Annotated in this window: 53 protein-coding genes and 1 pseudogene (2 of these 54 running past the window's edge); 26 read left to right on the top strand and 28 right to left on the bottom strand. The window is 74.1% G+C overall.

Annotation, left to right across the window (positions count from 1 at the left end):
- From ACN27A_RS28700 to ACN27A_RS28680, 5 genes are all read right to left on the bottom strand, one after another.
- Positions 1–512 carry the 5' portion of a methionine synthase gene (locus ACN27A_RS28700; protein ID WP_421457694.1) on the bottom strand. It extends 493 nt beyond the left edge of the window, so 512 of the gene's 1,005 nt are visible here — the first part of the coding sequence; it begins with the start codon at positions 510–512; the stop codon falls past the left edge of the window.
- 97 nt (positions 513–609) lie between these two features.
- Positions 610–1,683 (bottom strand): tRNA 2-thiouridine(34) synthase MnmA, encoded by a 1,074-nt coding sequence (gene mnmA, locus ACN27A_RS28695; RefSeq protein WP_421457693.1) that lies wholly within the window; start codon positions 1,681–1,683, stop codon positions 610–612.
- A gap of 351 nt (positions 1,684–2,034) precedes the next feature.
- On the bottom strand, positions 2,035–3,210 hold the full coding sequence (locus tag ACN27A_RS28690) for a cysteine desulfurase family protein (protein ID WP_421457692.1): 1,176 nt from the start codon (positions 3,208–3,210) through the stop codon (positions 2,035–2,037).
- A gap of 120 nt (positions 3,211–3,330) precedes the next feature.
- Positions 3,331–3,987: a class F sortase gene (locus tag ACN27A_RS28685; RefSeq protein WP_358122705.1), complete on the bottom strand. Its 657-nt coding sequence runs from the start codon at positions 3,985–3,987 to the stop codon at positions 3,331–3,333.
- Positions 3,984–4,814 (bottom strand): DUF4397 domain-containing protein, encoded by an 831-nt coding sequence (locus tag ACN27A_RS28680; protein ID WP_421457691.1) that lies wholly within the window; start codon positions 4,812–4,814, stop codon positions 3,984–3,986. The genes ACN27A_RS28685 and ACN27A_RS28680 overlap by 4 nt, the downstream gene beginning before the upstream one ends.
- A 229-nt stretch (positions 4,815–5,043) precedes the next feature.
- On the opposite strand from ACN27A_RS28680, the gene ACN27A_RS28675 reads away from it, so the two are divergent.
- Both ACN27A_RS28675 and ACN27A_RS28670 read left to right on the top strand, forming a co-directional pair.
- Entirely contained in the window at positions 5,044–5,646 is a 603-nt protein-coding gene (locus tag ACN27A_RS28675) for an RNA polymerase sigma factor (RefSeq protein WP_421457690.1), read from the top strand.
- Positions 5,600–6,385: an anti-sigma factor gene (locus ACN27A_RS28670; protein WP_421457689.1), complete on the top strand. Its 786-nt coding sequence runs from the start codon at positions 5,600–5,602 to the stop codon at positions 6,383–6,385. The genes ACN27A_RS28675 and ACN27A_RS28670 overlap by 47 nt, the downstream gene beginning before the upstream one ends.
- Before the next feature lie 221 nt (positions 6,386–6,606).
- Here the strand turns inward: ACN27A_RS28670 and ACN27A_RS28665 are convergent, their stop codons facing one another.
- From ACN27A_RS28665 to ACN27A_RS28650, 4 genes are all read right to left on the bottom strand, one after another.
- The gene (locus ACN27A_RS28665; RefSeq protein WP_421457688.1) at positions 6,607–7,566 is read right to left on the bottom strand and encodes an electron transfer flavoprotein subunit alpha/FixB family protein; all 960 of its coding nucleotides are present in this window, start codon (positions 7,564–7,566) and stop codon (positions 6,607–6,609) included.
- 12 nt (positions 7,567–7,578) lie between these two features.
- On the bottom strand, positions 7,579–8,358 hold the full coding sequence (locus ACN27A_RS28660) for an electron transfer flavoprotein subunit beta/FixA family protein (RefSeq protein WP_421457687.1): 780 nt from the start codon (positions 8,356–8,358) through the stop codon (positions 7,579–7,581).
- A 366-nt stretch (positions 8,359–8,724) separates the two neighbouring features.
- Positions 8,725–9,132 (bottom strand): hypothetical protein, encoded by a 408-nt coding sequence (locus ACN27A_RS28655; RefSeq protein WP_421457686.1) that lies wholly within the window; start codon positions 9,130–9,132, stop codon positions 8,725–8,727.
- Positions 9,133–9,134: 2 nt separating this feature from the next.
- Entirely contained in the window at positions 9,135–9,932 is a 798-nt protein-coding gene (locus tag ACN27A_RS28650) for a GNAT family N-acetyltransferase (protein WP_421457685.1), read from the bottom strand.
- Between the two features lie 40 nt (positions 9,933–9,972).
- On the opposite strand from ACN27A_RS28650, the gene ACN27A_RS28645 reads away from it, so the two are divergent.
- From ACN27A_RS28645 to ACN27A_RS28635, 3 genes are read left to right on the top strand one after another with little or no spacing between them, the layout of a single operon-like run.
- Entirely contained in the window at positions 9,973–10,356 is a 384-nt protein-coding gene (locus ACN27A_RS28645) for a YidH family protein (RefSeq protein ID WP_421457684.1), read from the top strand.
- Positions 10,353–10,700, top strand: coding sequence for a DUF202 domain-containing protein (locus ACN27A_RS28640; RefSeq protein ID WP_421457683.1), 348 nt, complete (start codon positions 10,353–10,355; stop codon positions 10,698–10,700). The genes ACN27A_RS28645 and ACN27A_RS28640 overlap by 4 nt, the downstream gene beginning before the upstream one ends.
- A gap of 27 nt (positions 10,701–10,727) precedes the next feature.
- Positions 10,728–11,162, top strand: a complete 435-nt coding sequence (locus ACN27A_RS28635; protein ID WP_421457682.1) for a PLD nuclease N-terminal domain-containing protein — start codon at positions 10,728–10,730, stop codon at positions 11,160–11,162.
- Positions 11,163–11,207: 45 nt separating this feature from the next.
- On the opposite strand, the gene ACN27A_RS28630 is transcribed toward ACN27A_RS28635, so the two are convergent.
- Entirely contained in the window at positions 11,208–12,830 is a 1,623-nt protein-coding gene (locus ACN27A_RS28630) for an acetolactate synthase (protein WP_421457681.1), read from the bottom strand.
- Between the two features lie 120 nt (positions 12,831–12,950).
- Positions 12,951–13,724: an enoyl-CoA hydratase-related protein gene (locus tag ACN27A_RS28625; RefSeq protein WP_421457680.1), complete on the bottom strand. Its 774-nt coding sequence runs from the start codon at positions 13,722–13,724 to the stop codon at positions 12,951–12,953.
- Between the two features lie 99 nt (positions 13,725–13,823).
- Between ACN27A_RS28625 and ACN27A_RS28620 the strand changes: the two genes are divergently transcribed.
- Positions 13,824–14,300 carry a DUF6232 family protein gene (locus ACN27A_RS28620; protein ID WP_421457679.1) on the top strand — a complete coding sequence of 159 codons (477 nt, stop codon included), beginning with the start codon at positions 13,824–13,826 and terminating at the stop codon, positions 14,298–14,300.
- On the opposite strand, the gene ACN27A_RS28615 is transcribed toward ACN27A_RS28620, so the two are convergent.
- Entirely contained in the window at positions 14,297–14,698 is a 402-nt protein-coding gene (locus tag ACN27A_RS28615) for a nuclear transport factor 2 family protein (protein WP_421457678.1), read from the bottom strand. The genes ACN27A_RS28620 and ACN27A_RS28615 overlap by 4 nt on opposite strands.
- Positions 14,699–15,125: 427 nt before the next feature.
- Between ACN27A_RS28615 and ACN27A_RS28610 the strand changes: the two genes are divergently transcribed.
- Together ACN27A_RS28610 and ACN27A_RS28605 are read left to right on the top strand one after the other, a co-directional pair.
- On the top strand, positions 15,126–15,605 hold the full coding sequence (locus ACN27A_RS28610) for a DUF6232 family protein (protein ID WP_132240829.1): 480 nt from the start codon (positions 15,126–15,128) through the stop codon (positions 15,603–15,605).
- A 57-nt stretch (positions 15,606–15,662) separates the two neighbouring features.
- Positions 15,663–16,412, top strand: coding sequence for a hypothetical protein (locus ACN27A_RS28605; protein ID WP_421457677.1), 750 nt, complete (start codon positions 15,663–15,665; stop codon positions 16,410–16,412).
- Between the two features lie 62 nt (positions 16,413–16,474).
- Here the strand turns inward: ACN27A_RS28605 and ACN27A_RS28600 are convergent, their stop codons facing one another.
- Positions 16,475–17,371, bottom strand: coding sequence for a ribokinase (locus tag ACN27A_RS28600; protein WP_327030707.1), 897 nt, complete (start codon positions 17,369–17,371; stop codon positions 16,475–16,477).
- 13 nt (positions 17,372–17,384) lie between these two features.
- Positions 17,385–18,179, bottom strand: a complete 795-nt coding sequence (locus tag ACN27A_RS28595; RefSeq protein WP_421457676.1) for an ABC transporter ATP-binding protein — start codon at positions 18,177–18,179, stop codon at positions 17,385–17,387.
- Between the two features lie 130 nt (positions 18,180–18,309).
- Between ACN27A_RS28595 and ACN27A_RS28590 the strand changes: the two genes are divergently transcribed.
- Positions 18,310–19,320: an ABC transporter ATP-binding protein gene (locus tag ACN27A_RS28590; protein ID WP_421457675.1), complete on the top strand. Its 1,011-nt coding sequence runs from the start codon at positions 18,310–18,312 to the stop codon at positions 19,318–19,320.
- Complete coding sequence (locus ACN27A_RS28585; RefSeq protein WP_421457674.1) at positions 19,317–20,330, top strand: ABC transporter permease subunit; 1,014 nt, start codon at positions 19,317–19,319, stop codon at positions 20,328–20,330. The genes ACN27A_RS28590 and ACN27A_RS28585 overlap by 4 nt, the downstream gene beginning before the upstream one ends.
- A gap of 161 nt (positions 20,331–20,491) precedes the next feature.
- Here the strand turns inward: ACN27A_RS28585 and ACN27A_RS28580 are convergent, their stop codons facing one another.
- A complete protein-coding gene (locus tag ACN27A_RS28580) occupies positions 20,492–21,667 on the bottom strand; it encodes an ROK family transcriptional regulator (RefSeq protein ID WP_132240836.1) in 1,176 nt (391 codons plus the stop codon).
- Between the two features lie 166 nt (positions 21,668–21,833).
- Here ACN27A_RS28580 and ACN27A_RS28575 point away from each other — a divergent pair, with 166 nt between their 5' ends.
- A complete protein-coding gene (locus tag ACN27A_RS28575) occupies positions 21,834–23,285 on the top strand; it encodes a glycoside hydrolase family 3 protein (protein WP_421457673.1) in 1,452 nt (483 codons plus the stop codon).
- Positions 23,286–23,376: 91 nt separating this feature from the next.
- Positions 23,377–24,579, top strand: coding sequence for a PP2C family protein-serine/threonine phosphatase (locus tag ACN27A_RS28570; RefSeq protein ID WP_421457672.1), 1,203 nt, complete (start codon positions 23,377–23,379; stop codon positions 24,577–24,579).
- Between the two features lies 1 nt (position 24,580).
- On the opposite strand, the gene ACN27A_RS28565 is transcribed toward ACN27A_RS28570, so the two are convergent.
- Positions 24,581–24,931, bottom strand: coding sequence for an STAS domain-containing protein (locus ACN27A_RS28565; RefSeq protein WP_421457671.1), 351 nt, complete (start codon positions 24,929–24,931; stop codon positions 24,581–24,583).
- Between the two features lie 165 nt (positions 24,932–25,096).
- Between ACN27A_RS28565 and ACN27A_RS28560 the strand changes: the two genes are divergently transcribed.
- The 3 genes from ACN27A_RS28560 to ACN27A_RS28550 are packed head-to-tail and all read left to right on the top strand — an operon-like array spanning position 25,097 to position 26,773.
- Positions 25,097–25,624, top strand: coding sequence for a hypothetical protein (locus ACN27A_RS28560; RefSeq protein ID WP_421457670.1), 528 nt, complete (start codon positions 25,097–25,099; stop codon positions 25,622–25,624).
- Entirely contained in the window at positions 25,621–26,112 is a 492-nt protein-coding gene (locus ACN27A_RS28555) for a thiol-disulfide oxidoreductase DCC family protein (protein ID WP_421457669.1), read from the top strand. The genes ACN27A_RS28560 and ACN27A_RS28555 overlap by 4 nt, the downstream gene beginning before the upstream one ends.
- Positions 26,075–26,773, top strand: coding sequence for a TetR/AcrR family transcriptional regulator (locus ACN27A_RS28550; RefSeq protein ID WP_132240842.1), 699 nt, complete (start codon positions 26,075–26,077; stop codon positions 26,771–26,773). The genes ACN27A_RS28555 and ACN27A_RS28550 overlap by 38 nt, the downstream gene beginning before the upstream one ends.
- Positions 26,774–26,975: 202 nt before the next feature.
- On the opposite strand, the gene ACN27A_RS28545 is transcribed toward ACN27A_RS28550, so the two are convergent.
- Entirely contained in the window at positions 26,976–27,638 is a 663-nt protein-coding gene (locus ACN27A_RS28545) for a GNAT family N-acetyltransferase (RefSeq protein ID WP_421458639.1), read from the bottom strand.
- Positions 27,639–27,974: 336 nt separating this feature from the next.
- Between ACN27A_RS28545 and ACN27A_RS28540 the strand changes: the two genes are divergently transcribed.
- Both ACN27A_RS28540 and ACN27A_RS28535 read left to right on the top strand, forming a co-directional pair.
- On the top strand, positions 27,975–28,166 hold the full coding sequence (locus ACN27A_RS28540; protein ID WP_357578092.1) for a DNA repair protein: 192 nt from the start codon (positions 27,975–27,977) through the stop codon (positions 28,164–28,166).
- A gap of 121 nt (positions 28,167–28,287) precedes the next feature.
- On the top strand, positions 28,288–28,806 hold the full coding sequence (locus ACN27A_RS28535) for a hypothetical protein (RefSeq protein WP_421457668.1): 519 nt from the start codon (positions 28,288–28,290) through the stop codon (positions 28,804–28,806).
- Positions 28,807–28,828: 22 nt separating this feature from the next.
- Here the strand turns inward: ACN27A_RS28535 and ACN27A_RS28530 are convergent, their stop codons facing one another.
- Entirely contained in the window at positions 28,829–29,554 is a 726-nt protein-coding gene (locus ACN27A_RS28530) for a Clp protease N-terminal domain-containing protein (RefSeq protein ID WP_421457667.1), read from the bottom strand.
- 205 nt (positions 29,555–29,759) lie between these two features.
- On the opposite strand from ACN27A_RS28530, the gene ACN27A_RS28525 reads away from it, so the two are divergent.
- A complete protein-coding gene (locus tag ACN27A_RS28525; protein WP_421457666.1) occupies positions 29,760–30,728 on the top strand; it encodes a peptidoglycan DD-metalloendopeptidase family protein in 969 nt (322 codons plus the stop codon).
- A 9-nt stretch (positions 30,729–30,737) separates the two neighbouring features.
- On the opposite strand, the gene ACN27A_RS28520 is transcribed toward ACN27A_RS28525, so the two are convergent.
- The 6 genes from ACN27A_RS28520 to ACN27A_RS28495 all read right to left on the bottom strand — a co-directional run bounded on the left by ACN27A_RS28520 (position 30,738) and on the right by ACN27A_RS28495 (position 36,108).
- Positions 30,738–31,343: a response regulator transcription factor gene (locus tag ACN27A_RS28520; protein ID WP_101411373.1), complete on the bottom strand. Its 606-nt coding sequence runs from the start codon at positions 31,341–31,343 to the stop codon at positions 30,738–30,740.
- Entirely contained in the window at positions 31,340–32,530 is a 1,191-nt protein-coding gene (locus tag ACN27A_RS28515; protein ID WP_421457665.1) for a sensor histidine kinase, read from the bottom strand. Before ACN27A_RS28515 ends, ACN27A_RS28520 begins: the two co-directional genes overlap by 4 nt.
- On the bottom strand, positions 32,527–33,351 hold the full coding sequence (locus tag ACN27A_RS28510) for an ABC transporter permease (protein WP_421457664.1): 825 nt from the start codon (positions 33,349–33,351) through the stop codon (positions 32,527–32,529). Before ACN27A_RS28510 ends, ACN27A_RS28515 begins: the two co-directional genes overlap by 4 nt.
- An 8-nt stretch (positions 33,352–33,359) precedes the next feature.
- Positions 33,360–34,292 carry an ATP-binding cassette domain-containing protein gene (locus ACN27A_RS28505; RefSeq protein WP_421457663.1) on the bottom strand — a complete coding sequence of 311 codons (933 nt, stop codon included), beginning with the start codon at positions 34,290–34,292 and terminating at the stop codon, positions 33,360–33,362.
- A gap of 111 nt (positions 34,293–34,403) precedes the next feature.
- A complete protein-coding gene (locus ACN27A_RS28500; protein WP_421457662.1) occupies positions 34,404–35,876 on the bottom strand; it encodes an amidase in 1,473 nt (490 codons plus the stop codon).
- A 1-nt stretch (position 35,877) separates the two neighbouring features.
- Positions 35,878–36,108: a hypothetical protein gene (locus tag ACN27A_RS28495; protein ID WP_421457661.1), complete on the bottom strand. Its 231-nt coding sequence runs from the start codon at positions 36,106–36,108 to the stop codon at positions 35,878–35,880.
- Positions 36,109–36,338: 230 nt separating this feature from the next.
- On the opposite strand from ACN27A_RS28495, the gene ACN27A_RS28490 reads away from it, so the two are divergent.
- The 8 genes from ACN27A_RS28490 to ACN27A_RS28455 all read left to right on the top strand — a co-directional run bounded on the left by ACN27A_RS28490 (position 36,339) and on the right by ACN27A_RS28455 (position 47,797).
- Complete coding sequence (locus ACN27A_RS28490; RefSeq protein ID WP_421457660.1) at positions 36,339–37,283, top strand: ABC transporter ATP-binding protein; 945 nt, start codon at positions 36,339–36,341, stop codon at positions 37,281–37,283.
- On the top strand, positions 37,283–38,044 hold the full coding sequence (locus ACN27A_RS28485) for an ABC transporter permease (RefSeq protein ID WP_421457659.1): 762 nt from the start codon (positions 37,283–37,285) through the stop codon (positions 38,042–38,044). The genes ACN27A_RS28490 and ACN27A_RS28485 overlap by 1 nt, the downstream gene beginning before the upstream one ends.
- Positions 38,045–38,119: 75 nt before the next feature.
- Entirely contained in the window at positions 38,120–38,941 is an 822-nt protein-coding gene (locus ACN27A_RS28480) for a hypothetical protein (RefSeq protein ID WP_421457658.1), read from the top strand.
- A gap of 3 nt (positions 38,942–38,944) precedes the next feature.
- Positions 38,945–40,735, top strand: a complete 1,791-nt coding sequence (locus ACN27A_RS28475) for a non-ribosomal peptide synthetase (RefSeq protein WP_421457657.1) — start codon at positions 38,945–38,947, stop codon at positions 40,733–40,735.
- 2 nt (positions 40,736–40,737) lie between these two features.
- On the top strand, positions 40,738–43,731 hold the full coding sequence (locus tag ACN27A_RS28470) for a condensation domain-containing protein (RefSeq protein WP_421457656.1): 2,994 nt from the start codon (positions 40,738–40,740) through the stop codon (positions 43,729–43,731).
- A gap of 52 nt (positions 43,732–43,783) precedes the next feature.
- The gene (locus tag ACN27A_RS28465; RefSeq protein WP_421457655.1) at positions 43,784–44,779 is read left to right on the top strand and encodes a TauD/TfdA family dioxygenase; all 996 of its coding nucleotides are present in this window, start codon (positions 43,784–43,786) and stop codon (positions 44,777–44,779) included.
- Between the two features lie 814 nt (positions 44,780–45,593).
- Positions 45,594–46,436, top strand: a complete 843-nt coding sequence (locus ACN27A_RS28460; protein WP_421457626.1) for an AfsR/SARP family transcriptional regulator — start codon at positions 45,594–45,596, stop codon at positions 46,434–46,436.
- A 149-nt stretch (positions 46,437–46,585) separates the two neighbouring features.
- Positions 46,586–47,797 (top strand): cytochrome P450 family protein, encoded by a 1,212-nt coding sequence (locus ACN27A_RS28455; RefSeq protein ID WP_421457654.1) that lies wholly within the window; start codon positions 46,586–46,588, stop codon positions 47,795–47,797.
- Between the two features lie 184 nt (positions 47,798–47,981).
- Here the strand turns inward: ACN27A_RS28455 and ACN27A_RS28450 are convergent, their stop codons facing one another.
- From ACN27A_RS28450 to ACN27A_RS28435, 4 genes and pseudogenes are all read right to left on the bottom strand, one after another.
- Entirely contained in the window at positions 47,982–48,227 is a 246-nt protein-coding gene (locus ACN27A_RS28450) for a ferredoxin (protein ID WP_421457653.1), read from the bottom strand.
- A gap of 87 nt (positions 48,228–48,314) precedes the next feature.
- Positions 48,315–49,190: an FG-GAP repeat domain-containing protein gene (locus ACN27A_RS28445; protein WP_421457652.1), complete on the bottom strand. Its 876-nt coding sequence runs from the start codon at positions 49,188–49,190 to the stop codon at positions 48,315–48,317.
- A gap of 81 nt (positions 49,191–49,271) precedes the next feature.
- A complete protein-coding gene (locus ACN27A_RS28440) occupies positions 49,272–50,468 on the bottom strand; it encodes an alpha-hydroxy acid oxidase (RefSeq protein WP_421457651.1) in 1,197 nt (398 codons plus the stop codon).
- A 58-nt stretch (positions 50,469–50,526) separates the two neighbouring features.
- A pseudogene (locus ACN27A_RS28435) lies at positions 50,527–55,823 on the bottom strand (type I polyketide synthase) (its annotated part continues 3,916 nt past the right edge of the window); the annotation flags it as partial.

Raw genomic sequence — 55,823 nt, 5'->3', positions numbered from 1 at the left:
GGCTCGTCGAGCTGGAGCAGCACGGTGGCGCGCGGCAGCCGGCGGGCGACCGCCGCCACGTGCCCGCGCAGCCCTTCGGCGAGCGAGTTGGTGAGGTCCCGGACCGCCCCGGGGTCGCGCAGCATCCGGCCGCCGATCGGCAGTTCCAGGGACGCCGCCAGGGTCAACGGGCCGCCGACCTGGATCTTGACCGGCCCCGCATACTCCTCGGCCTGCTCGGCGAGCTGGTCGAGGTCGCGTTCCATCAGGTCGCGGGCGCGGCGCACGTCCCGCCCCGGGCGCGGCGCGATCCGCCAGCGGGCGGCGTACAGCTCCACCGGCAACTCGACCAGCAGGCCGCCGGTCCGGCCGATCAAATCGGCGCCGGGGCCCCGGCCCGGCAGCTCCGGCAGGTGGGGCAGGGCGGGAAGCTCACCGAGGACGATCCGCTGCGCCTCGGCGATGTCGGTGCCGGGAAGCGAACCGATGCCGGTCGCCGCGCCGGCCGGCCAGGGCCACACCTGATCTGTCACGGCCGAAGACTATCCGGTACGCGGACGCCCGCCGCCCGGGACCGGACGGGGGCGACCTGCCGACGCCCGCGCCGGAGGCACGCTCCCGGTCCCGGGGTCAGCCGGCGATGGTGGCGGAGCCGAGCACGACGTCGCCGGCCGGGTCCGGCCGGTACGCCACGATCGCCTGGCCGGCGGCCACCCCACGGACGGGGCGGCGCAGCTCGGCGCGCAGCCCGTCGGCGGTCAGCTCGACCGTCGCCGGCACCACGTCCCCGTGCGCCCGCAGCTGCACCTCGCACTCCAGCGGCGCGTCGGGGCGCGGGCCGCCCGTCCACACCGGACGCTCGGCGCGCACCCGGGAGACCTCCAGCGCCTCGGCCGGGCCCACGGTCACGGTGTTGGTCTTCGGCGTGATGGAGAGCACGTAGCGGGGCCGGCCGTCCGGCGCCGGGCGGTCCAGGTGCAGGCCACGTCGCTGCCCGACCGTGTACGCGTACGCGCCGGTGTGGCTGCCGACCACCGCGCCGGTGGCGGCGTCCACCACCTCGCCGGGTGCCTCGCCGAGCCGCTGGGCGAGGAAGCCGCGGGTGTCCCCGTCGGCGATGAAGCAGATGTCGTGCGAGTCCGGCTTGTCGGCCACCGCCAGCCCCCGCCGCGCGGCCTCCTCGCGGACCTGCGCCTTCGTCGAGTCGCCGAGCGGGAAGATCGAGCGGTCCAGCTGCTCGCGGGTGAGCACCGCCAGCACGTACGACTGGTCCTTGGGCAGGTCGACGCTGCGACGCAACAGGCCGTCGGCGCCGAGCCGGGCATGGTGGCCGGTGACCACGGCGTCGAAGCCCAGGGCCACGGCCCGGTCCAGCACCGCGGCAAACTTGATCTTCTCGTTGCAGCGCAGGCACGGATTGGGCGTACGCCCGGCCGCGTACTCCGCGACGAAGTCGTCCACCACGTCGGCGTGGAAGCGGTCGGCCATGTCCCAGACGTAGAACGGGATGCCGATGACGTCGGCGGCCCGCCGGGCGTCCCGGGAGTCCTCCAGGGTGCAGCAGCCGCGCGCGCCCGTGCGATAGGTCTGCGGGTTGCGGGCCAGCGCCAGGTGCACGCCGGTCACGTCGTGTCCCGCTTCGACGGCCCGCGCCGCCGCGACCGCCGAGTCGACCCCGCCCGACATCGCCGCCAACACCCTCACCGGCTCACTCCCTTCACCCCACCGACCCTATCCCCGCCCCACCCCCACCCACCCACCCCGCCCCGCCACCCTCTTTCACCCCGCTCTCCCCCCACCCCACCCCACCCACGCCGCTCTCCCACCCACCCCGTCCTCCCACCCACCCCGTCCTCCCGCCCACCCCGTCGATCATGGAGTTGTGGTGGTGGGCAAATGCCGCTAAAGGTGATGTTTCGGGCGCCACAGCTGCATGATCGGCCCACGGGGTGGGGCGGGGCGGGGCGGGGCGGGCACGGGTGGATCCGGCGCGGGGCGGAGTGCGCGCGGGGTGGCGTGGGGCGGGGCGGGGTGGGAGGGGAAGGACCGGGGGGGTCAGCGGGGGGTGCGGAGGGCGGCGGCGCGGCGGGCGCGCTCGACGGCGGCCGGGAGGGCGGCGATGAGGGCGTCGACGTCGGCGGGGGTGCTGGTGTGGCCGAGGGTGAAGCGCAGCGAGGAGCGGGCGCGGTCGTCGTCGGCGCCCATGGCGAGCAGCACGTGTGAGGGCTGGGCCACCCCGGCGGAGCAGGCGGAGCCGGTCGAACAGGCGATGCCCTGCGCGTCGAGCAGGAGCAGCAGGGCGTCGCCCTCGCAGCCCGGGAAGGAGAAGTGCGCGTTGCCCGGCAGCCGGTCGGTCGGGTCGCCGTTGAAGACGACCTCGGGCACCGCGTGCCGGACCCGCTCCACCAGGTCGTCGCGGAGCGCGGCGACGCGGGTCGCGTACTCCTGCTGGCCCTTGACCGCCGCCTCCACCGCGACCGCGAAGGCCACGATGCCGGCGGTGTCGAGGGTGCCGGAGCGCACGTCGCGCTCCTGGCCGCCGCCGTGCAGCAGCGGGGTGGCCGAGACGTCGCGGGCGAGCAGCAGGGCGCCGACCCCGGCGGGACCGCCGAGTTTGTGCCCGGTGACGGTAAGCGCGGCGACCCCGGCGGCGGAGAAGTCGACAGGCACCTGCCCGACCGCCTGGATCGCGTCGGTGTGGAACGGCACCCCGTGCTCGGCGGCGACCGCGGCCAGCTCGGCGACCGGCTGCACGGTGCCGACCTCGTTGTTGGCCCACATCGCCGTCACCACGGCGACCCGGTCGCCGTGGGCGGCCAGCTCGGCGCGCAGCTCGTCGGGGCTGAGCCGGCCGGCGGCGTCGACGGAGAGCCAGCCCACGCCGGCCCCCTCGTGGTCGACGAGCCAGTCCACCACGTCGAGCACGGCGTGGTGCTCGACGGCGCTGGACACCACCCGGTCCCGCCGGGGGTCGGCGGACCGGCGGGCCCAGAAGATGCCCTTCACCGCGAGGTTGTCGCTCTCGGTCCCGCCGCCGGTGAAGACGACCTCGGAGGGCCGGGCGCCCAGCGCGGCGGCCACCCGCTCCCGCGACTCCTCCACCCGTCGCCGGGCACGGCGGCCCGCCGCGTGCAGTGAGGACGCGTTGCCGACCTCGCGGGCGGTGGCGACGTACGCCTCCAGTGCCTCGTCGAGCATCGGAGTGGTCGCCGCGTGATCCAGGTAAGCCATCACGGTTCAGCCTACGACCGCAGCCGGACCCGGCGGAGGCCGGAGTACGCCGTGCGGGGCCGGAGCGGAAGGCGTGCGCTTCCCGCCCCGGCCCGCGCCCGCGTGGAACCGGGGATCCGGTCAGGCCGGCACGGCGGTGACCACGATGTTGTCGCGGTACCGGCGTGCCTCGGCGTCGAACGGCCCGCCGCAGGTGATCAGGGTCAGCCGGGGCTTGCCGTCCCGGGCGAAGTAGCGGTCGAGGGGGATCTTCGTCTTCCGGTACTCCTCCCGGGCGACGACCCGGTACTCCCTGCGGACGCCGTCGCCGCCGGTGGCGGTGAGGGTGTCGCCGCGGTCCAGCTCGCGGAGCCGGAAGAAGGCGCCCTCGCCCTGGGTGGCGCTGTCCACGTGCCCGGCGACGACCACCGACCCGGCCTGCGCCTCCAGCCCGGGGCCGTGGCGGTACCAGCCGATCCGGTCCACGCTGGGCGGCACCTCGAACTCGCCGGTCGCGCCGTTGACGCCCACCGCGTCGACCGTGGCGGTGACGTCGATGGCGGGGATGACCAGCCGTACGGGCGGGACGGTCCGCGTACCGCCGGGCAGCCCGCCCCGGGTCACCGGCACCGACGGGCCGGCGGCCGGCGGGCTCGCGGTGGCGCCGGCCAGGTCGGCGGCCTCGGTCGCGCCGACGTCCCCGGCCGGCCGGGAGCCGCAGGCGACCACGGTCGCGACGGTGAGCGCGGCGACGCCGGCGGCCACGGCCGCCAGCGCCCCGCGGTGGCGCACCGTCACCGGCGACCGGTCCGGGCGGTGGCGACCCGCGCGCCGCCGCCGACCAGGAGCAGCGCGCCGGCGCCGGTCAGCACGTACCACCAGGTGTCCACGCCGGTGCCGGCCCGGCCGCCGTCGCCGCTGGGCACCCCGGCCGGGGCCGAGTGCAGGCCGGTGATGGTCTGCGCCACGACGTCGAGGTTCTTCGCCTCGGCCGAGCCGATGGCGTACACGATCGTCGCGGTGCCCTCCTTGAGGTCGAGGTCCGCCGGCCCGATCGCCACGGTGTCGGTGCCGGCGAGCACCACGTCCGCCTTGACGGCGCCCGCGTCGACGTCGCCCTTGGCCTCGTTCGGGTTGGTGAGGTCCTCGAAGACGGGGGTGCCGCCGGCGCGCACGTCCACCGCCGGGGCGGCGGCGGTGTGCCGGACGATCAGCCGGGCCTTGCCGGCGGCGACCTTGCCGGTGTCGTTGACGAACGGCGTGATCTTCGGCTTGCCGGCGGCGTCGAGGTGGGCGGCGATGCTGATGTTCGCCCCGCCCGGCACCGCGGCGTCGTCGACGCTGAGGATGGCCTGGGCGATCGGCTCGCCGGGCTTGGTGAGGGCGATGTCGTACGCGCCCTCCTCGAGGTTGAGCGGGCCGGCCACGTCGCCGGGCTTGAAGTTGTCCAGCGTCTTCTCGCCGTTGACGTACACGTCGACAGGGGTGTCCGGGATGCCGTGCACGACGGAGACCTTGGACGTGGCGGCGTACGCGGGGGTGGCGGTGAGGGCGCCGGCTCCGGCGAACGTCAGCGCGGCGACCGCGCCGCCCGCGGCGACCCGACGGAAGTACGAGAGCTGCATGCCTGCCTCCTGGTGATTGGTGCTGGTTCGTCAGGCCTGGTGTGCAAAACGAGTTACGCCCGGTCCACCGCCGCCGGATGCGACCGGAGGCAACTTCTTTTGGTCCGTCGAAGCCGCATCCGTGCGCCGCCCGCGAAGCGAAGAGCTGCTGAGACCAGACCGACCGGAGGTGGGGGCGATGGCTGTGGGAGTTACAGTCGGGCATGCCCCCTGGAAGGCGAGCCGCCCTGTGACAGCGGCACGGCAGGAGCCGTACCCACCCGAGGACGACCTCGCCGCCCGCTTCCGCGCGGGCGACGAACGGGCGCTGCGGGAGGCGTACGACCGCTACGGCCGGGCGGTCCTGCACCTGGCCACCAGCACGTTGGCCAACCGCAGCGACGCGGAGGACGTGACCCAGACCACCTTCGTGGCCGCCTGGCTGGGGCGGGACACCTTCGACCCGGCCAAGGGCTCGCTGGTCGGCTGGCTGCTCGGCATCGGCCGCCGCAAGGTGATCGACCGGCTGCGGGCCTCCGCGCGGGAGAACCGGGTGGTGGAGACGGTCCGGCAGTTGCCGGAGTCGGCGCCGACCGGCCCGGATCCGGACACGGTGGTCGACCGGCTGGTGGTCGCCGACGAGCTGGCCCGGCTGCCCGACGACCAGCGGCGGATGCTGGAGTTGGCGTTCTTCGACGACCTGACCCACCAGCAGATCGCGACGGTGACCGGGGTGCCGCTCGGCACGGTCAAGAGTCACATCCGGCGCGGCATGGCCAGCTTGAAACGCAGATGGGAGGTGGACGGTGCCGCACCTGGACCACGACCGGCTGGTCTTCCTGGCGCTCGGTGAGACCGAGGCGGACGCCGGAGAGAACACCCACCTCGACACCTGCGCGCACTGCCGGGCCGAGATGGAGACCCTCCAGCACGTGGCCGGCCTCGGCGCCGACGCCCAGGGCCTGCACGACCTGCCCGATCCGCCGGAGCACGTCTGGCAGGGCATCGTCACGGAGATCCGCGCGGCGCAGGCCCTCCCGGCGCTGCCCGGGCCGCGCGCCGATCGGTCGCCCGACGAGCGCCCCTCCGGCGACCGGCCGTCCGACCGGTCGGGCGGGGTGCTCCTCGCGCCGAGGCGTGGGCGCTGGTCGCGCTGGGCCGTGACCGCCGCGACGGCGGTGGCCGCCGCCGCGATCGGGGTCGTCGGCACCGTCGCCGTGCTCGACACGACCGGGTCGACGCCGGAGCCCGCCCCACGGCGGGTGGTGCTGGCCAGCGCGCCGCTGAAGGCGTACGGGGAGACGCCGCCGGACGCCAGCGGTGAGGCCCGGGTCTTCGACGACGGCCGGCTGCACCTGCATCTGGCGAATCTCCCGGACGTCCCGGGGTACTACGAGGTCTGGCTCATCAACCCACGGAACATGGAGATGTTCTCGGTCGGCGTCCTCGGCGACGCGACGGACGAGTTGCTGCCGTTGCCGCCGAACGTGGACCTTGAGGCATACTCGGTTGTCGACGTCTCCGCCGAGACGTACGACAACAACACCGCCCACTCCGGCAAGAGCCTGGTGAGGGGCACCCTGACGGGCTGATCGGCGGGCCGGCTCAGCTCCCCGGCCCGCCGATCAGCTCCCATCGCCGGCCCCGGGCCGGCGGGTCCCGCTGACTCAGGCGTGATGGTCCAGTGCCCGTCCTCCGTGGCCGCCTGTCGCGTCCGGGGCCAGCCTGCCGCGGCTCGTTCCGGCGGCCGGAGAAACGGCGAGGGCCGGAAACCGTCGCCACGGTTCCCGGCCCTCACTCGGACGGAGTCAGCTCACTTGCGCTTGCGGATCTCGTCGGCGGCCTGCGGGACGATCTTGAACAGGTCGCCCACCACACCGAAGTCGGCCAACTCGAAGATCGGCGCCTCACCGTCCTTGTTGACCGCGACGATCGTCTTCGACGTCTGCATACCCGCCCGGTGCTGGATCGCACCAGAGATACCCAGCGCGACGTAGAGCTGCGGAGAGACCGTCTTACCGGTCTGACCCACCTGGAACTGGTGCGGGTAGTAACCGGAGTCCACCGCCGCACGCGACGCCCCCACGGCGCCACCGAGCAGGTCGGCCAACTCCTCGACCAGCTTGAAGTTGTCGGCGTTACCCACACCCCGACCACCCGAGACGACCACACCGGCCTCGGTCAGCTCCGGACGCGAACCCTTCTGCTCCGCGACCCGCTCAACGACCCTGGCCAGCTTGTCGGTCTCCGCCACCGCCACGGTGAGCTGCTCGACCGCCGGGCTCGCCGCCGCCGGGACCGGGTTCACCGAGTTCGGCCGGACCGTCACCAACGGCAGACCACGGGTCACCTTCGACTTCACGATCGTGGAACCGGCGAACGCCACCTGCGTGGCGGTGCCGTCAGCGGCCAGTGCGACCACGTCGGTCAGGACGCCGTTGTCCAACTTCACCGCCAGCCGGGCCGCGATCTCCTTGCCCTCCTGCGACGACGCCAACAACACCGCCGCCGGCTGCACCCGCGAGACCAGCTCGGCCACCACGGTCGCCTTCGGGGCCACCAGGTAGCCGTCGATCTCCTCACTCTCAGCCGCGTAGATCTTCTCCGCGCCGTACTCACCCAGCTTGGCGCTCAACGCCTCGGCGGCGCCGGGGCCGCCGAGCACGACCGCGCTCGCGGTGCCCAGCTCGCGGGCGAGGGTGAGCATCTCCAGGGTGACCTTCTTGACGCCGAACTCCCGAGTGGCTTCGACGACGACCAGAACCTCAGACATGACCCCAACCCCTCACACGAACTTCTCGGTGGCGAGGAACTCGACCAGCTTCACGCCGCCGTCGCCCTCATCGGTGACCTTCGCCCCGCCGGAGCGCGGCGGACGCTTGGAATGCTCCAGCACCGCGCTGGTCGCGCCCTCGAAGCCCACCTCGGCCGCAGCGACACCCAGGTCGCCCAGGGACAGCGTCTGCACCGGCTTCTTCTTCGCGGCCATGATGCCCTTGAAGGACGGATACCGCGGCTCGTTGATGGTGTCCCACACGGAGACCACGGCGGGCGTGGTGGCGGTGACCACCTCGTAGCCCTCCTCGGTCTGCCGCTCGACGGTCAGGGTCGAGCCGTCGACGGTGAGCTTGCGGGCGCCGGTCAGCGCCGCGATGCCCAACCGCTCGGCGAGCATGTGCGGCAAGACCTGCACCCGACCGTCGGTCGACTCACTGCCACACAGCACCAGATCGGCGTTCAACTGACCGAGCGCGGCGGCGAGCACCTTCGACGTCGCGACCGCGCAGGAACCGTGCAGGGCGTCATCCACCACGTGCACCGCCTTGTCCGGACCCATGGACAACGCCTTACGGATCGACTCGGTCGCCCGGTCCGGACCCATCGTCAGAACCGTCACCTCACCCCCGTGGGCCTCCTTGATCTTCAACGCCTCCTCGATGGCGTACTCGTCCATCTCGTTGATGACGTTGTTCGCCGAACCGCGGTCGACGGTGTTGTCGTCAGCACGCAGGCTGCGGTCCGCGCCCGAATCAGGCACCTGCTTGACGAGTACGACGATGTTCATCGCGCTTCGACGACCCTCCTGTTGGTGTTGCGATCGCTCGCCCGGTCTGGGGCGCAGCCTCGCGCGTCCGTTGACGCCGGTCAACCACGCGGTGCTGTGCAGTTGCCCACGGCGCAATGTTACCTGCCAGTAGCATCCGGCTCCGGCGACCTCAGGGTGACACAGCTCACGAACGACCCTGCGGGCGGGTAATCTGACGAATCGGGAGGTGTCACGATATGCCAGAAACCGCCAGCGAAGGGCAGCTCGACGTCCCGCGGCACCGCTGCCGCCGGACGCGGCCCGAGGCGTACCGCTGCGCCTGCGGCCGGCTCCGCGACCGCTGCGTCCGGGCCACCGTCCGGGCGCTCTGGTCGCCGGCCCGGCTCACGCCGGCTGATCGAGCGCGTCCCGGATCCGCTCGATGACCGCCGCCTCGGCCGGGGCCACCCCCCGGTGCGCGGCGGCCACCCGCTCGGCAGCGGACAGCACGACCTCGCGGTAGCCCGCCACGTCCCCCGGCGCCTTCTCCCGCAGGATCCGCACGGAACTGCCCAGCGCCGGCAGCACCACCGCCTCGATCTCCAGCGCCGAGTCCCGGGGCAGCTTCGGCAGCGGACCGCTGGTCAGCGCCTCCTTCACCACCCCGCTGCTGTCGGCCATCGCACCGGAGGCGGCGAAACTCTCCCGGAACAGGGCGAGCATCCCCGGGTCCGCGTTGGCCACCAGGAACACCGCCCCGAACGCGCCCGTCTTGAGGGTCAGCCGCTCCTCGGCCGTCAACCGCTGCTCCATGATCACGGAGTGTAGACGTACGGGGTGGCGGTCGTGACCGGGACGAGACCGAGCCGCTGGAGGATCGGCCGGCTCTCCGGCGAGCAGTCCACCTGGAGCAGCGTCCTGCCGCGCTGCTCGGCCAGGCGCGCCCGGTACGCGACCAGCGCCCGGTAGACGCCCCGCCGCCGCCACTGCGGCAGGGTCGAGCCGCCCCAGAGGGTCGCGAAGCCGGTGTTCGCCTGGTAGCGGACCCAGCCGGCGCTGACCACGGTGTCGTCCGCCTCGGCGACGACGACGGTGATGGACTGCGGGTCGGCCTCGATCTCCCGCGCCAGGCCGGTCACCAGGTGGCTGCGGTCGTCGTGCCAGACCGCCTCCTCCATTGCGGCGATGCGCGCCAGGTCCTCCCGGGCGCTGACCTCGCGCAGGCGTACCCCCTCGGGCAGCACGGGCACGGCGGCGGCCAGTGCCGCGACCGGACCGACCACGACGGTCTCCTCCGCCTCCGGGACGAACCCGGCGGCGCGCAGCCGATCGGGCAGGTCGGCCGGCTGGTCGTGGCCGTTGAGCTTCCACTCCACCGCCTCGCCGCGCTGGCGGAAGAACTCCACCTGCCGGGCGATCAACGCGTCCAGTTCGGCCCCGGCGAGCCCGTCCAGCGTGCGGTACGTGAGGAAGCCGCGATGGTCGAGGCCGAGGACGCGGACCAGCGGGCCGTCCCGTTCCACGGTGACCCCGGCCGGCAGCGGGTCCGGAATCTCCGGGCGGATCTGGGCGTCGTAGGCGTCTCGCAACGTGCGGGCGTCAAGATCGGTCATCACTCGAGGCTACGGCCGGCCGAAAACGGATAATGACCACGTGTGGCAGGCGATCAGGCGGTGGTTCGACCCGCGCGAGCTGCGGGCGGTGGGCAGCACCCCCGACTACCGGTTCTCGCTGGCCAACGAGCGGACCTTCCTGGCCTGGCTGCGTACCGGGCTGGCACTTGTCGCGGGCGGGCTGGCCGCCGCGCAGTTCCTGCCGCAGGCGCACCTGCGGGAGGTGGTCGCCGTCGCGCTGCTGCTGCTGGGCGGCACGGTCGCCGTGCGGGCGGTCGACCACTGGGCGCGTACGGAGCGGGCCATCCGGCTCGGCGAGGAGCTGCCCGCCTCGCGCTTCCCGGCGGTGCTCGCCCTCGCCGTCGGCGTCGGCGCGCTGCTGCTGGTCGCGGCCGTGCTGGCCCGGGCGGTCGGCGGCCCGTGAGCCACCAGACGGAGCCGCCACGGCGGGACCGGCCGGCGCGCGACCCCGGGCTGCAACCCGAGCGGACCCGGCTGGCCTGGCGGCGTACGGCCTTGGCGCTCACCGTGATCATGGTGCTGACCGTGCGGCTCGCGCTCACCGGCCCGGCCGCCGACGGGACGCTCGGCGCGCTGGTCGCCGGGGTCGCCGTGCTGGGCTGGGGCGCGGCGCTGGCGGTCTGCTGGCGGCGGGCCACCGGCACCGGTCCGCTCCCCGGCTACGGGCGGTCGCTGCCCCTGGTCGCCCTCGCCACGGCCGGCTTCGCGCTGCTCGGCACCCTCCTGGCGGCGAGCGGCCTGGGTTGACGGGGCCCGGTGCGCCATGATTGACGCATGGCCCGGCTCTACGTCCTCCTCTTCGTCGTGCAGATCGTCCTCGCCGTCTGCGCGCTGATCAGCTGCCTCTCCGCCGAGGAGGGCGAGATCAAAGCCCTGCCCCGGATCGCCTGGGTGCTGATCATCCTGTTCTTCCCGCTGCTCGGCTCCCTCGCCTGGTTCGCCGCCGGGCGTGAGCGCGTCCCCGGGCGGCCCGCTGGCGGAACGCCGAAGGGCCGGCTCCTGCCGCCCCGGGAGCGGCCCCGCCCGGTCGCCCCCGACGACGACCCCGAGTTCCTCCGCTCGCTCGGCGAGCGTTCCCGGCGCGAGGACGGCGAGCTGTTCCGCCGCTGGGAGGAGGACCTGCGCCGCCGCGAGGACGAGATGCGCCGGCGCGACGGCGAGCCGCCGCGCGAGGAGGACCGGCCCGAGGGGTCCACGCCCGCGTCCTGAGCCCGCCGCCGTCGCCGGCCGCCCGGCGACGGCAGCGGACCCGGCTCAGGCCAGGTTCGACGAGCGGGGGTACGCGTCGGCCGGGTCGGTGAGCACGTTGACCAGGTACGGCACGCCGGCGTCGAACGCCCGCCGCAGCGCCGGGCCGAGATCGCCCGCCTTCGCCACCGTCTCGCCGGCCCCGCCGAGGGCGCTCACGACGTGGTCGTAGCGCAGCTCCGGCTGGAGGTCGGCGGCGACGTCGTAGCCGTACATGGCGCGCATGGGGTGCTTCTCCAGGCCCCAGATGCCGTTGTTGCCGACCACGATCACCACCGGCAGCTTCTGCCGGGCGAGGGACTCCACGTCCATCAGCGAGAAGCCGGCCGCGCCGTCGCCCATGAGGACGCAGATCTGCCGGTCGGGGTGACTGACCCGGGCGCCCATCGCGTAGCCCATGCCGGTGCCCAGGCAGCCGTACGGGCCGGGGTCGAGCCAGGTGCCGGGCTGCGCGGGCTCCAGGTAGCGGCCGGCGTACGAGACGAAGTCGCCGCCGTCGCCGATGGTGATGGCGTCGCGGGCCAGGACCTTGCGCAGCTCGCCGTAGATCCGGGCGGGCCGGATCGGGTCCGTCTCGGCGGACATCTCCTCGGCGTCGCGGGCCTTCGCGGCGTCCTCGGCGGTACGCAGCTCGGCGATCCAGTCGGCGTGGTCGGCCCGGTCGCCCGGGTGGTCGGCCAGGGCGGTGAGGATCAGCCGGAGGTCGCCGGCGGGGGCGGCGGCCGGCTGCACGTGCGCGGCCCGCTGGCTGGGCGCGTCGACGATGTGCACCACCTGGGCGTCGCCGAAGTCGCCGAAGCTGAGCCGGAAGTCGAGCGGGGTGCCGATCACCACGACCACGTCGGCGCCACGCAGCGCCACGCGACGGGCCTTGGCGAAGGCGAGCGGGTGCTCCGGCGGCAGCGCGCCCCGGCCCATCCCGTTGGTGAAGACCGGCACCTGGAGCGACTCGGCGGCGGCCCGCAGGGCGTCGACCGCGTCCCCGGCGTAGACGTCGGAGCCGGCGATGATCACCGGGCGGCTCGCGGCGGCGACCAGGCCGGCCGCCTTCGCCACCTCGTCGGGGTCGGGCTCGACCGGCGCGATGCCCGGCAGCGCGGGCAGCTCGGCGTCGGAGACCGAGAAGACCGCCTCCAGGGGGAAGTCGAGGAAGACCGGGCCCCGGTGCGGGGTGAGCGCGGTGGTCAGCGCCGCGGTCACCGCGCGCGGGATGTCGTCGGGGCTGAACACCGTCTCGGCGTGCTTGGTGACGGGGGCGACCAGCGGCAGGTGGTCCATCTCCTGGAGGCTGCCCGAGCCCCAGCGGAACTGCGGGGCCCGGCCGCCCAGCACCAGCACCGGGGAGGCGTTGAAGTACGCGCTCGTCAGCCCGGAGATGCCGTTGGTGACGCCGGGGCCGGCGGTGAGCACGGCGAGGCCGGGTCGGCGCTGGAGCTTCGCCACCGCCTCGGCGGCGAAGACCGCCGACTGCTCGTGCCGTACGTCGTAGAGGGGGAAGCCGGTCTTGTGCGCGGCGTCGTAGAGCGGAAAGACGTGCCCGCCGGAGAGGGTGAACATCTCCCGCACCCCGTACGCACGCAGCGCCGCGAGTGCGAGCTCCCCGCCGTGACCTTCGATCCGCTCCGTCATCGCCACTCTCCCCTTCGTCCGCATGGCCGGAGTCACACGCTACTCACCGGTAGGCGGAATGTGAACAGTTCTCTCGACTCGATGCCCGGGCCGGCGGGCCACCCCGCCGGCCTGGGCCGGTCAACGACCGGTGAAGTCCGGCTTGCGCTTCGCCACGAACGCCGCCATGCCCTCGCGCCGGTCGTCGGTGGCGAACAGCGCCGCGAAGAGCTGGCTCTCCCAGGCCAGGCCGGAGTTCAGGTCCATGTCCAGACCGGCGTCGACGGCGAGCTTGGCGGCGCGCAGGGCCTGCACCGGACCGGTGAGGTACGGGCGGACCAGCTCGACCGCGGTGTCGTAGACCTCGGCCGCCGGGGCGACCCGGTCGGCCAGGCCGATCCGCAGGGCCTCCTGGGCGTCGACCATCCGGCCGGACATGATCAGGTCCTTGGCACGGGCCGGGCCGACCAGACGGGCCAGCCGCTGGGTGCCGCCCGCGCCGGGGATGATGCCGAGCTTGATCTCCGGCTGCCCGAGCTTGGCGTCCTCGGCCACCACCCGCCAGTCGCACGCCAGCGCCAGCTCGCAGCCGCCGCCGAGGGCGTAGCCGGTGATCGCGGCGACGACCGGCTTGGGGATCCGGGAGATCGCGCCGAGCGCGCTGGACAGGTCGGCCGCCCGGTCCGCCATGTCCACGTAGGACATGTCGGCCATCTCCTTGATGTCCGCGCCGGCCGCGAAGACCTTCTCCCCGCCGTACACGATGACGGCGCGGACGCCCGGGTCGGCGGTGGCCGCCGCCGCGGCGGCGCGCAGCTCCTCCTGTACCTGGGTGTTCAGGGCGTTCATCGGCGGCCGCTCCAGCCGGATGGTGCCGATGCCGTCCCTGGTCTCCAACCGCACGAACTCGCCCACGCTGGCCCTCACTTCCTCGTCGAAGTCGCGTGCCAACCTTACGGCCCGGGTCGTTGGGGTAAGTAGTGTGGTCTCAGGCCCGCCACCGGGAGTACCGCCATGATCACGTACTACGACGACAGGTCCGTGCAGGTCACCTCGACCGCCGTCCGGGTGGACGGCCGGACCTTCCGGCTGGCCGACATCAGCATGGTCTGGCACCAACGCGGCAGCCGGTCCTGGCGGGTGCTCGTCGGGCGCGGCGCGATCGGCGCGGCGCTCGCCGGCCCCCTGGTCGCCGCCGCCCTCGGCATCGCGCTGGCGCTCTGGCTGGACCGCTCCCTCACCGTCACCATCGCCATCGTCGGCGCCTCGGTGCTGATCGGGCTCGCGGTCGGCCCGGTCGCCGACTTCCTCTTCGAGCACCTCGACCGCTCTTACGCCCGGGGCAGCCGGCAGTTGGAGATCTGGGCCCGCTGGCGCGGCCAGCCGGTGCGCCTGCTGTGCACCGGCGACGCGCTGCGCTTCGGCCAGATCTACCGGGCGGTGCAGCGGGCCGTCGAGGCGGGCCAGCCCGTGTCGCCCCGCCGCCGCTAGAACCGGATCGGCTCGTCCGGCAGCATGCCCAGGCCGCGCAGCAGCCCGAACAGGTCCTGCTCGCCCCAGAACTGCACGATCCGGCCACCGGCCAGCCGGTACATCTTGCAGGCGCTCTGCACCGCCGTCGCGCCGGTGGCGTCCCGCCGGTAGGTCTGCGCCAGCGACACCACCACGCGGTCGCCGGCCGCGAAGATCTCGACGATCTCCTGGTCGAGCACCGTCAGCCCCGGCGAGGTGACGGCCCCCTCGACGAAGTGCCGCCCCCGGACCGGCGTGCCGGAACCGTAGATCTGCACGTCCTCGTCGACCACCTCGCGCAGCTCCGCCAGGTCCTTGGTGACGAAGGTCCGCAGGTAGCGGCGGACCACCTCGACGTTGCGCTCCTGCTCCGTCATGACCGGTCACGGTACCGCCCCGAACCGCCCGGTGCCGCCCCGAACCGCCCGGTGCCGCCCCGGACCGCCCGGGCCGTCCCGAACGACGGGCTGGCGGCGTGGGCCGTGGGGTCCCTCGCTGGGCACGGTGGCCTGCCGCCCGCGCTGTCGAGCTGCCCCGCCCGACGGGGCAGGCGCGCCGGTCGGCCCTTTGGCTCGCACGCCGCTGAGCGGTCCCATGAACGGGGCAGCTCGACAGCCGTCCGAGCGGCTTCGGCGTCAACTCCGGGGTCGAACTCCGGTCCGCCCTGCCGAGGGCCGTTCGCTCCGAGACCCTTGTGGTGGCGTCGCAACGCGAAACGAGGCCGCAGCGGTGGCGTTCCCACGTGGAGCGGCGGCGCGGACGGCGCGGACGGCGCCACCCGTGCGGCAGTGGTTAGGCTTAGTGATGACCATCTATTACCGGGACGACGCGGTGCAGGTGACGTCGGAGTCGATCCGGGCCGGAGGCCACGCCGTGGCGATCGCCGACGTGACGTACGTCTGGCACGCGCAGGGGCCGAAGACGCTGGCGGTACGGGGACGGGTGCTGGGGCGCGGCGTCCTGGTCCTGCTCCTCTCGCTGCCGCCCCTGGTCGCGGTGGTCTGCGTGCTCTCGCTGGCCTGGTCGGCGCAGGACCGGGGCGAGTGGCAGCTGGCGCTGATCATCCTCGCCGCGTGCGTGGTCGGTGCGCTGGCCCTCGCCCCCTTCCTGGAGATCCCGCTCGGCTGGCTCGACCGCTCCTACGAGCGGGGCAGCAAGGTGCACGAGCTCTGGGTCCAGCACCACGGCCGGGAGGTGCTGCTGCTGCGCACCCCGGACGCCCTGCGGTTCGGGCAGATCTACCGGGCGGTGCAGCGCGCGGTCGAGCAGTACACCGACTCCTGACCCCGCTCCCGTCGCCCTGTCCGGCGGCGCGGGCGCGGGCGACGCACACTTGGTGCCATGGTGATTCCCCTCCCCCGGCCGGCCGCGGTCGTCGGTCTGACCCGTTCCGCCCTCGACCAGGCCCTCGGCTCGGCGGCCTCGTTCGCCGCCGTGCCGGCCCGCGCGTTCGCCGTGCTGGACTCGGTGGAGGCCCTGCTCAAGCGGGTCGACGGCGTGGTGGACCGCATCGACGGCGTGGTGGACCGGATCGAGCAGACCCTCGACCGCACCGACCGGGTGCTCACCGACGCCGAGGGCGCGGTACGGGAGGTGGCCGTCATCAGCGCCGCCGCGACCACCGCGATCGAGACGGCCACCGAGGTCGCCGCCGCCGCGGCCGTCGTGGTCGGCGAGGCGGAGAAGGTGTCCCGCACGGCCGGCGCGGTGGTCGCCGAGGCCGACGCGGTGGCCGTACGGGCCGCCGGCACCGTGGGCACCGCGGCGGAGGCTGCGGCCACCGCCGCGGAGCTGCTGACGGCGTACGAGCCGGCGCTGCGCCGGGGCGCCCCGATGGCGAACCGCTTCGTCGAGCAGCTCAGCCACGAGGAGGTGAACGCCGCGATCCGGCTCGTCGACGAGCTGCCGAAGCTCAAACAGCACCTGACCGCGGACGTCCTGCCGATCCTGGCCACCCTGGACCGGGTCGGCCCGGACCTGCACGACCTGCTCGACGTCACCCGCGACCTGAAGCTCGCCGTCGCCGGCATCCCCGGGCTGGGCATGCTCCGCCGCCGGGGCGAGAAGCTCACCGACGACGCCGAGGCGTGACCGCCGCGCACCGTCGCGATCGTCCTGTCGGACGGACTCCCCCGGGTGGCGGGTCGACCGGATCAGGCGGGGACGTACAGCTCGTCGATCTCGGCCCGGGTGGGCAGCGCGACGGAGGCACCGAGCCGGCGGGCGCAGGCCGCCCCGGCCGCCGCCGCCCAGCGCACCGCGTCGACCACGTCCCGACCTTCGCCCCAGGCCACGGCGAGCGCGGCGGTGAAGGCGTCCCCGGCGGCCGTGGAGTCCACCACGTCCACCTTGACCGCCGGCACGTGCACGGCGGTGCCGTCCCGGTCCCCGTACCAGGCGCCCTCCGCGCCGAGGGTCAGCACCGCCCGGGGCGCCAGGTCGAGCAGGGCCGACGGCTCGTCCCGGCCGCGCCCGGTGAGCGCCTGCGCCTCGGTCTCGTTGACCACCAGCAGGTCGGTCGCCGCCAGCAGCTCCGGCGGCACCGGCACGGCCGGGGCGGCGTTGAGCACCACCCGGGTGCCGGCCGCCCGGGCGACGACGGCCGCCTCGGTCACCGTCGCGACCGGGATCTCCAGCTGCGCGAGCAGCACGTCCGCCCCGCGTACGGCGGTCAGCTCGGGCTCGGTCAGGCCCGTCATCGAGGCGTTGGCCCCCGGGCTGACCAGGATCGCGTTCTCGCCCTCGGCGTTGACCATCACCAGCGCCACGCCCGACGTGCCGTACGTCGTGCGGAGCTGCCCGGTGTCGACCCCGGCGGCGGTGATCCGCGCCCGCAGGGTGACGCCGAACGAGTCGGAGCCGATCGCCCCGAGGAAGGCGCAGGAGGCGCCGGCCCGGGCGGCGGCGACGGCCTGGTTGGCGCCCTTGCCGCCGGGCACCATGACGAAGTCGGTGCCGAGCAGGGTCTCCCCCGGTCGGGGCAGGGCGGGGGCGGTGCCCACCAGGTCCATGTTGGCGCTGCCCACCACGACGACCCGGGTCTGCCGCATCCTCGCCTCCCCCTCAGGCGGCGCGGGCGGTGAACCGGTCGCCGGAGCGCTCGACCACCAGCGGCAGCCCGAAGGTCTTGGAGAGGTTGTCCCCGGTCAGCGTGTCGTCGAGGAGCCCCTGCGCCACCACGCCGCCCTCGCGCAGCAGCAGCGCGTGGGTGAAGCCGGGCGGGATCTCCTCCACGTGGTGGGTCACCAGCACCAGCGCCGGGGCGTCCGGGTCGTACGCCAGCTCGGCCAGCCGGGCGACCAGGTCCTCGCGACCGCCCAGGTCGAGCCCGGCGGCGGGCTCGTCGAGCAGCAGCAGCTCCGGGTCCGTCATCAGCGCGCGGGCGATCTGCACCCGCTTGCGCTCCCCCTCGGAGAGGGTGCCGTAGGCGCGTTCGGCGAGGCCGCCGATGCCGAGCTGACCCAGCAGGGCGCGGGCCCGGGCCTCGTCGCTGCTGTCGTAGCTCTCCCGCCAGCGACCGACGACCGACCAGGCGGCCGTGACGACGACGTCGCTGACCCGCTCGTCGGCGGGCACCCGCTCGGCGAGGGCGGCGGTGGAGAGCCCGATGCGGGTCCGCAGCTCGTTGACGTCGGTGCGGCCGATCCGCTCGCCGAGCACGTGGGCGGTGCCGGTGGTCGGGTGCAGCCGCCCGGCGGCGAGGTTGAGCAGGGTCGTCTTTCCCGCGCCGTTCGGCCCGAGCACCACCCAGCGCTCGTCCAGCTCGACCCGCCAGTCGACGTCGTGCAGCAGTGCCGTGCCAGCCCGGCGTACGCCGACGCCGTCGAGGCTGACCACCAGATCCTCGTCCCCAGTCACCCGACCATCCAACCACGCAACGCGGGGCGCCCCCCACGGGCGGCGCCCCGGCCATAGGGTGGGGCGCCGTGTCGTTGGTCACCACAAGCGGAGGACGGTCCATGCCCGATCGGAGCAGGGAGCCGCGCGGATGAGCGCGGTCATCGAGATCGAAGGGCTGCGCAAGACCTTCCACAGCGTGCGGCAGGGCCGCCGGGTGGCGGTCGACGGCTTCGACCTGCTGGTGGAGGCCGGCCAGATCCACGGTTTCCTCGGCCCCAACGGGTCGGGCAAGACCACCACGCTGCGCGCCCTGCTCGGGCTGGTGCGGGCCGACGCGGGTCGGATGACGGTGCTGGGCGTCCCCTCGCCGGACGGGCTGCCCCTGGTGGCCGGGCGGGTCGGCGCGATCGTGGAGAGCCCGCAGTTCTTCGGCAACTTCACCGGCCGCCGCACCCTGCGCCTGCTCGCCCGGGCCGGCGGGGTGCCGGTCGCCCGGGTCGACGAGGTGTTGGAGCAGGTGGGCCTGCGAGACCGGGGCGACGAGCGGGTCAAGGGCTACTCGCTGGGCATGAAGCAGCGGCTGGCGGTGGCCTCCGCCCTGCTCAAGGACCCGGAGCTGCTGATCCTGGACGAGCCGGCGAACGGGCTGGACCCGGCCGGCATCCGGGAGATGCGGGACCTGATGCGCTCGCTGGCGGAGGCCGGCGTGACCGTGCTGGTCTCCAGCCACATCCTGGCCGAGATCCAGCTGATCTGCGACCACGTGACGATCATCTCGCGGGGCCGGCGGGTGGCCGCCGGGCGCGTCGACGAGGTGCTGGCCGGCTTCGACCGGCACGAGCTGCTGGTGCGGGTGGACGATCCGCAGCGGGCCGTGGAGCTGCTGACGGCGGCCGGGCTGGCGGCGACCGGCCACGACGACCACCTGGTGGTGGGCGGCGTGGACGACGCCACCGAGGTCAGCCGCACCCTCGGCGAGGCGGGCCTCTGGGTGCGCGAGCTGACCCCGCTGCGGCCCGACCTGGAGAGCGCCTTCCTCGAACTGACCGGCACGGCGACGCACCCGACGCTGCCCCTGCAGGTGGACGACTCGGTGCTGCCCGACGGCGGGGCCGCCGAACCGGTGATCGACCTCGACGAGCGGGGAGTGGACGCGTGAACCTGGTCCGTGCCGAGCTGGAGCGTCTGGGCGCCCGGCGCTTCGTGCAGCTCATGCTCGTCCTACTGGTGCTCGCGTTCGGCGTCACGGCGGCGACCACCCTGGCGAGTTCCCACCGGCCCACCGCCCAGGAGGTCTTCGACGCCCAGCAGGCCGCCGCCGCGGCGCGCAGCGAGTTGGAGCGCACCCACCAGCTCTGCCTGGACCGGCAGCGCGGCGTCGTGCAGGCGGACGACGTGCAGGAGTACGTCCCCGACGACTGCAGCGAGGTCGACCCGGCCCTGATGGAGCGGGCGCCCGTGGCGTCCGACTACCTCGCCGGGGTGTTCACCTTCGCCGAGGAGGCCAAGCCGCTGCTCTACTTCCTCATCGCCTTCCTCGCGCTCTTCGGCTTCCTGGTCGGCGCCTCCTACATCGGCGCCGACCTGAACTCCGGTGGCGTGGTCAACCTGCTGCTCTGGCGTCCCCGGCGGATGACCGTGCTCGGCACCAAGCTGGGCACGCTGCTCGGCGGGACGGCGCTGCTGTCCGTGCTGGCCTCGGCGGCGTACCTCGGGACGTTCTGGCTGATCGCGCAGGTCGCCGGGCGCCCGGGGCGGCTCGACGGGGAGTTCTGGGGCTCGCTGGGCGCGAACTGGGGGCGCGGCATGCTGCTGGTGCTGCTGCTCACCGTGGTCGGGTTCGCCGTCGCCACCCTGGGCCGGCACACCTCGGCGGCGCTCGGCGCGATCGCCGGCTACCTGGTGGTGTGGGAGCTGGGCGCCCGGCTGGTGATGGAGATCCTGGAGGTCGTCAAGGTGGACCGGTACATGCTCTCCAGCTACGCCGCCGCCCTGCTCAACGGCCGGGTCGAGTTCTGGGACTACCGGGCGTGCGACAACGGGGTCTCCAGTTCCTGCGACGGCCTCTACGTGGTGACCTGGCAGCCGGCGCTGGTGTTGCTGCTCGGGCTGACCGGCGCGCTGGCCGCCGCCGCCTTCGTGGCGTTCCGCCGCCGCGACCTGATGTGACGCCCCGTCCGCCGTCGGCGGGCGCGGGCGCGGCAGGACCTTGCAGTGTCCGGGCCCGCGATGAAATATTCCTTCACATGACGCCGGGCCGCCGCCGACCTCGCCGACCCTGGTCGGCGGGGTCCGGCGCGCGGCCCGCGCCGGCTGTCGGCCGACTCCGGTCAGCCGACAGTCGAGCCGAAGACCTCGTCGCGGACGGCGTCCAGCGCGGTACGCAGCGCACCCCGCAGGATCGGCTCCTCGGTCAGCCCCGTCGGCACGACCCGGGGACGGACCAGCGTGATCGCCGCGACCTCGTGCTGCACGCGCTCGGCCAGCGCCGCCCCGCCGGCCTGGCCGACCTCGCCGGCGAGCACCACCAGCGGCGGGTCCAGCACCACGCAGGTGCTCGCCACGCCCAGCGCCAGCCGGCGGGCCACCTCGTCGAGCATCGGGCCGCCCGCCGTGCCGTCGGCCACCGCCGCCCGTACCGCGACCGCGCCGCTGTCGTCCGGGTAGCCGTGCGCGCGGGCCAGGTCGCGGACCGCGTCCGCGCCGATCAGCTGCTGGAACGCCGGCTTCGCCCGGCGGGACACGTCGCGCGGGATGGGCGCCCCGGGCACCGGCAGGTAGCCGATCTCGCCGGCGGCGCCGCTGCTGCCGTGGTGCAGCCGGCCGCCCAGCACGATCGCCAGGCCGACGCCGGCGCCGACCCAGACCAGCACGAAGTCCGTCAGCCCCTGGGCCGCGCCCGACTGCGCCTCGGCGACGGCGGCCAGGTTCACGTCGTTCTCGAAGACCACCGGGGTGTGCAGGTCGTCCCGGAGCGCGGCGAGCAGACCGGTGTGCCAGCGGGGCAGGTTGAAGGCGAACGTGATGTCGCCCGTGCCCGGGTCGACGAGGCCGGGGGTGCCCAGCACGATCCGCCGTACGCTCGACAGCTGCGCCCCGGCGCTGCTCGCGGCCTGGACGACCGCGTTGTGCACCACCCCGACGGGGTCGTCGGTGTCCCGGGTCGACTGCTCGACGCGGCCGATCACCGCTCCGGTGATGTCCGCGCAGGCGGCGACCACCCGGTCGGCGCCCACGTCCACCCCGACCACATGCGCGCTGCCGGGCCGCACGGCGTAGAGCTGGGCGTTGGGTCCCCGCCCGCCGGCCTGCTCGCCGACGCGCGTGACGAGGCCCCGCTCCTCCAGCCGCTCGACGAGCTGGGAGGCGGTGACCTTGGACAGCCCGGTCAGCTCGCCGAGCCGGGCCCGGGTGAGTGGCCCCCGCTCCAGCAGCAGCTCCAACGCCGCGCGGTCGTTCAGCGCCCGCAACAGGCGGGGGGTGCCGGGCAGCCGGGTCGCACTCATGCCACGTCCTCTAGTTTTGGTAAACCTTGCTAACTGTAAACCGACCTGCGAGCGGGTAGCCGACAGCGTATCGGCCGCCCGGGAGCGGGGTGGTCGGCCGACCCGGTACGTCACCGACCCCCGCCGGTACGACTTCCGTGCCGCGGGGACGAAAGGGGAAGATCACGTGGGGCTGGATCCAGGACTGCGCCGGCTCGCGCTCGGCACGCTGCTCGCCGCGTATCCGGGGCCGGTTCCCCCGGGCTGGGCGGTCGACCTGGTCGCCGAGGGGCTCGCGGGGCACACCCTGTTCGGCACCAACGTCCACGATCCGGGGCAGGTGGCGGCGAGCACCGCCGCCCTGCGGGCCGGCCGGCCGGACGTGCTGATCGCGATCGACGAGGAGGGCGGCGACGTCACCCGGCTGGCGCACGCCACCGGCAGCCCGTACCCGGGCAACGCGGCGCTCGGCGCGATCGACGAGGTGGCACTGACCCGCCGCGTCTACGAGGCCATCGGCGCGGAGCTGGCCGCCCTCGGCGTCACCGTCAACCTCGCGCCGACCGTGGACGTGAACACCGCCGACGAGAACCCGGTGATCGGCACCCGCTCGTTCGGCGCCGACCCGGCCCGGGTCGCCGCGCACTCGGCCGCCGCCGTCACCGGCCTCCAGGCCGCCGGGGTCGCCGCCTGCGCCAAGCACTTCCCGGGCCACGGCGCGACGGTCGCCGACTCCCACCACGAGCTGCCCACCGTGGACGTGCCGCTCGACGTACTGCGCCGGCGCGACCTGCCGCCGTTCGCCGCTGTCGTCGAGGCCGGCGCGCGGGCCGTGATGACCGCGCACATCCGGGTGCCGGCGCTGACCGGCGACGGCCCCGCCACGTTCAGCCGGGCGGTCCTGGTCGACCTGCTCCGCGGCGAGTACGGCTTCACCGGCACGGTCATCACCGACGCGCTGGAGATGAAGGGCGCCGCGGTGGCCGCCGGCGGGGTCGGCCCGGCCGCCGTCCGGGCCCTGGCCGCCGGCGCCGACCTGCTGTGCATCGGCGCCCAGGTCGACGCCGAGCTGGTCGAGCGGGTGGTCGCGGAGATCGTCGGCGCGCTCGGCGACGGCCGCCTGGACCGGTCGCGGGTGGAGGAGGCTGCCGGCCGCGCCGCCGCGCTCGCCGCCTGGACCCGGACCGCCGGCGCGACGCCGGCCGCCCCCGACGGACTCGGGTACGCCGCGGCGCGGCGCGCCGTACGGGTGGAGGGGGAGCTGACCGGCCTGGACCGCCCGCTGGTCGTCCAGCTGCACGCCGCGTCGACCATCGCCGAGGGGCGGGTGCCGTGGGGCCTCGGCCCGCACCTGGACGGCACGGAGGAGCTGCGGGTGGTCGCCACCGAGACCGGACCGGCCGCCCTGCGCCAGCTCGCCGGGGACCGGCCGATCGTGCTGGTCGGCCGCCATCTGCACCGGCTGCCGGGCGGCGCGGACCTGGTGACCGCGCTGGCCGCCGAGCATCCGGTGACCGTGGTCGAGATGGGCTGGCCCTCCCGGTGGCGGCCGGCCGGCGTACGGGCGTTCGTCACCACGTACGGCGCGAGCCACGCCTGCGGCCGCGCGGCGGCCGAGGTGCTCGGCCTGGCCGGCTGACGCGGCACCGGGGGTACCCGCCGGCAGGTGGCGGTCGCTCCCGGCCGGGCCCGGCCGGCTTCGACCGGGCCCGGCCGGGGTATGCGACAGCATGACCGCCACCGACCCATGGCACCGGGCCCTGGCCGACCTCGTGTCCCGGTCCCACCGGCTGCCGCCGGACGAGCTCGCGGCCACGGTCGACGCCGCGCTGCGGCCGTTGGGCGTGACGGCGACCGTGTACCTGGTCGACGCCGAGCAGCACGGCCTGCGCCCGCTGCCCGGGACGAGGCGGGCGGTGCCGGAGGTGCTGCCGATCGACACCAGCCTCGCGGGGCGCGCCTTCACCCAGGTCGAGGTGCACGCGGGGCAGGGGCCACCGCCCCGGCTGTGGGTGCCGATCGTCAACGGCACCGACCGGCTGGGGCTGCTGGAGGTGTTCCCGCCGGCCGACGCCGACCTCGCCGACGAGGCGCTGCGGGACGGCTGCCGGCTCGTCTCCGGGCTCGTCGGCCACCTGGTCACCAGCAAGGGCGACTACGGGGACGCCCTGCACCGGGTGCGGCGCAGCCGGCCGATGGGAGTCTCCGCCGAGCTGCTCTGGAACCTGCTCCCGCCGCTGACCTTCGCCACCTCGGAGGCGGTGGTCAGCGCCCTGCTCGAGCCCTGCTACGAGGTCGGCGGGGACGCCTTCGACTACGCGGTGCACGACGGGACCCTGACGCTGGCGATCCTCGACGGGGTCGGGCACGGCCTGCCGGCGGTGCTCACCACCTCGGTGGCGCTGTCGGCGCTGCGGGCGGCCCGGCGTGCCGGCGCGGACCTGCCGGGGCTGGTCCGGGCGGTGGACGCCGCGATCGCCGGCCAGTGGGACGACGCGCGGTTCGTCACCGCCGTGCTCGCCGAGTTCGACACCGGCTCCGGAACGCTGCGGTACGTCAACGCGGGGCACCCGCCGCCGGTGCTGCTGCGCCGGGGACGGGCCGTGCAGGAGCTGACCGGGGGCCGCCGGCTCCCGCTCGGCCTGCCCGACGGCCGCGTCGAGGTGGCGCGGACCCGGCTGGAGCCCGGTGACCGGCTGCTGCTGCACACCGACGGAGTGACCGAGGCGCGCGACGCGGCGGGCGAGATGTTCGGGCTCTCCCGCCTGGCGGACCTCGCCGAGCGGCACATCGGTTCCGGGCGGCCGGCGGCGGAGACGCTGCGCCGCCTCAGTCACGCGGTGACGGAACACCAGGGCGGTACGCACCAGGACGACGCGACCCTGCTGCTGGTCGAGTGGTCCGCCGCCGCGGCGGCGAACTCGGAGCCCTGAGTCAGTCCAGCCCGCGCCATCCCCGCGCGACGGGCGCCTCGGCGTCGGCGAGCCCGAGCAGGGTGCCGACCCCGGTGATCCGAAGGACCCGCGCCACGCCCGGCTGCGGGCCGGTCACCCGCATCGTCACGTCGCGCTCGCGGCCCACGGAGACGCCGTGCACCAGGACGCGTACGCCGCTGGAGTCCAGGAACCGCAGGTCGGCGAGGTCGACGACGACCTCCCGGACGCCGGGTCGGCGCAGCGCCTCGGTGAGCGTCGCCTCGAACTCGCCGGCGGTGGCCATGTCGATCTCACCGGCCGGGCGCAGGACCACCTGGCCCGGCTCCGCGTTCCGCTCACCCGGGTCCATGGCCGCCTCACCGTCGAAGGTCGCGCCGGCTCCGGCGCGACTCGACCATACCGACCCCCGCCCGACCGGACCACGCCGACGGCCACGAGGACGACTTGAACGCGTTCAAGAAGTCGCCTACGCTGAGGCGACAACATTTGAACACGTTCAAGAGGGGCGTCGGCGATGGATACGAAGGTCTGGATGTACCTGGTCTACCTGGCGGTCAGCATCGGGTTGACCGTCTGGGTGGCCCGGGCGCTGTCGCGCAACGGACTGGTCTTCCTGGAAGAGGTCTTCGCCGACGAACGGCTGGCCAAGGCCGTCAACAGCCTGCTCGTCGTCGGCTTCTACCTGCTCAACCTCGGCTACGTCACGGTGGCCATGAAGCACCCCGACCCGGTCGGGTCCACCGCCCAGGCCATGGAGGAGCTGTCCCTCAAGATCGGCCTGGTGCTGCTGGTCCTCGGCGCGCTGCACTTCTTCAACGTCTTCGCGCTCGGCCGGTACCGCCGTGGCCGGCTGCGCCAGTTCGCCACCCATCCGCCGCTCGCCCCGGTCGGCCGGCTCCCGATGCCGCCCGCACCCCGCGGCCCGCACCCCGCCGGGCCGCACCCCGCTGGTGCTCACCCCGCTGGTGCTCACCCTGCCGCCCCGCACCCCGCCGGCCCGGGGGCGGAGACCGGGCCGGCCGGCAGCCCGCCCGTCCGATGACCGCCGGGCCCGTCGGGTCGGGCGGACTCCCGGACGCCACCGCGCACGGGGGCGGTGGCGTCCGGGGGTTCACCGTCCTCTACGACGCGCACTGCCCACTGTGCCGGTCCGCCCGGCGCTGGCTGGCGTCCCGCGCCCAGCTCGTACCCCTGGAGTTCGTGCCGGCCGGCTCGGCCGAGGCCCGGCGGCGCTTCCCCGGCCTGGACCACGACGCCACGCTGCGCGACCTGACCGTGGTCGCGGACACCGGCGAGGTGTACGCGGGGGACGGCGCCTGGTTCGCCTGCCTCTGGGCCCTGGCCGACCACCGGGGCGCCGCCGAGCGGCTGGCCCGACCGTACTTGCTCCCCCTGGCCCGGCGGCTGGTCGCCGCCGCCGCCTCGGTCCGCGAACGCGTTCGCGACCCGTGGGCGGAGCCGGGCGACGACCTGGCGGGATACGGTGACCCCGATGACCGAGCAGACTGCGCCGACGACCGCTGCGGGTGAGCCGGCGACCGCGCGCGGCGAGCAGACCCGGCAGCTCATCCTGGACACCGCGATGCGGCTGTTCCGCGAGCGCGGGTACGCCCGGACCACCATGCGCGCCATCGCCCAGGAGGCCGGAGTGGCGGTGGGCAACGCCTACTACTACTTCGGCTCCAAGGAACACCTGATCCAGGAGTTCTACGCCCGTTCCCAGGTGGAGCACCGGGCGGCGGCCGGGCCGGTGCTCGCCCGGGAACCCGACCTCGCCGCCCGGCTGGCCGGGGTCATGCACGCCGGGATCGACGTGCTCACCCCGTCGCACTCCTTCGCCGCCAGCTTCTTCAAGACGGCGGCGGAGCCGACCTCCCCGCTGAGCCCGTTCTCGGCGGAGTCGTCCGGCCCGCGCGAGGCGGCTATCGGTCTCTTCGCCGAGGCGCTGGAGGGCTCCACCGCCCGGGTCGACCCGGAGTTGCGCCCACACCTGCCGGAGCTGCTCTGGTTGGGCTACATGGGGGTGGTGCTCTACTGGGTCTACGACCGCTCGCCCGGCCAGACCCGCACCCGGCAGCTGATCGACGGCGCGGTGCCGTTGGTCGACCGGCTGGTGGGACTGTCCCGGTTGCGCGTGCTACGCCCGGTGACCCGGCAGGTGCTCGACCTCATTCGTACGCTGCGTCACTGACCCCTCACGACGCCATCCCCTGAATAGTCGCAGGTCAAGTCCGCTATTCGACACCCGGATCGCACCTATGGCATCTTGCCTTCACTCCCACAGTTACGTAGCGTGATCGGTGCGCACGTCACCCGCGGGACCCTGGGGGAGACTGCGGACCGTGGATCCGGCCCGGGATCCACGGTCCGCGCCCCACCGCGAGGGGGCACGCTCAGGGCGGGTAGACGCCGAACGAGCGCCAGCCCCGCTCGGGGAAGCCGGCGGCGGTCGCCACCCGCGCGGAGGCGGTGTTGGCGGGATCGTGCAGGTACGTCGGGACGGCCCCCTCGTCGAGCACCCGGCGCGCCGCCTGGGCCACCAGCCGCCGGGCAAGCCCCCGCCCCCGGGCCGCCGGCACGGTGCCGACGGCAAGTTCGTGGCCGTACGCGTCGTGCCGCTTGATCCCGACGCCGGCCAGGTAGCGCCCCCGGGCGTCGCGCACCACCAGCACCGGCCGGTCGAACAGGCGCAGCCAGGACGGCAGCCCGGCGGCGCCCGGAGGTGTCCACGCCCCCACGTCCCGTAGCGGGGCCGGCGCCACGCTCCACCGGAACACGTCGTCGTGCACCGCCCAGGCGGGTCGTCCGACCGCGGCGGGCAGCGCCGGAAGCGGCGGCCCGCCCGGCAGCCGGGCCAGCTCGCGGACCGCCGCGACCCGGTCGGGAGCCACGGAGAGCACGGTGCTCGCGCCGGCGGTCACCGCGACGGCGGGCCGGAGCCGGCCGTCCCAGGCCGGTCGGGCCCGTCGGTGCGAGCCGACCACGTGCAGCCCGGGCCCCGCCGGCCACTGGCCGAGCCAGCTCGCCAGGTGCAGGTGCAGCCGCCGGTCGAGCATCGCCGCCCACCTCCCCGCGGCCGTCGTGGTCATTCGGCGTCCGGGCCGCCGACGCCCGGCCCGCCTCGCCGACGATCACCGTACGCGGGCGCGGTGGCTCCGCGTCACCGAATTAGTCACGGGGCGGGCCGCCCGGCGTCCCGTGACCCGGCGGGCCCGGCGCCGTGGCACGCGGGCCGGCGTCGAGGGTTGGGCGGCGCGGCGGGCGGGTAGACGTACAGGTACGTCGATGACCGCGGGTTCGTGGGACGGTGGCCGATCACGGGAACCAGACGCATCGACCGTCCGTCATATTCATTTTCATACATGGACAACTTTGTTTGGGACGGTATGGTCATGCCGAATCAGCCGAACGACCGGTACCACCAGGCCCCCGAGCGACTCTGGCGGGCCAGCGAGGCCGCCGGGCGGTTCCCGGCCCAGTCGGCGTACCGGGGTCACCGCGCCGGGGCCGAGGCGCTGCCGTGGAGCGAGGTGGACAAGCAGCCCGCCGGCGCCGCCTCGCCCGGCGGACTGAACACCCGCTGACCGTCCCGCGCGGCGGGGGGCTGCGCGACACACCCGGACGGTCCACCGGCGGCTTTCGCACACCTGTCGGGTAATTTCTTCTGGTCCGGCATCCCGGCCAACGACAGGAGAAGCTCCGCGCATGGGCAAGAAGACGATCCACGTCTCCGACTTCAGCGGCACGGTCATCCAGCCCGACGACGAGGTGGTCCGCGTCGTCGTCCTGGAACACCCTGACCTGGTCGCGGGGCCCGTGCGGTTGGACGCCACCCCGGTCGAGGTGGAGGGCATCGACGACGCCGCGCTGGACGTCGCGGTGGTCGAGATCCACGACCGGCACGGCGACGGCGAGCCGCGCCGGGTGGTGCTCACCGCGAGCGAGTTCGACGCGATGGCGACCGACGTGCCGATGGCGCAGCTGCTGAAGACGGCCGAGCGGGTCCGTCCGCCGAAGGCCCGCAAGGGCGCGGAACGGGTCGACTACGGCACGATCGAGCACGCCGGCAGGCCGCACCGGGGCCGGGTCACCGAGGAGGAGGCCCGGTTGGTGCGCGAGCGGCTCGACGAGGTCAACAAGCGGCTCGCCGACGCCGGGATCCGTCAGGTCGACCCGACGGACCCCGAGCACGCCGCCCGCTACGGCTTCCCCGGCGCCTCCTGACGGTCGGCCCCGACCGCCGCAGTCAGTCCCGCACCTGGATCGCCCGCAGGGCCGCCGCCACCCACTCCTCGACGGCGGCCTTGGTGACGCCGAGTTCGCTGAGCACACCGGTGCCGTTCTCGTGCTCCAGCAGGGCGAGCAGGATGTGCTCGGTGCCGATGTAGTTGTGCCCCAGCCGCAGGGCTTCCCGGAAGGTCAGCTCCAGCGCCTTCTTGCCCTGGGCGTCGTACGGGATCAGGTCGGGCACCTCGGCCGCCGGTGGCGGCAGCGCGGCGGTCGCGGCCTCGCGCACCCGCTCCAGCGGCACACCCCCGGCGACGATCGCCTTCGCGGCCAGCGCCTCGGGCTCGCTGAGCAGCCCCAGCACCAGGTGCTCGGGGCGGATCTCGGCGTGCCCGGTGGCCCGGGCCTCGTTCTGCGATGCCATCACCACGTTGCGGGCGCGGGGGGTGAACCGGGCGAAGCCCTGCTGCGGGTCGAGCGGCGGGTCGTCAGCCTTCGGCACGAAGCGCTTCTGTGCCGCCTGCTTGCTGACGCCCATGCTGCGGCCGATGTCGGTCCAGGACGCGCCCGAGCGGCGGGCCTGGTCGACGAAGTGGCCGATCAGGTGGTCGGCGATCTCGCCGAGATGGTCGGCCGCGATGACCGCGTCGGTGAGCTGGTCGAGCGCATCGGGGTGCGCCTTCTTGATCGCCCGGATCAGGTCGTCCAGGCGTACCGGGTTGTTCATCTGGGTGGGTTCCGTCATGCGTCAACCATAGGTTGACGCCTCCTGATCGTCAACCCTAAGTTGACGATGATCGACCGTGGCGCACCCCGAGCCCGCGACCCCATCGGATGACGGTGCGTGACGGATCGTAGGAAAGTTTCACCATTGCTCCCGGCGATATAGAAGATTTACGATCCGGTCTCCATCGTCCAACCGCCCCTTCGGGGCGAGCATCGGAGGCAACATGTGTGACGCACCGGAGACAGCCGGCCTGAGCCGCCTACCGGCCCGACGCCGCACCCTCCTCACGGCGCTCGGCGTCGGCGTGGGGATCGGGGTCGTCGGCCTGCCCAGCCCCGCGCTGGCCGCCGTCGCCGGCTGGAGCAACCCGACGCGCGGCACGCTGACCTCCGGCTACAAGACCCCCAGCCGGCCGACGCACACCGGCTGGGACGTGGCCAACAGCCAGGGCACCCCGGTCTACGCCACGGCTGCCGGGACCGTCCGGGACATCAAGACCAACTCGTACCCGGGTGACACGGCGAGCGGCCCGCTGGCCGGTCGCACCGGCAACAGCGTCCACATCAACCACGCCGACGGCTACTTCTCCTACTACGGCCACCTGTACCGGGTGCTGGTCAACGCCGGCCAGCAGGTCAGCTGCGGCCAGTTGGTCGGCCTGATGGGCACCACCGGCAACTCGACCGGCCCGCACCTGCACTTCGAGATCCACAACCCCCGGCTGACCTCGATGGACCCCCGGGTCTTCCTGGCCAACCGGGGCATCACCCTCGGCTCCACGGCCCCGGTGGGCAGCACCGGCTACCCGAGCGTCGGCCAGGGCGCCTCGGGCTGGGTGCCCCGGGTGATCCAGTACCTGGTGCGGGCGCGCGGCGTCTCCGTCGTGGTGGACGGGGTCTACGGGCCGGGCTGCGCCGCCTCGGTCAGGTCGTTCCAGAGCGGCCGGGGCCTCTACGCCGACGGCATGGTCGGCCCGATCACCTGGACCGCGCTCGTGCTGCCCCTGCGGGAGGGCAACTCCGGAGACCTGGTGCGCGGCCTGCAGACCGCGCTCAACGCCCGGGGGGCGAGCCTCCTCGTCGACGGCGGCTTCGGTGCGGTCACCACCAGCGCGGTACGCAACTTCCAGAGCCGCAACGGCCTCGTCGTCGACGGCCTCGTCGGCCCGGTGACCTGGAGCGTGCTCATCTGAGCGGGCCCGTCAGAGCCAGCCGTTGTCCCGGGCGGTGCGGAACGCCTCCGCCCGGTTGGCCACCCCGAGCTTGCTGACCGCCGCGGAGAGGTGGTTGCGGACCGTGCCCGCCGACAGGTGGGTACGCCGGGCCACCTCCGCCACCGGCGTGTCGTACTCGGCCAGCCGCAGCACGTCCAGCTCGCGGGGCGTGAGCGGGCACTCGGGCGCGGTGAGCGCGTCGGCGGCCAGCGCCGGGTCGACGTACCGGCCGCCGGCGTGCACGCGGCGGATGACGTCGGCGAGCGTCCCGCCCGGCGCGCCCTTGGGCAGGAACCCCTTGGCCCCGGCCGCCAGCGCGCGTTGCAGGTGCGGCGGCCGGCCGTGCCCGGTCAGGATCACCACCTTGCAGGCGGGCAGGACGCGCGCCAGCTCGGCGGTCACCTCCAGCCCGTCCAGGGCCGGCATCTGGAGGTCCACGACGGCGACGTCCGGCCGATGGGCGAGCGCGGCGGTGACGGCGGCCCGCCCGTCCGGCGCCTCGGTCACCACCTCCAGGTCGGACTCGAGACCGAGCAGGGCGGCCAGCGCCGCGCGGATCAGGTCCTCGTCGTCGGCGAGCAGCACCCTGATCACGGGCGGGTCCGTACCGTCACGTCGAGGCGGAACACCCCGTCGTCGATCCGGTGGCGCAGGGTCCCCCCGGCCTCGGCCAGCCGCTCGGCCAGCCCGCGCAGCCCGAAGCTGTGCCGGTCCGGCGACGCCCCCTCGGCGCCGTCGTTCGTCATGGTCATCCGTACCTCGTCCTCGTCCTGGCCGATCTCGATGGTGCACCAGGTGGCCCGGCTGTGCCGCAACACGTTGGTGCTGGCCTCCCGCAGCACCGCGACGAGCTGCCGGGCGATCTCCGACGGTACGTCGTCCGGCGGCAGCGCGACCGCGCAGCGGATGCCGGAGGAACGCAGCACCTGCTCCACCGCGGCGATCTGGTCCCCGAGGTCCACCGCACGGTACCCGTGCACCACCTCGCGCAGCTCGACCAGCGCCGACGCGGCCAGCCGCTGCACCTCGGCGGCCTCCCGGCTGGCGCGCCCGGCGTCCGTCGCCGCCAGCCGGGACGCCAGCTCGGCCTTGAGCGCGATGACCGAGAGGCTGTGCCCGAGCAGGTCGTGCACGTCGCGGGCGAAGCGCAGCCGCTCCTCGGTGGCGGCGAGCCGCCCCTGGGCGGCCCGTCCCCGCTGCGCCTGGACGAGCAGCCCCCACAGCCAGAGCTGGAGGGCGTTCCACGCGGCCATGGAGAGGCCGGCGACCAGCACGATGGTGACCTGACCGCGGACCGGGGCCCCGTTCCAGGCCGCCACCCCGGCGGCCGTCGCCACCGACAGCAGCACCGCCGGGCCGGCGGCCCACCACTGCCGCAGCAGGGACACCGAGCCGATGACCGACGCCCCCAGGAATCCCCAGGTCGCCCACTCCGGCCCGCCCACGGGCCCGACCAGCGGTACGGAGAGCACGGCGGCGCAGACGAACACGGCGAGCAGACGGCGCCGCGTCGACTCGGCCAGCCACGGGGTGATCGCCCCGTACAGCGCTCCGCTCTGCGCGGCGACGAACAGGACGACGCCCACCGCCCCGGCCGCCGCCCAGCGGGGATCCTCCTCCCGCGACAGTCCGACGGCGGCCAGCAGCAGCGTGCCCAGGACGCCGCTGCCGACGGTGCTCAACGTGACGGCACGGGCGCGGCGCAGGCCGACGTCACGCTCGACCTGCGCCCGCTCCATGCTCACGCTCCCGTTGCCAGGTGGCGCGATGACCTCGATCATCCGTGCCGGGGCTCCCAGCGGAAGTACCGGACGGCCGTGAACAGCGACACCGCCAGCCAGACCAGCAGCACCCCGAAGGAGGGCAGCGTCTCGACAAGCGTCCCGACGAAGCTCAGGGCCTGGCCCTCGTCGGTGCGGGCGAGCCAGCCGACGCGCATGATCTCGGTGAACGGCCCCATGGGCAGGAACCAGAGGATCCGTTCCAACGACTCCGGCAGCGCGCCGAGCGGCAGCAGCGCACCCGGCGTGGCCAGGAAGATCACCAGGCTCGGCAGGGTGGTCAGCATGGCCGCCTCGGAGCTGCGGGTGATCGCGGAGAGCGCCGCCGAGAAGGCCGCCAGGATCGCGGACCCGATCAGCAGCGCCACCGCCATGACCAGCGGGTTCTTCGGCATCGGCAGGTCGAGCGCCAGCATGGCGTAGCCGGCCAGCACGACGAACTGGGCGAGGAAGATCGCCACGGTGCTGCTGGCCGTGCCGAGCAGGATGGTGCGGTCCGAGGCGAGCCCCGCCCGCAGCCGCTTGAGCACCAGTTCCTGGCGGCGCGACGCGTACACGGTGGTCAGGTGGTGGTGCACCAGGAAGACCATGATCAGGGTGGTGATGCTGACGACCCGACGCACGCCGGGCACCGTCTGGCCGCCGTACTCGCTGACGAGCAGGATGGCGATCATCAGCGGGGTCACCACGGACATGGCGGTGGCCGTCCAGTTGCGACGCAGCGCCAGCAGCTCCATCTTGAGCATCGCGGCCATCTGCCAGAGCGGCCTGGTCGCCCGGTCGCGCGGGGTGGCGGTGGTGGTGGGGCTCTGCGTCGTCATCGTCCCGCTCATCGGGCGGCCTCCGGTTCCGCGTGCTGGTCGGTCTGGTCGTGGTCGGCGGCGATGTCCAGGAAGACATCCTCCAGGGTGGCCGGTCGGGCCGACAGGGACGCCAGCCGGACGTCGCCCGCGTTGGCCCATTCGAGCAGCCGGGTGAGGTCGGTCTGGAGGTGGCGGGACTCGTACGTGACCCGGTCGCCGTCGACCATGCGGGCGGCGTGCGGCAGGTCGGGAAGGGCGTCCGTCGCCGGCAGCCGGAAGCTGATCCGGGCGGGCAGGGTGCGTACGACGTCCTCCGGGGCGCCCGTGGCGACGATGCTCCCGCCCCGCATGATGGCCACCCGGTCGGCGAGGACCTCCGCCTCCTCCAGGTAGTGCGTGGTGAGCAGGACGGTGGTCCCACCCTTCTGGAGTTCCCGGACGACGTCCCAGGTGCGGCGCCGGGAGGCCGGGTCCATGCCGGTGGTCGGCTCGTCGAGGAAGAGCACCTCCGGCCGGCCGAGCACGGCCAGCGCCAGCTCCAGCCGCCGGCCCTCACCGCCGGAGAGCTGCTCGACCGCCACGTTCATCCGGCCGCCGAGGTCGACCAGGTCCAGCACCTCCGCGGTGGTCTGCGGGCGGACGGTGAGGGAGCGCCAGATCTCCACCGTCTCCCGGACGGTCAGCGCACCGGTGAACCCGCCGTGCTGGAGCATCACCCCCGTGCGGGGACGCAGCGCGGCCCGGTCCCGCACCGGATCCAGCCCGAGCACCCGGACCCGGCCGGAGGTGGCCGGTTGCAGTCCCTCCAGGACCTCGATGGTGGTGGTCTTGCCGGCACCGTTGGTGCCCAGCAGGGCGAACAGCTCGCCCCGTTGGATCCGCAGCGAGATCCCCCGCACCGCCTCGAACTCCCCGTAACTGCGGCGCAGCCCGTCCACTTCGATCACGACGTCATCCATGCTTCACAGGCTGCCGTCGACCGGCGACAGAACCAACCCCCGCCGCGTCACGTTCCTACCGTGTCGTACGCATGCCTCACCCGTGCGTCCGCCACGCCCGCCCCCGGCGGCTCACCCGGTGGTGGCGACGAACGGCGGCACGTCCACCGGGAGTTCCGGCAGCACCCCCGCGAGAGCCTGGACCTTCGACCACGTCATGGTCACCTGGTCGAGGTCCCCCTCCCCCAGCGGGACGCCCAGCTCGCCGAACGCCTGGGCCAGCCGCTCCCGCCGGACGGGGTCGACACCGTCGGCGGGCGCCTCCGGGGCGCAGACCGCCGCGAGGTCCGTCACGACCTCCAGCTTCGGCTCGCGCTCGTGCCAACCCGTACGCCGCTGGTAGACGTCGGCGACGGCGGCCAGCTCGAAGTCGCGGCCGGGAGCGGCGGCCAGTTGCAGCGACAGCGGCAACCCGTCGCCGTCGGCCCCCATCGGCAGCGCCAGCGCGGGGAAGCCGACCGCGCTCCAGATGCTGGGCAGGAAGGAGATCGTCTGGAGGCTGGCCTGGTCGTCGTAGCGGGGGGCGGCGGACGGCCAGGCGGGCGTGGCGATGACGTCGACGTCCCGCAACCGCGCCCGCAGGGCCTCGGCGCCCCACCCACGCACCCGCTGGGCCCGCAGGTACGTCTCCGCCGGGAGCACGCCGCCGAGCGCGACGTTCCACCGGAACGGCCGGCCGTAGTCGTTCCAACGCGCCCGGAACTGCGCCCCGTGCACCTCGAACGCCTCCACCAGCATCGTCACGAGCTGCGCGGCGAAGAGCGGGAACGCCTCGTCGAGGGGCACGTCGACGACCTCCGCCCCGGCGGCGCGCAGCTCGTCGAGCGCGGCGTCGAAGGCGGCGGCGGTGTCGTCGGTCAGCGCGGCGGCGTACCGCACGAGGTCGCCCGGGACGCCGACGCGGACGCCCGCGAGGTCGGCGAGCGCCGGCCGGGACAGCTCCGCGGGCCGGTCCGCCATCACGGCGAGCAGCCGCGCGCACTCCCGGGCCGTACGGGCCAGCGGACCCGCCGTCTCGACCGACCGCGCCAGCGGGCGGACGCCCGCCGCCGGCAGGAGGCCCTGCGTCGGCTTCAGCCCGGTCACGCCGCACAGCGCGGCCGGGATCCGGATGCTGCCGTTGCTGTCGGTGCCGACACCCGCGTCGAAGAACCCGGCGGGGATGCCGTTGGCGCTGCCGCAGCTCGACCCGCCGGTCCACCGGTGGGGGTCCCACGGGTTACGTGGCACCGGGAAGGACGCGTCCGGGTCCGGCCGGGACAGCGCGTGCTCCGCCATCGTGGTCTTGCCCACGATCACCGCGCCCGCCGCGCGCAGCCGTGCCACCACGGTCGCGTCGCGGTCGGTCCACCAGGCCGCGTCGTGCACGACGCTCTGGCAGGTGCTCGGCGCGCCGGCGACGGCGACGACGTCCTTGACGCCGATCAGCGTGCCGCGCAGCGGCCCGTCCGTGCCGGGGTCGTCGGCCGGGAAGCGGTGCAGGAAGGTGCCGAGCATCGGCCCGAGCCGGTCGGCCCGCTCGGCTGCGGCGGCGAGGCGGTCCATGTCAGCTCACCACCCGGTGACCGGGCCGGCCGGTCGCGACGGTTCGCGGGGCGGCGGAATTGACGGGCCGGTTACCGGGCAATTCCCGTTCGGTGCCCGGCACGGTTTCCCGAAAGAAGTCGGTGTGTGGAAAGGCGAACAACTCGGCCGTGGCGTCGTCACGACCCATGACATCCGTTCCCGCGTCGACGGTCGACGAATGACCGTCACCGTTCCGCCTCTGACGTGCCACGAACACCTCCCCGCACGGGCCACCGAATGCGCAGCCCAGGACCACGACAGGTCCGACGATGGCGGGTACGGCCATCGCGGGGTAACCCCTACGGTCACCCCTCACCACCCCGGAATAAGGCGCCTCGGACGCCAATTCTCGCGGCGGCGGCCCCGGAATTCCTGGCTCCCCGCTCCCTAGCGCTGCTAAATACTATTCGCATACCCGCACCGATCTAAATGGGGAAATCAATGAGCAACGCAATCGCGAACCTCGTGGCCACACCCACGCTCGGTGCGGTGGACCCACAGGCGATCGACGTGGCGGACGTGCACAAGAGCTACGGCGACGTGCGCGCCGTCAACGGCATCGACCTGCGGATCGCTCCCGGCGAGGTGGTCGCGTTGCTCGGGCCCAACGGCGCAGGCAAGTCCACGCTCGTCGACATGATCCTGGGGCTCACCCGCCCCGACCGTGGCGAGATCCGGGTCTTCGGGCACACCCCCCGGGAGGCCATCACCCGGGGCGTCATCGGGGCGACGCTCCAGGACGGCGCGCTGCTCGACGACGTGTCGATCCGCGAGCTGCTCACGATGGTGGCGTCGCTGCACACCGCCCCGCTGCCGATCGCCGAGGTGCTGCGCCGCACCGACCTCACCGACGTCGCCGACCGCCGCAGCCGGCTCTCCGGCGGTCAGCGCCAGCGGCTGCGGCTGGCCATGACCCTCGTGTCCGACCCGAAGCTGCTGGTGCTGGACGAGCCGACGGTGGCGATGGACGTCGAGTCCCGCCACGTGTTCTGGGCCGCCATGCGGGAGTTCACCGACTCCGGGCGCACCGTGGTGTTCGCCTCCCACTACATGGAGGAGGCCGAGGAGTTCGCCGACCGGGTGGTGCTCGTCCAGGCCGGGAAGATCATCGCCGACGGCACGGTCACGGAGATCCGCTCCGTGGTGGCGGGGCGCTCGCTGGCGGCCACCGTCCCGGACGCGACGGTCGAGCAGCTGCGCCTGCTGCCCGGCGTGATGACCGCCGAGGCCCGTGGCCAGCGTGTCGAGATCGTCAGTTCCGACTCCGACGCCACCGCCCGCGAGTTGTTCGCCCGCTTCCCCCAGGCCTACGACGTCGAGATCGGCGCCCTCGGCCTGGAACAGGCGTTCCTGGCCCTCACCGCGACGAAGGGCGGGGCCGCCTGATGAGCGCCAGCTTCCTCAAGCTCGAAGTGAAGCGGGTGATCCGGGCCCGCAAGTTCTGGATCGCCGCGTTCCTGTTCCCGACGCTGCTCTACCTGATGCAGGCCAACCTGTTCGACATGATGCAGGCCAACATGTTCCGCGGTGGGGCCGGCGGAGGCGCCGGCATCAACTTCAGCGAGCACCTGCTCGGCAGTCTCGCCGCCTTCGGGGCGATCTTCGTCGCGCTGAACGTCGGCACGCGGGTGGCGATCGAGCGGTCCACCGGATGGCAGCGCCAACTGCGCATCACCCCCCTGTCCCCGACCTCCTACCTGGCGGCGAAGCTGGCCGCGGCGATGGTGGTGGCGCTGCCGGCGATCACGGCGGTGGCGCTCACCGGCGCGCTGTTGCAGGGCGTCCGGCTGCCGGTGGGCGGCTGGCTCCAACTGGTGCTCGGGGTGTGGCTCGGCACGCTGCCGTTCGCGCTGCTGGGCGTCTTCATCGGCCAGGTCGCCACGGCCGAGAGCGTGCAGGTCCTCACCTCCGTCTCGCACATGCTGCTCGGCGTGCTCGGCGGCGCGCTGATCCCGTCGGTCGCGTTCCCCGACTGGATGCAGACGGCGTCCGCGATCATGCCGAGCCACTGGCTGGCCGAGATCGGGCACGGCCCGTTCGAGGACACCGCCCGGCTCGGGCTCGCCGCCGTGGTGCTCGCGGGCTGGACCGTCGTGCTCGGCGGCGCCGTGATCCTGCGGTACCTGAAGGACAGCGCCCGCGTCTGAGCGCCCGCGACCGGGAGCGCCGGGCCGCACCCCTGAACGACGAACGTACGCACCGCTACGACGAGGGATCCCATCGTGAAGAAGAACTCCTGGCAGATACTGCGCAAGGGCGGGCCGGGCGGCCTCACGCTCACCGTCGACTTCACCAGCACCGGCCGCACCCAGGCGTGCTTCCGCGACCTGGTGCCCCTGTTGAGCGCGCCCGGCGAGATCTGGGAGACCGTGGCACCCGCCTCCGGCGCCGAGGACACCATGTCCGGCGCCGACTACGTCGAGCGGTGGGCGAAGGGCGTACGCCGGCGGGAACGCACCGTCGACACCGTGATCGGCTACTGCGTGGGCGCGGTGTTCGCCGCCCCCCTCGCGGCCCGGCTGGCCGAGTCGCAGGACGAGGCGCCCAGGCTGGTCCTGCTGGACCCCGAGCTGCCGAACATCGTCGGGCTGTACCGGGACTTCCACGCCGCCGCGGACGCGCTGAAGACCATCCTCACCCCCGAGGAGATCGCGGCGTTCCACGCCGACGGCCAGGCGGTGCAGGAGAAGCACGGGCTCGAGGACCTCAGCCTCATCGGTCCCGCGCTCGCCGGGATCTTCCGCGACGCGATCGACGTGGCGGGCCGCCGGCTCGGCCTGGACGACGACGTCCGGGCCGAACTGGGCGGCAGCTTCGCCTCGTTCGTCGGCTACCTGCGGGCGGCGACGGAGATCGACCCCGCCCCGCAGTGGGCGACGGCGACGGCGATCACCTCCGCGCACTCGACCCAGCGCGGGCAGGGCTTCGGGCGCACCATCCCGCTCGCCGTCGACCACGACCAGATGCTGCGCCACCCCGACGTCGCCGCGACGGTCTCCGGCCTGATGACCGGTGCGGACGCCGGTCAGCGGATCGCGGGGTAGCGCGTGGCACCGGGCCCGGCGGGCGGCGAGCCCGCGCTCTTCACCGACCTGTTCGCCGCACAGGTGCGGCGCACCCCGGACGCCACCGCCGTCGTGTGGGGCGAGCAGCGCAGGACGTACGCCGAGCTGGACGCCGAGGCGAACCGCCTCGCGCACCGGCTGGTGTCGCTCGGCGCGGGCCCGGAGCGGCTCGTGGCGATCGGGATCCGCTCGGCGCACCTGGTGGTCGCCGCCCTCGCCACCCTCAAGGCCGGGGCCGCCTACCTGCCGCTGGACCTCAGCTACCCGGCGCAGCGGCTGGAGCACATGCTCACCGACGCGCGGCCCATGCTGCTGCTGACCACCGGCGACGACCAGCACGCGGTGCCGGCGGCCGACCTGCCGCGCGTCCTGCTCGACGACCCGGACGCGTACGCCGGCCAGCCGGACACCGACGTCGCCGACGCCGACCGGCTCGCCCCGCTGCGGCCCGCCAACGTCGCGTACGTCATCTACACCTCCGGCTCCACCGGCAGCCCGAAGGGCGTGGTGATCGAGCACCGCCAGCTCGGCACGTACCTGCGCCACGTCGTGCGGTCCTACCCGGGCGTACGCGGCCGGGCGCTGCTGCACTCCTCGTTCGCGTTCGACCTGACGGTCACCGCGTTCTACGCGCCGCTGATGACGGGCGGCTGCGTGCACATCGGCGCCCTCGAGGAGATGGGCACGCCCGCCGCCGGACCGGCCGGGCAGCAGCGGCCCACCTTCGTCAAGGTGACGCCGTCGCACATCCCGCTGCTCACCGCGCTGCCGGCCCAGGCGTCCCCGACCGGGGAGCTGATGGCCGGCGGCGAACTGCTGCTCGGCGAGACCATCGACGCCTGGCGCCGCCGGCACCCGGGCGCGCGGGTGGTCAACGAGTACGGCCCGACGGAGACGACCGTCGGGTGCAGCACCGTGGTCATCGAGCCCGACCAGCCGGTGCCGCCGGGGCCGCTGCCCATCGGTCAGCCCATGCCCGACGTGCGCTACCACGTGCTGGACGACGAGCTGCGCCCGGTGCGGCCCGGCGAGATCGGCGAGCTGCACATCGCGGGCGGCCAGTTGGCCCGGGGCTACCTGCACCGGCCGGGCCTGACCGCCGAACGGTTCCTGCCCGACCCGTTCGGCCCGCCCGGCTCGCGCATGTACCGCTCCGGCGACCGGATCCGGCCCACCGAGGACGGCGAGTACGAGTTCTGCGGGCGGGTCGACAACCAGGCCAAGATCCGCGGCTACCGCATCGAGCTGGGCGAGATCGAGGCGGCACTGCTGCGCCGTCCCGAGGTGCGGCACGCGGCGGCGGTGATCCGTACGGACACGCCGGACGTCAAGCAGCTCGTCGCGTATGTCGTGCCCGGGGAGGGCGCGAGGATCGACGCGCAGCAGCTGCGCAAGGACCTCGCCGAGACGCTGCCGGAGTACATGGTGCCGAGCGCCGTGGTGAGCCTCCCGGCGCTGCCGCTGACCGTGAACCGCAAGCTCGACACGGCGGCCCTGCCGGCGCCGGAGGTCGCGGCGACCCCGGGCGGGCGGGCGCCGGCCGACGAGTTGCAGGCGCTGCTCTGCGAGCTCTTCGCCACCTACACGGCCGTCTCCTCGATCGGCGTCGACGACGACTTCTTCCTCCGGGGCGGCACCAGCCTCGGCGCCGCCCAACTGGTCAACGAGGCACGCCGGCGCGGGCTCACCCTGTCGCTGCGCGACGTGCTGGAAAACCGGACCGTGGCGCGGCTCGCCGAGGTCTGCGCCGACACCGACCGAGGGGACGAGTGAGCATGAGCATCGCGGCCAGCAGGAAGGAAGCAGCCATGTGGCTGCTCGAGCGGCTGGTGCCGGACACCGGGGTCAACAACGTGGCGGTCGCCTTCGAGGTGGCCGGCCGGATCGACCGCGGGCTGTTCACGGCGGCGCTGCGGGCGGTGCTGGCCCGGCACGAGGTGTTGCGCACCGTGTTCCGCTCCGACGACGCGACGCTGACCCGGGAGGTGCTCTCCGCCGACCAGCTCGACGTGCCCGTGGTGGACATCCCGGCCGGCGACGACGGGATGGACGCCGACCTGACCGCGTTCGCCGCCGAGCCCTTCGAGATCGACGGCCGCCCCCTGCTGCGGGCGGGGATCCGCGCGGGCGCGGACGCCGACGTGTGCTGCGTCGTCGTGCACCACCTGAACTTCGATGCCATGTCGACCACGATCCTGCTACGCGAGCTGCTCGCCGGCTACGAGGCGCTCGCGGCGGGCGGCCGGCCCGACGACGCCCCGCTGGCCGCCCTCGCGGAGCGCGCGCCGAACGAGCGCAGCGTCGCGTACTGGCGCAAGAACCTCGACGGGCTGCGGGCCGCCGAGGCGGGCCTGTGGTGCGCCCTGCCGCCCGTCGGGGCGCCGTCCCTGCGCGCCCGCACCGTCCACCACGAGCTCTCCGCGCCGGCCCGCGCCGTGGTGCGCCGCTTCCAGCGCGAACTGCGCGCCTCCGAGGCCGTCGTGCTGCTCGCGGCGTACTCGGTGCTGCTCGCCCAGCACGGCGCGGGCTCCGACGTGGTCATCGGCACCCCGGTGAACGTGCGCGACCAGCGCAGCATGAACGCCATCGGCTACCACGCGAACCTGGTGCCGCTGCGGGTGCGGGTCGACCCGGACGCCGACTTCCGCGCCGTCGTCAAGCAGACGCGCAGCACCTTCCTGGAGGCGATCAGCCACGCCGACGTACCGCTGGAGCACGTCTCCCCCGCCGTGCTCGGCGACGCGCCGTCGTCGTGGCGCAGCTCGTTCTTCCGGCACCTGTTCAACTACGTGCCCGGCACCGTCGACGCCTCCGCCACCCTGACCGGGATGCCGGTGCGCCACGTCATGGTGGAGAACGGCTACAGCCGCTTCGACCTCGAGTTCTTCATCATGCCGGGCGAGGACGCGACCACCGTCCGCGCGGCGTTCTGCGTCGACGCCTTCGACGCCGCCGACGTCGGGCTGCTGCTGCAACGGTACGACGCGCTGCTCGTGCGGCTGGGCGACGACCTGGAGCGGCCGGTGGCGCAGCTGTCCCGCCGGGGCGCGGACGACCTCGCCCTGCCGGCGTCGCCGCCGGAGACGGCCACCACGGCGTCCGTGCTGGACGCCGTGCACGCGACGGTCGCCGCGAGCCCGGACCTCGTCGCGGTGCGCGACGGCACCCAGGACGTGTCGTACGGCCGGCTTTGGTCGGCGGCGCTCGCCACCCGGGACCTGGTCGCCGCCGCGGACGGGAGCACGGTCGCCGTGCTGGCGCCGCGCGGCGCGGAGCTGGCCGCCGCGTGGCTCGGCGTGTGGCTGGCGGGCAGGCGCTGCGTCCTGCTCGATCCGACCCAGCCGATCCCCGACCTCGCCGCGCGGCTGGCCGACTCGGGTGCCGCCCCGGTGCTGGCGGCCGAGGGCCTCCCCGTGCCCGGCGCGGTACGCATCCCCGCCGTTCCCGCCGCCGGCGACGCGGTCCGCACCGACGCGCCGTCCGGTGTCGACCTCGACGCGGTGGCCTACCTGGAGTACGACCTCGACGCGCCCGCCCCGCTCGCCGTGACCGTCACGCACCGGGCGCTGGCCTGCGCCGTCGCGCGGCTCGCCGGGCAGGTCGCCGCCACCGGACCGGCCGTCACCGCCTGGCTGGGCAGCGCCGCCACCGAGGCGGCGCTGACGGAGCTGCTGGTGGCGCTGACCACCGGCGGCCGGGTCGTCGTCGCCCCCGACCAGGCCCGCGCCGACGGCCACGCGCTCGGCGAGCTGGTCCAGTCGCACGGCGTGACCGTGGTGCAGGCGCCGCCGGCGGTGTGGCGCCAGGTGGTCGAGCACGCGGGTGACCGGCTCGCGGGCCGCGCCGTCCTGGTGGCCCACGAACCGCTCCCCCGCCCCCTCGCCGCGCAGCTGCGCGCCACCGGCGGCACGCCGTACCACGGCTACACCACGCCAGGCGTCGCCGGGTACGCCGCGCTCGACGGCGGACGGGACGGCACCGGTGTCCTCCCGGCGACCCGCGTGTTCGTCGCCGAGCCCGGCACCGATCACGAGCTGGGCATCGGCGTACGCGGAGAGCTGTGCGTCGCGGGCGACACGCTGGCCGCCGGCTACCACGGCCGGCCGGAGCTGACCGCCGCCCGGTTCGGCGAGCACCCCACCCACGGGCGGTTCCACCGCACCGGTGACCTCGCGCGACTGCTGCCGGACGGCCGGATCGACGTCGTCGGCCCCCTGTCGGCCCACGTACGCGTCGCCGGCCAGCGGATCCACCTCCGCGACATCGAGTCCGTCCTCGCCGCCCACCCGGACGTGGAGGCGGTCGCCGCCGTCGACGCGCAGGACGGCACGGTCGTCGCGTTCGTCGAGTCCCGCAAGCCCGACGTGGCGGAGCGGCTGCGGGAGCACGCCCGCGCCGCCCTGCCGCTCACGCCCGACCTGGTCGTGCTGAACCAGTTGCCGGTCACCGTGGCGGGCACCGTGGACCGCGCGGCCCTCGTCGCGCTCGCGGCGGCGCGGGCGGCGGCCGAGGCGGACCCGCCGGACGAGACGACCGCCGCCCTGGTCGGGATCTGGACCGAGATGCTCGACCGGCCGGGCCTGCACGCGGACTCGAACTTCTTCGCCAGCGGTGGCCACTCGCTGCTGGGCGCCCAGCTCGTGCAGCGGGTGCGGACCGAACTGTCGATGCCGGTCCAGCTCGCCGACCTGTTCGCCAACCCGACGCCACGGCAGCTCGCGGAGCACCTGCAGGACGCGTTCTGGGACGACGACGAGGACGACGACTGACCGATCGCTCCACCCCCACACCGTCTCGGACCCTCAGCAGAGGAGGCTCGGCGTGACCGTCGACGTCCAGCCCACACGCAGTACAGACCGTTCGATCGTCCTGACCCGCGAGGAGAACATCGAGGTCGACACGATCGCCCGCTACCTGGCGGGCCGACCGCCGCGCCTGGTGGACTCGCCCGCCTGGCTCGAAACGGCCCGCGAACTCTCCAGCAACCTGCCCGTACGCCTGCGCCAGATGGTGCGGCGCTTCGCCTGGGACCCCGGGCCCGACGCCGTGCTGCTGGTGCGGAACCTGCCCGTGGACGCCGACGAGCTGCCGCGCACGCCCACGGTGGCCGGCTCGGCGCAGCGCGAGTCCACCGTGCCCGCCGCCGCGCAGGTGCTGCTCGGGCTGCAACTCGGGGAGCTCATCGCCTTCAAGGAGGAGAAGAGCGGCGCGCTGGTGCAGGACGTCGTGCCGGTGCCGGGCATGGAGAAGTTCCAGGGCAACGCGGGCTCGGTGACCCTGTCCATGCACGTGGAGAACGCCTTCCACGTCTACCGCCCGGACTACGTCGGGCTGCACTGCCTGCGCAACGACCACGACAACGTGGCCGGGTTGCAGGTGACGTCGATCCGCAACGCGCTGCCCCTGCTGTCCGAGCAGGTCCGCAAGGTGCTGCACGAGCCACGGTTCGTCACCGAGCCGCCGGCGTCGTTCGGCGACCTGCGCAGCGCGCCGGAACCGCACGGCATCCTCAGCGGCAGCCCCGAGGACCCGGACGTCCAGGTCGACTTCCAGAGTTCGTTCCCCCTCGACCCGGAGGCCACGCAGGCGCTGTCGATGCTCGGCGACGCGCTGCGCACCGTCCGCCGGACGTTCATCCTGGAACCCGGCGACCTCGCGTTCGTCGACAACCGGCTGGCCCTGCACGGCCGGACCGAGTTCACGCCCCGCTACGACGGCTACGACCGGTGGCTCCAGCGGATCTTCGTGCACCGCGACTTCCGGCGCTCCCGGGCCCTGCGCCCGCAGGACGGGAACGTGCTCGACAGCGGCAACTGACGGCCCGACCGAAGGTCGGCGAGCTGGCCCGTACGCACGGACCAGCTCGCCGACGACGGACCGTGGGACGCGGTGGTGACCGGCGCCGGAACACGGCAGCCGCACCACCGCGTCCGTGTGTGGTGGCCCCACCAGCGCGTCCGTGCGGTAGCCCCGCCCGCGTGTCCATGCGGTAGCCGCACCAGCGCGTCCGTGCGGTAGCCGCACCCGCGTCCGTGGTGGTGGCCCCACCAGCGCGTCTGTGCGGGTGCCGCCCGCCGGCGACGGCGCCTGCCCGCGCAGGCCCCGTCCGGCGCCGCGCGTCCCGACCGGTCCGCATTCCCCGACCGCGGTGTCGAGCCCCGCGCTCGGGCGTGGCACCATTCGCACCTGACCGATCGGTGCGTGCCCCCACGCGGCCGCCATTCGCCTCCCGGCGCGAGGGTCGACCATTCCGCGTCGCCCGGTCGCCCGCCCCGGCACATTCACCGGCCGGCGACTCCCGTCAATTCGTCGCGCGGAATGGTCACGCGGGCCGGGGCGCGGCCCTGCCGTGGCACACCGGTTCTTCCGCGCCCGGATCTGGAAAACGGTGGCGCCGGGCAGGCGGGGAGGCGACGGGGAGAGAAGGCGTCCCGGTCCGCGTCGTTACCGATCCGCACCGGTGCGCGGGCGCCGTTCCCGCACCGTGTGTGCGCCGTTCATCGGACCCGGATGACGGACTCATGCCCCACCACCACCCGACAATGCCTGACCAGCAACTCCACACTGCCAACCCAATAACCCCCACCATGCACCCACACCTCCTGCGGGGTGCCCTAGGGGTGCCTCCCCAATGACCACCGATGGGAAACTCAACACCCACCCCACCCCCACACCGAAACACCGGAGCACACCCATGCGCTTCTCCGTACTCGGCAGCACCGAAGTCACCAACAACGGCCACCACCTCGAACTCGGCGGAATCCGCCAACGCGCAATCCTCGGCTACCTCCTCCTCAACGCCAACAAAGTCGTCGCCACCAGCCAAATCCTCCACGCCATGTGGGACGGCAACCCACCCCCCACCGCCCGCAAAATGGTCCAGAACGCCGTCTCCGGCATCCGCCGCATGCTCACCCACAACACCGACCCCACCACCAACCCCACCCTGCGCACCCACCCACCCGGCTACCAACTCCGCATCGACACCGAAACCATCGACCTCTACCGCTTCCGCAGACTCGTCCGCGAAGGCCGCCACGCCACCACCACCAACAACCCCACCCGCGCCGCCCAACTCCTCACCGAAGCACTCACCCTCTGGCGCGGACGCGCCCTCGCCGACCTCGTCGAAACCGGCACCTGCTGGTCAGAACTCGCCGCCATCGAAGACGAACGACTCTCCGCACTCGAAGACCGCCTCGACGCCGAACTCGCCTGCGGCCGACACCGCGAAATCACCCCCGAACTCGAAATCCTCACCGCCACCGAACCCCTCCGCGAACGCCTCTGCCACCAATTCATGCTCGCCCTCTACCGCAGCGGCCGCCAAGTCGACGCCCTGCGCGTCTACCGACGCACCCGCGAAGCCCTCGTCGACGGCCTCGGCCTCGAACCCGGCCGCAGCCTCCAAGAACTCCAACAACGCATCCTCGAACACGACGCCAAAATCCAGATCCCCGCACTCACCCACTAACCCACCGATCCACTCCGCACCAGCCACGATCGCCTCCACGATTACCCGAGGGTGGACCGTCTGCGGGCAACATCAGGAGCGCGCGGTCCGTGACGCCTGGCGCACCGGAGGCCGACGGCGATTCCTGCTCAGACCACAGCGAGGACGACATGGCGAACAAGTGCCCGGCGCACGGGCATCAGATGGTGATGGACGACGACTACTTCGCTAGCCCGTACGCGGCGTACGAGGTCTACGCGTCACTGCACGAAAAGGGTGCCGTGCACCGCACCTGCCTGCCCGACCACGGCCCCGTGTGGCTGGTGACCGGCCACGCCGAGGTCTACTCCGCGCTCCGCGACAGGCGCCTCGCGCGGCCCCGCGAGTACAGCAACGGGGACTTCACCAGCAAGCGCTTCCCGGAGGGCGAGGCGACCGGGACGATCGTCACCCTCGACCCGCCGGAGCACACGCGGCTCAAGAAGATGATCAACTTCACCTTCCTGCCCCGCAACCTGGAGACCTTCCGCCCCCGGGTGCACCAGCTGGTCAAGGCCCGGCTGGACGCGATCGAGGAGGCCGGCGGCGGCGACCTGGTCGAGGACTACGCGGCCATCCTGCCGATCACGATCGTCTGCGACGTGCTCGGCATCCGCGAGGAGTACCGCAAGGACCTGAAGCACTGGGCGGACCTGGTGTTCAGCGGCGACAACGAGACCAACGCGATGGTCCGCACGAAGATGTCACACTTCATGAACATGGTCCGCGAGGAGAAGACGAAGGAGCCCGGCGAGGACCTCTTCTCGTACTGGATCCACGCCAAGAACGCCGACGGCGAGCCCGAACTCAACGTCTACCAGGTGATGGCCCTGGCCCTGCTGACGATGCTGGGCGGGTACGACACCACCGCGGGCATGATCGGCCGGGGCGCGCTGGCGCTGCTCGACAGCCCGGAGACGCTGGAGCGGCTCCGCAAGGACCCGGACCTCTTCGACGTGGCCGTCGAGGAGCTGCTGCGCCGCAACGGCTCCGTGCACCACGGCTTCCGCCGCTTCGCCACGGAGGACATGGAGATCGACGGCACGAAGATCGCCAAGGGCGAGACGGTGCTGCTGCACCTGACCGCGGCGGGCAACGACCCGAAGCGGTTCCCCGACCCGCAGGTGCTCGACATCGACCGCGAGGACAAGGGGCACGTGGCGTTCGGCGGTGGCCCGCACTTCTGCTCGGGTTCGGAGCTGGCCCGGATGGAGACGACCATCGCCCTCCGGGAGCTGTTCATGCGTTTCCCGAACATCAAGCTCGCCGCGCCCCGGGAGTCGCTCAAGGTCCGGCGTACGCCGCTGGTGCCGGCGCTGATCTCCCTGCCGGTCACGGTCTGAGCGCTACGGAAGACGCGGTCCGCCGGTCACCCCGCGAGGTGGCCGGCGGATCGCGTTCTGTCGGCCCGGGCCGCCCGGTGGACCGCCCTGGCCCGGCCGCAGCGGAAACGAAGAAAGGCCGCCCACGGCGGCCGGTGCGGAACGTCGGCCCGCCGGGCGTGGTCGCACCCGGCGGGCCCCGCCGTCATCGCTTCGGGGCGATCGGCGTCCCGTCCTGTGCGTCGATCACCGAGATGGCCTCCACGGGGCAGAATTCGGCGGCCTCGATCACCTGGTCGGACGGCGCCACCACGTCGGCCAGCGGCCGGGAGACGGGGTCCATCGCGAAGTGGTCCGGCGCGCTGCCCACGCAGAAACCCGAGCTGATGCAGCGCTTCGATTCCACCACCAGCCGCCACCCGGCCTGGTCGCCGGCCTCATCCACGCTCACCACTGCTCCTCTCGTCGTGCGTGCACTGTGTCGGGTTGCCGGGCCGCGCGTGGCGGCCTACCAAGTCGCGGCGCGAGCCGGCCCACGTCAGCTCACCACCGAGTACTTCTGCCAGCCGGTCGCGACGACCTCCGGCGCGGACAGCGTCGCGAACGGCCGGTCCGGGTCGAACGTGCCGTGGTGCAGGTGGACGACGAGCGTGCCGTCGGGGCGCAGACCCAGCACGTCCGGGCGGCCGTCGAGGTCGATGTCGGTGACCGTGACGATCTCGTACTCCTGCCAGCCGTGGGCGAGCGTGAACCACCGGCCCTCGCCGCGCCACCACGGGCCCTCGCCGGAGGTGTCGTGCGCGAACTCGCACAGGTCGAGGTCGCCGTTCGCCCGCCGGACCAGCAGATCGGCCCGGCCGGTGCCGGTGAAGTCGGCCATCGCGAGCGGGAAGTCGTCGACGTCGACGGTCACCATGCGGTGCGCGGTGCGGTCGTACGTCTCGTTCTGCCGGACCTGCCGCTGGTTGAAGAACGCGTCGACGTGGCCCGCGTTCTGCTCGCGGCCGAACATGTCGTCACAGCCGTCCAGGTCCAGGTCCGCGATGCCGAGGGTCTCCCACTTCTTGTCGTCGCGGGCACCGGAGATGCGGATCGGCTCGCCGAGGGTGTCGAGACCGTTCAGCCCGCCCCTGTTCGGATAGAGGAAGATCCCGTGGGTCTCGTTCATGTGCGTCATGCTGACGCCGATGACGTCGGCGTAGCCGTTGCCGTTGACGTCGATCGGACGGACCAGCCCGTGGTTGCGGTACGGGTGGAAGCCGGTGCTGATCAGCTCCGGCTCGCCGAAGGTCTCGCCACCCCGGAAGCTGCCGCTGTGCGGGAAGACCAGCAGTTCGCCCGTGACGTCGTCACGGACCATGATGTCCATCCTCCCGTCCCCGTTGAACGAACGGCAGTGACCGTTCCCGCTCATGCGTGCCACAAATAACCTCCACGTACGCCCCGAAATGCGAAAGCCCGATCGTTCCGACCGGAGATCGAGAAACGGCGGGAATCAGCGGAACCTGACGTGCGAACGGTTCAGCTCGCCCACCGAGGAGACCCCGAGCAGCTTCATGGTGACCTCGATCTCCCGGCTCAGGATCTCCATGGCCCGTACGACGCCGCGCCGGCCGCCGGCCATCAGGCCGTACTGGTAGGCCCGGCCGACCACTGCGGCGCTGGCGCCCAGGGCGATCGCCGCCACGATGTCGGCGCCCGAGGTGATGCCGGTGTCGACGAGCACCTCGACCCGGTCGCCCACCTCGTCCACGACGTCGGGAAGCAGCTCGACGGGCACCGGGGCCCGGTCGAGCTTGCGTCCGCCGTGCGTGGACAGCCACACCCCGTCGACCCCGACGTCCGCGACCCGCCTGGCGTCGGCGACGCTCTGCACGCCCTTGGCGACGAGCTTGCCCGACCAGGCGCCGCGCAGCCACTCGACGTCGTCGATGGACAGCCGCGGGTTGAACACCCGCTTGATCATGTCGGAGGCGGACCCGCCGGTGGCCTTGAGCACCTGCGGGGACGGGGTGCCGGCCCGCCACTGCCGCATCCACCAGCCCGGGTGCAGGAACGCCTCGGCGATGGTGCCGACGCTCATCGACGGCGGGATGGTCAGGCCGTTGCGGATGTCGCGGCGGCGCGGCACGGAGATCGGCGTGTCCAGCGTCAGCAGGATGGTGTCGAACTTCGCCTCCTCGGCGAGCGCGATCAGTTCCTTGACCATCGCCCGGTCCTCGGCGAAGTACAGCTGGAACCAGTGCCGGCCCTCCGGCGCGGCGGCGGCGACGTCCGCCAGCGAGGTGGTCGCGAGGGTGGAGACCGAGTACGGGATGCCGAACTGCTGCGCCACCGACGCGACGGCCGGCTCGCCCTCGGCGTGCATCACCCGGTTGAAGCCGACCGGCGCCAGGGCGAACGGCAGCTTCTGCCGCTTGCCGAGCACCGTCCGGCTGGTGTCCAGGTGGGACACGTCGCGCAGCACCGACGGCTGGAACTCGATGTTGGCGAACGTCTCGCGGGCGCGGCTGAGGCTGCGCTCGCTGTCCGCCGCCCCGTCGCAGTAGTCGAACACCATCCGGGGCACCGCCCGGCGGGCCACGTCGCGCAGATCGGCGATGCCCGCCGCGCGCAGCAGCCGGCGTTCCGTCGGGTTCCACGCCACCTTGGGCGGCTTGATCAGCGTGCTCATCCGAGCGGACTTGCTCATGAGGGCTTCCTTCCGGGAGGGGGGTGACGAAGGTCCGCTCCTCGTCGTGGGGGGTCTGCTACGCGACGAGGGCCCGCTGGGCGAGCAGTTCCTCGACCACCTCGGCAGGAGTCGGGTGGTCGTAGACGAGCGCGGCGGTCAACTCCAGCCCGGTGAGGGCCTCGAGCCGGCGGCGCAGTTCCACGGCGGTGAGGGAGGAGAAACCGATGTCGAGGAACTCCTGGTTCTCGTCGACCGTGGCGGCCGACGGCAGACCGAGCGTGTACGCGGTCTGGGCCCGTACCACGTGGGACAGCACCGCGCGGGTCTCGGCCTCGTCGGCGCCGTCGAGCAGCCGGCGCAACGCGTCGGGGCTGTCGGCGTCGAGCGTGTCCTCGGCGGCCTCGGTGACGTGGCGCATCGCGTCCGGCAGGTCCCGCAGCAGCGGGCTCGGCCGGTACCGGGTGTAGTCGGGTACGAACGAGGGCCAGTCCACGGCGGCGGCGACCCGGCCGGACGCGCCCGTGCCCACCGCCGCGCCGAACTGCTCGACGGTGACGTCCGGGCCGACCGCGATCGACACCGCCCCGTCGCGCTGCTGGGCGATCGCGTCGAACACGGCGGCCGTCCCGGCGGCCCCGGCGATGCCGAACATCTCGTCGGCCGTGTGCACGAGCACGAGCCGCTCGGCGCTGGCGGCGAGGGCGGTCGCGACCGGGTCGTCGGCGTCGCTGGTGACGACCACCGTGTCGGCGGCCCCCGTGGTGACCGTCGCGCCCGCCGCCTCCAGCAGGGCGGCGATCCGGTCCGCCAGCGGCCCGCCGTGCAGCGCGACCGGGCCCGCCGGCCGCCACGGCTCACCGGTCGGCGCGGGGGCCGCGACGAGCCGGCGGGCGAAGACGCCCGCCGAGCGCAGCGCCACCTGGTCCTCGCCGGCGCCCCGGGTGAGCACCCGGCACAGGGCGGTCAGCGTCCGCTCGTCGAGCGTCTCCGGCAGGTCGACGACCCCGCCCCAGGCCCGGGGCGTGGCGAGGGCGGTGGACCGGCCGAAGCCGTACGCCGCCGCCCCGTCCAGGTCGGTGATCCGCTCGGTGGGGGTGACCGCAGCCGCGCCCCGGGTCAGGCACCACACGGGGGCCTCGACGCGGGACTCGTCGAGGGCCCGCAGCAGCCCGGCCGGGGTGGGGCCGGCGGACGTCGTCAGCACCCCCGCCGCCACGTGTTCGGGCACCAGGTCGAGCAGCTCGTCCGCCGTGCCCTCGCGGTACACGCGGACGTCGGCGCCGTGCCGGGCCATCGCCTCGCCGATCCGGTCGGCGTCCGCCGGCACCAGCCACACGCCCCGCAGCGCGGGCACCGGCAGCTCCGTGACCGGGGACCACCGCAGCTGGTAGCCGGGCGCGGGCCCGCGTCGCCACGACGACAGCGCCACCGCCACGTCCTTCAGGGTCGCGGTGTCGTCCAGGCCCAGCAGCGCGCCCAGGTCGTCGCGCTCGACCGCGGCCCAGAAGTCGTCGCCGGGCGCGGCGGCGGCGGGCGGGTCCGGCCACAGGCGGGTGCGCTGGAAGGCGTACGTGGGCAGGGCGACCGGGCGCGCGCCGGCGAAGAAGGCCGGCCAGTCGACGGGTACGCCGCGGTTGTGCAGGCGGGCGAGCGCCTCGGTCGCCACCTGCGGCCCGTCCCGGTCGGCGCGCTGGGCGGGCACGAACTCGCCGTCGGCCACGCACTCCCGGCCGAGCGCGGTGAGCACCGCGTCCGGGCCCAGTTCGAGGAAGGTGCGTACGCCGCGTGCCGCCAGCGCCTCGACGGCCGCGGCGAACCGGACCGTCGCCCGTACCTGACGCACCCAGTACTCGGGGGTCAGCTCGGCGGGCTCACCGGTGACCGTGGAGAGCACCGGGATCGTCGGCGGGTGGTGGGTGACGGACCCGGCCACCGCGCGGAACTCGTCGAGCATGGGCTCCATCAGCGGCGAGTGGAACGCGTGCGACACGGTGAGCCGCCTGGTCTTGCGGCCGCTGGCGGCCAGCTTTTCGGCGACCGCCAGGGTGGCGGCCTCCTCGCCGGAGAGCACGACCGAGGTGGGGCCGTTGACGGCGGCGATCGCCACGGCGTCGGAGAGCAGCGGGACGACCTCGTCCTCGGTGGTGCGTACGGCCACCATCGCACCGCCGGTCGGCAGCGCCTGCATCAGCCGGCCGCGGGCGGCCACCAGCCGGGCGGCGTCCGGCAGGGTGAGGACCCCCGCCACGTGCGCCGCCGCCAGCTCACCGATCGAGTGCCCCGCCACGAAGTCCGGCCGCACCCCCCACGACTCGAACAACCGGAACAGCGCCACCTCCACCGCGAACAACGCCGGCTGCGCCCACCCCGTCTGATGCACCTCCTCGGAACCCAACACCTCCCGCAACGGCCGCTCCAGATGCCCGTCCAGCTCCGCACACACCTCGTCGAACGCCGCCGCGAACACCGGAAAGCCCATCAGCTCCCCCGCCATCGCGACCCGCTGCGACCCCTGACCGGTGAAGAGCACGGCGGTCGCCCCGGCGGTGTCGGCGACCCCGCCGACCACTCCGGGGGCGTTCTCGCCACGGGCCAGCGCGGCCAGTCCGGCGCGCAGCTCGGCCAGGTCCCGGCCGAGCACGACCGCCCGGTGCCGCAGGGCGGTACGGGTGGTGGCGAGCGAGAAGCCGGCGTCCACGGCGGACGCCGCGTCGGTGAGGTGGGCGGCGAGCCGGGCCGCCTGGTCGCGCAGCGCGGCCTGGTCCCGGCCGGACACCACCAGGGGCACCACCGGCACCTCGGCCGTCGAGTCCACCACCACGGGCTCGGGCGCCTGCTCGATGATCGCGTGCGCGTTGGTGCCGGAGATGCCGAACGAGGAGACGCCGGCGCGGCGCGGGCGTCCCGTCTCCGGCCACGGCACCGCAGCGGTCAGCAGTTGGACGGCCCCGTCCGCCCAGTCCACGTGCGGCGACGGCGCGTCGACGTGCAGCGTCGGCGGCAGCAGGCCGTGCCGGATCGCCTCCACCATCTTGATCACCCCGGCGACGCCGGCGGCGGCCTGGGTGTGCCCGATGTTCGACTTGATCGAGCCGACCCAGAGCGGGTGCTCGCCCCGGTCGCGGCCGTACGTCGCGATGAGCGACCGGGCCTCGATCGGGTCGCCCAGGGTGGTGCCGGTGCCGTGCGCCTCGACGGCGTCCACGTCGGCCGGTCGCAGCCCCGCGTCGGCGAGCGCCTGGTTGACCAGGCGCTGCTGGGACGGCCCGTTCGGCGCGGTCATGCCGTTGCTCGCGCCGTCCTGGTTGACGGCGGTGCTGCGCACGACGGCGAGCACGGGGTGGCCGTTGCGGCGCGCGTCGGAGAGCCGTTCGAGCACCAGGACGCCGACGCCCTCGCCCCAGCCGGTGCCGTCGGCGCCGGCCGCGAAGGACTTGCACCGGCCGTCCGGCGCGAGGGCCCGCTGGCGGCTGAAGTCGATGAACGCGTTGGGCGTCGCGAGCACGGTCACGCCGCCGGCCAGGGCGAGGGAGCATTCGCCCCGGCGCAGCGACTGGGCGGCCAGGTGCAGGGTGACCAGCGAGGACGAGCAGGCCGTGTCGACGGTGACCGCCGGCCCCTCCAGCCCCAGCGCGTACGACACCCGGCCGGAGACCACGCCGCCGGCGACGCCGGTGCCGATGAAGCCGTCGAGCTCGGGGGGCAGGTGCTGAAGGTGCGCGGTGTAGTCGTGGTACATCAGGCCGGCGAACACCCCCGTGCGACTGCCGCGCAGGGTGGTGGGATCGATGCCGGCGCGCTCGACGGCCTCCCACGAGGTCTCCAGGAACAGCCGCTGCTGCGGGTCCATGGCCAGGGCCTCGCGGCGGGAGATGCCGAAGAACTCGGCGTCGAACCAGGCCGCGTCGTACAGGAAGGCGCCCTCCCCGCAGTAGGTGCGGCCGGGCTTGTCCGGGTCCGGGTCGACGAGGTTGTCGATGTCCCAGCCCCGGTCGGTCGGGAAGCCGGCCACCGCGTCGACGCCCCCCGCGACCAGGTCCCACAGCTTCTCCGGGGAGGTGGCGCCGCCGGGGAACCGGCAGCCCATGCCGACGATCGCGATGGGGTCGTCGGTGCCGTCGGTGGCGGCCACGACCACGGCTGCGGCCGACCCTCCGGCGAAGAGTTCCGCGTCCAGGTGCTCGGCCAGCGTGGTGGGGTTCGGGTAGTCGAAGACCAGCGTGACGGGCAGCCGCAGGCCGACGACCGCGTTGAGGCGGTTGCGGAACTCGACGGCGGTGAGCGAGTCGAAGCCCAGCTCCTTGAACGCCTTCGTCGCGCCCACCGCCTCGGCGCCGCCGTGCCCCAGCACGACCGCGACCTGCGTACGGACGATGTCGACAAGCTCCTTGCGGCGCTCGGCCGGGCCGCGACCGGCGAGCGCCGCGACCAGGTCGGAGGCCGCCGCGGCGTCGGCGGAGACCTGGCGTCGCGCCGGGGTGCGGACCAGGCCGCGCAGCACCGGGGGCAGCACGCCGCCGCTCGCCTGCTCCCGCAGGGCGGCGAGGTCCAGGTGGATCGGCACGAGGGCGGCCTCGGGCGCGCCGAGCGCCTCGTCGAAGAGCGCGAGCCCGTCCTCGGTGGAGAGGGGACGCACACCGGAGCGCCGCATCCGGGCGAGGTCGGCGTCGTCGAGCGCGCCGGTGAGGCCGGTGCGCTGCGCCCACATGCCCCACGCCAGCGCCACCGCGGGCAGGCCCCGGGCACGCCGGTACGCGGCGAACGCGTCGACGAAGGCGTTGGCCGCAGCGTAGTTGCCCTGGCCGGGGCCGCCGAGGACGCCCGCGGCGGAGGAGAAGGCGACGAACGCGCTCACGTCGCCGGCCAGCTCGTGCAGGTTGACGAGCGCGTCGACCTTGGGGCGCAGCGCGGTCGCGACCCGCTCCGGCGTGAGCGACAGGATCATCCCGTCGTCCAGGACGCCGGCCGTGTGCACGACCGCCGTGGGCGGGTGCTCCGCGACGAGCGCGGCCAGCGCCTCGCGGTCGGCGGCGTCGCAGGCGGCGACCGTCACGTGCACGCCCTGGGCGGTCAGCTCGTCGTGCAGCGTCCGCAGGTCCCCGGTCATGCCGCGACGGCCCGCGAGCACGAGGCGACGGACGCCGTGGCGCGCGACGAGGTGCCGGGCGACGAGGCGGCCGAGCGTGCCCGACGCCCCGGTGACGAGGACCGTGCCGGTGATCTCCGGTGGCGTGCCCGGCTGCCCGGACGCCTTCGCGATGCGCGGTACGAGGACCTCGGTGCCGCGCAGGGCGAGCTGCGGCTCGCCCGAGCGCAGCGCCGGCACGAGGTTCGGCGCCCACTGCCCGCCCGCCACGTCGACGAGCACGATCC

The organism is Micromonospora sp. WMMD737 (assembly GCF_049179055.1).
Lineage (GTDB): Bacteria > Actinomycetota > Actinomycetes > Mycobacteriales > Micromonosporaceae > Micromonospora > Micromonospora reichwaldensis.
This window is presented reverse-complemented; position numbering and strand designations above follow the sequence as displayed.

Bases quoted from the DNA above. Each gene is read 5' to 3' on its own strand.
- ACN27A_RS28515 (WP_421457665.1), bottom strand. From the start codon at position 32,530: ATGATCGAGGTCATCGCGCCACCTGGCAACGGGAGCGTGAGCATGGAG.
- ACN27A_RS28550 (WP_132240842.1), top strand. From the start codon at position 26,075: ATGACCGAGCAGACTGCGCCGACGACCGCTGCGGGTGAGCCGGCGACC.
- ACN27A_RS28600 (WP_327030707.1), bottom strand. From the start codon at position 17,371: ATGCGGCAGACCCGGGTCGTCGTGGTGGGCAGCGCCAACATGGACCTG.
- ACN27A_RS28505 (WP_421457663.1), bottom strand. From the start codon at position 34,292: ATGGATGACGTCGTGATCGAAGTGGACGGGCTGCGCCGCAGTTACGGG.
- ACN27A_RS28665 (WP_421457688.1), bottom strand. From the start codon at position 7,566: ATGTCTGAGGTTCTGGTCGTCGTCGAAGCCACTCGGGAGTTCGGCGTC.
- ACN27A_RS28460 (WP_421457626.1), top strand. From the start codon at position 45,594: ATGACCACCGATGGGAAACTCAACACCCACCCCACCCCCACACCGAAA.
- ACN27A_RS28455 (WP_421457654.1), top strand. From the start codon at position 46,586: ATGGCGAACAAGTGCCCGGCGCACGGGCATCAGATGGTGATGGACGAC.
- ACN27A_RS28565 (WP_421457671.1), bottom strand. From the start codon at position 24,931: ATGGACCCGGGTGAGCGGAACGCGGAGCCGGGCCAGGTGGTCCTGCGC.
- ACN27A_RS28660 (WP_421457687.1), bottom strand. From the start codon at position 8,358: ATGAACATCGTCGTACTCGTCAAGCAGGTGCCTGATTCGGGCGCGGAC.
- ACN27A_RS28445 (WP_421457652.1), bottom strand. From the start codon at position 49,190: ATGAGCGGGAACGGTCACTGCCGTTCGTTCAACGGGGACGGGAGGATG.
- ACN27A_RS28590 (WP_421457675.1), top strand. From the start codon at position 18,310: ATGAGCGCGGTCATCGAGATCGAAGGGCTGCGCAAGACCTTCCACAGC.
- ACN27A_RS28650 (WP_421457685.1), bottom strand. From the start codon at position 9,932: ATGACCGATCTTGACGCCCGCACGTTGCGAGACGCCTACGACGCCCAG.
- ACN27A_RS28470 (WP_421457656.1), top strand. From the start codon at position 40,738: ATGAGCATCGCGGCCAGCAGGAAGGAAGCAGCCATGTGGCTGCTCGAG.
- ACN27A_RS28570 (WP_421457672.1), top strand. From the start codon at position 23,377: ATGACCGCCACCGACCCATGGCACCGGGCCCTGGCCGACCTCGTGTCC.
- ACN27A_RS28690 (WP_421457692.1), bottom strand. From the start codon at position 3,210: ATGGCTTACCTGGATCACGCGGCGACCACTCCGATGCTCGACGAGGCA.
- ACN27A_RS28555 (WP_421457669.1), top strand. From the start codon at position 25,621: ATGACCGCCGGGCCCGTCGGGTCGGGCGGACTCCCGGACGCCACCGCG.
- ACN27A_RS28500 (WP_421457662.1), bottom strand. From the start codon at position 35,876: ATGGACCGCCTCGCCGCCGCAGCCGAGCGGGCCGACCGGCTCGGGCCG.
- ACN27A_RS28655 (WP_421457686.1), bottom strand. From the start codon at position 9,132: ATGGAGCAGCGGTTGACGGCCGAGGAGCGGCTGACCCTCAAGACGGGC.
- ACN27A_RS28530 (WP_421457667.1), bottom strand. From the start codon at position 29,554: ATGACGGAACCCACCCAGATGAACAACCCGGTACGCCTGGACGACCTG.
- ACN27A_RS28630 (WP_421457681.1), bottom strand. From the start codon at position 12,830: ATGACGGAGCGGATCGAAGGTCACGGCGGGGAGCTCGCACTCGCGGCG.
- ACN27A_RS28525 (WP_421457666.1), top strand. From the start codon at position 29,760: ATGTGTGACGCACCGGAGACAGCCGGCCTGAGCCGCCTACCGGCCCGA.
- ACN27A_RS28490 (WP_421457660.1), top strand. From the start codon at position 36,339: ATGAGCAACGCAATCGCGAACCTCGTGGCCACACCCACGCTCGGTGCG.
- ACN27A_RS28580 (WP_132240836.1), bottom strand. From the start codon at position 21,667: ATGAGTGCGACCCGGCTGCCCGGCACCCCCCGCCTGTTGCGGGCGCTG.
- ACN27A_RS28545 (WP_421458639.1), bottom strand. From the start codon at position 27,638: ATGCTCGACCGGCGGCTGCACCTGCACCTGGCGAGCTGGCTCGGCCAG.
- ACN27A_RS28680 (WP_421457691.1), bottom strand. From the start codon at position 4,814: ATGCAGCTCTCGTACTTCCGTCGGGTCGCCGCGGGCGGCGCGGTCGCC.
- ACN27A_RS28620 (WP_421457679.1), top strand. From the start codon at position 13,824: ATGATCACGTACTACGACGACAGGTCCGTGCAGGTCACCTCGACCGCC.
- ACN27A_RS28485 (WP_421457659.1), top strand. From the start codon at position 37,283: ATGAGCGCCAGCTTCCTCAAGCTCGAAGTGAAGCGGGTGATCCGGGCC.
- ACN27A_RS28560 (WP_421457670.1), top strand. From the start codon at position 25,097: ATGGATACGAAGGTCTGGATGTACCTGGTCTACCTGGCGGTCAGCATC.
- ACN27A_RS28605 (WP_421457677.1), top strand. From the start codon at position 15,663: ATGGTGATTCCCCTCCCCCGGCCGGCCGCGGTCGTCGGTCTGACCCGT.
- ACN27A_RS28510 (WP_421457664.1), bottom strand. From the start codon at position 33,351: ATGACGACGCAGAGCCCCACCACCACCGCCACCCCGCGCGACCGGGCG.
- ACN27A_RS28635 (WP_421457682.1), top strand. From the start codon at position 10,728: ATGGCCCGGCTCTACGTCCTCCTCTTCGTCGTGCAGATCGTCCTCGCC.
- ACN27A_RS28535 (WP_421457668.1), top strand. From the start codon at position 28,288: ATGGGCAAGAAGACGATCCACGTCTCCGACTTCAGCGGCACGGTCATC.
- ACN27A_RS28540 (WP_357578092.1), top strand. From the start codon at position 27,975: ATGCCGAATCAGCCGAACGACCGGTACCACCAGGCCCCCGAGCGACTC.
- ACN27A_RS28440 (WP_421457651.1), bottom strand. From the start codon at position 50,468: ATGAGCAAGTCCGCTCGGATGAGCACGCTGATCAAGCCGCCCAAGGTG.
- ACN27A_RS28615 (WP_421457678.1), bottom strand. From the start codon at position 14,698: ATGACGGAGCAGGAGCGCAACGTCGAGGTGGTCCGCCGCTACCTGCGG.
- ACN27A_RS28610 (WP_132240829.1), top strand. From the start codon at position 15,126: ATGACCATCTATTACCGGGACGACGCGGTGCAGGTGACGTCGGAGTCG.